This is a genomic window from Pseudomonas sp. LS44 (assembly GCF_024730785.1).
In the GTDB taxonomy this organism is placed as follows: Bacteria; Pseudomonadota; Gammaproteobacteria; order Pseudomonadales; family Pseudomonadaceae; genus Aquipseudomonas.
This window is the reverse complement of the sequence record NZ_CP102830.1, coordinates 1,950,922-2,008,592: the sequence shown is the minus strand read 5'-3', so window position 1 is coordinate 2,008,592 and position 57,671 is coordinate 1,950,922. Positions and strand designations below refer to the sequence as shown.

Annotated in this window: 40 protein-coding genes, 3 tRNA genes and 1 pseudogene (1 of these 44 running past the window's edge); 29 read left to right on the top strand and 15 right to left on the bottom strand. The window is 60.0% G+C overall.

Annotation, left to right across the window (positions count from 1 at the left end):
• The 7 genes from gloB to NVV93_RS08945 form a co-directional block, all read left to right on the top strand.
• On the top strand, positions 1-759 hold the 3' portion of the coding sequence (gene gloB, locus NVV93_RS08975) for a hydroxyacylglutathione hydrolase (protein WP_258254087.1). The gene continues 21 nt to the left of window position 1, outside the view; 759 of the gene's 780 nt are visible here — the last part of the coding sequence; its start codon lies off the left edge, out of view; it ends in the stop codon at positions 757-759.
• A 99-nt stretch (positions 760-858) separates the two neighbouring features.
• Positions 859-2,409: a LysM peptidoglycan-binding domain-containing protein gene (locus tag NVV93_RS08970; protein WP_258254086.1), complete on the top strand. Its 1,551-nt coding sequence runs from the start codon at positions 859-861 to the stop codon at positions 2,407-2,409.
• 136 nt (positions 2,410-2,545) lie between these two features.
• Positions 2,546-4,372, top strand: coding sequence for an extracellular solute-binding protein (locus NVV93_RS08965; protein WP_258254084.1), 1,827 nt, complete (start codon positions 2,546-2,548; stop codon positions 4,370-4,372).
• The gene (locus NVV93_RS08960) at positions 4,369-6,207 is read left to right on the top strand and encodes an extracellular solute-binding protein (RefSeq protein WP_375162915.1); all 1,839 of its coding nucleotides are present in this window, start codon (positions 4,369-4,371) and stop codon (positions 6,205-6,207) included. The genes NVV93_RS08965 and NVV93_RS08960 overlap by 4 nt, the downstream gene beginning before the upstream one ends.
• Positions 6,208-7,293, top strand: a complete 1,086-nt coding sequence (locus NVV93_RS08955) for a microcin C ABC transporter permease YejB (protein WP_258254083.1) — start codon at positions 6,208-6,210, stop codon at positions 7,291-7,293.
• A 1-nt stretch (position 7,294) separates the two neighbouring features.
• Positions 7,295-8,326, top strand: a complete 1,032-nt coding sequence (locus tag NVV93_RS08950) for an ABC transporter permease (protein ID WP_258254082.1) — start codon at positions 7,295-7,297, stop codon at positions 8,324-8,326.
• A gap of 1 nt (position 8,327) precedes the next feature.
• Positions 8,328-9,950 (top strand): ABC transporter ATP-binding protein, encoded by a 1,623-nt coding sequence (locus tag NVV93_RS08945; protein WP_258254081.1) that lies wholly within the window; start codon positions 8,328-8,330, stop codon positions 9,948-9,950.
• A 146-nt stretch (positions 9,951-10,096) separates the two neighbouring features.
• Here NVV93_RS08945 and NVV93_RS08940 read toward each other — a convergent pair whose 3' ends face one another.
• The 9 genes from NVV93_RS08940 to NVV93_RS08900 all read right to left on the bottom strand — a co-directional run bounded on the left by NVV93_RS08940 (position 10,097) and on the right by NVV93_RS08900 (position 18,999).
• Positions 10,097-11,971 (bottom strand): SurA N-terminal domain-containing protein, encoded by a 1,875-nt coding sequence (locus tag NVV93_RS08940; RefSeq protein ID WP_258254080.1) that lies wholly within the window; start codon positions 11,969-11,971, stop codon positions 10,097-10,099.
• Positions 11,972-12,167: 196 nt separating this feature from the next.
• Entirely contained in the window at positions 12,168-12,440 is a 273-nt protein-coding gene (hupB, locus tag NVV93_RS08935) for a nucleoid-associated protein HU-beta (protein ID WP_003239952.1), read from the bottom strand.
• A 134-nt stretch (positions 12,441-12,574) separates the two neighbouring features.
• A complete protein-coding gene (gene lon, locus NVV93_RS08930; RefSeq protein WP_258254079.1) occupies positions 12,575-14,971 on the bottom strand; it encodes an endopeptidase La in 2,397 nt (798 codons plus the stop codon).
• Positions 14,972-15,112: 141 nt separating this feature from the next.
• Entirely contained in the window at positions 15,113-16,393 is a 1,281-nt protein-coding gene (clpX, locus tag NVV93_RS08925; protein WP_258254078.1) for an ATP-dependent Clp protease ATP-binding subunit ClpX, read from the bottom strand.
• A gap of 106 nt (positions 16,394-16,499) precedes the next feature.
• Positions 16,500-17,141: an ATP-dependent Clp endopeptidase proteolytic subunit ClpP gene (clpP, locus tag NVV93_RS08920; RefSeq protein WP_258254077.1), complete on the bottom strand. Its 642-nt coding sequence runs from the start codon at positions 17,139-17,141 to the stop codon at positions 16,500-16,502.
• A gap of 89 nt (positions 17,142-17,230) precedes the next feature.
• Complete coding sequence (tig, locus tag NVV93_RS08915; protein ID WP_258254076.1) at positions 17,231-18,541, bottom strand: trigger factor; 1,311 nt, start codon at positions 18,539-18,541, stop codon at positions 17,231-17,233.
• 134 nt (positions 18,542-18,675) lie between these two features.
• Positions 18,676-18,760, bottom strand: a tRNA-Leu gene (locus tag NVV93_RS08910).
• Positions 18,761-18,810: 50 nt separating this feature from the next.
• Positions 18,811-18,886, bottom strand: a tRNA-His gene (locus NVV93_RS08905).
• 36 nt (positions 18,887-18,922) lie between these two features.
• Positions 18,923-18,999: transfer RNA gene (locus NVV93_RS08900), tRNA-Arg, on the bottom strand.
• A 275-nt stretch (positions 19,000-19,274) separates the two neighbouring features.
• Between NVV93_RS08900 and folD the strand changes: the two genes are divergently transcribed.
• Positions 19,275-20,129 (top strand): bifunctional methylenetetrahydrofolate dehydrogenase/methenyltetrahydrofolate cyclohydrolase FolD, encoded by an 855-nt coding sequence (gene folD, locus NVV93_RS08895; RefSeq protein ID WP_258254075.1) that lies wholly within the window; start codon positions 19,275-19,277, stop codon positions 20,127-20,129.
• Between the two features lie 59 nt (positions 20,130-20,188).
• Here folD and cysS read toward each other — a convergent pair whose 3' ends face one another.
• Positions 20,189-21,574, bottom strand: coding sequence for a cysteine--tRNA ligase (gene cysS / locus NVV93_RS08890; protein WP_258254074.1), 1,386 nt, complete (start codon positions 21,572-21,574; stop codon positions 20,189-20,191).
• Complete coding sequence (locus NVV93_RS08885) at positions 21,575-23,242, bottom strand: glutamine--tRNA ligase/YqeY domain fusion protein (protein WP_258254073.1); 1,668 nt, start codon at positions 23,240-23,242, stop codon at positions 21,575-21,577. It lies immediately after the preceding gene.
• A 121-nt stretch (positions 23,243-23,363) separates the two neighbouring features.
• Between NVV93_RS08885 and NVV93_RS08880 the strand changes: the two genes are divergently transcribed.
• Together NVV93_RS08880 and lpxH are read left to right on the top strand one after the other, a co-directional pair.
• The gene (locus NVV93_RS08880; protein WP_258254072.1) at positions 23,364-23,858 is read left to right on the top strand and encodes a peptidylprolyl isomerase; all 495 of its coding nucleotides are present in this window, start codon (positions 23,364-23,366) and stop codon (positions 23,856-23,858) included.
• Positions 23,855-24,577 carry a UDP-2,3-diacylglucosamine diphosphatase gene (gene lpxH, locus NVV93_RS08875; protein ID WP_258254071.1) on the top strand — a complete coding sequence of 241 codons (723 nt, stop codon included), beginning with the start codon at positions 23,855-23,857 and terminating at the stop codon, positions 24,575-24,577. Before NVV93_RS08880 ends, lpxH begins: the two co-directional genes overlap by 4 nt.
• A 10-nt stretch (positions 24,578-24,587) precedes the next feature.
• Here the strand turns inward: lpxH and NVV93_RS08870 are convergent, their stop codons facing one another.
• A complete protein-coding gene (locus NVV93_RS08870) occupies positions 24,588-25,190 on the bottom strand; it encodes a tRNA-(ms[2]io[6]A)-hydroxylase (RefSeq protein ID WP_258254070.1) in 603 nt (200 codons plus the stop codon).
• A gap of 161 nt (positions 25,191-25,351) precedes the next feature.
• Here NVV93_RS08870 and NVV93_RS08865 point away from each other — a divergent pair, with 161 nt between their 5' ends.
• Positions 25,352-26,215 carry a universal stress protein gene (locus NVV93_RS08865; protein ID WP_258254069.1) on the top strand — a complete coding sequence of 288 codons (864 nt, stop codon included), beginning with the start codon at positions 25,352-25,354 and terminating at the stop codon, positions 26,213-26,215.
• Between the two features lie 67 nt (positions 26,216-26,282).
• Here NVV93_RS08865 and NVV93_RS08860 read toward each other — a convergent pair whose 3' ends face one another.
• Entirely contained in the window at positions 26,283-26,759 is a 477-nt protein-coding gene (locus NVV93_RS08860; RefSeq protein WP_258254320.1) for a DUF1289 domain-containing protein, read from the bottom strand.
• 385 nt (positions 26,760-27,144) lie between these two features.
• Here NVV93_RS08860 and acnB point away from each other — a divergent pair, with 385 nt between their 5' ends.
• From acnB to NVV93_RS08800, 12 genes are all read left to right on the top strand, one after another.
• Complete coding sequence (gene acnB, locus NVV93_RS08855; protein WP_258254319.1) at positions 27,145-29,745, top strand: bifunctional aconitate hydratase 2/2-methylisocitrate dehydratase; 2,601 nt, start codon at positions 27,145-27,147, stop codon at positions 29,743-29,745.
• A gap of 138 nt (positions 29,746-29,883) precedes the next feature.
• On the top strand, positions 29,884-30,093 hold the full coding sequence (locus NVV93_RS08850) for a YgdI/YgdR family lipoprotein (RefSeq protein WP_258254067.1): 210 nt from the start codon (positions 29,884-29,886) through the stop codon (positions 30,091-30,093).
• Positions 30,094-30,280: 187 nt separating this feature from the next.
• Positions 30,281-31,504, top strand: a complete 1,224-nt coding sequence (locus tag NVV93_RS08845; RefSeq protein ID WP_258254066.1) for a CmpA/NrtA family ABC transporter substrate-binding protein — start codon at positions 30,281-30,283, stop codon at positions 31,502-31,504.
• Positions 31,498-32,082: an ANTAR domain-containing response regulator gene (locus NVV93_RS08840; RefSeq protein WP_258254065.1), complete on the top strand. Its 585-nt coding sequence runs from the start codon at positions 31,498-31,500 to the stop codon at positions 32,080-32,082. The genes NVV93_RS08845 and NVV93_RS08840 overlap by 7 nt, the downstream gene beginning before the upstream one ends.
• 135 nt (positions 32,083-32,217) lie before the next feature.
• Positions 32,218-33,456, top strand: coding sequence for an alanine transaminase (gene alaC, locus NVV93_RS08835; RefSeq protein ID WP_258254064.1), 1,239 nt, complete (start codon positions 32,218-32,220; stop codon positions 33,454-33,456).
• A 165-nt stretch (positions 33,457-33,621) separates the two neighbouring features.
• The gene (locus NVV93_RS08830; RefSeq protein WP_258254063.1) at positions 33,622-34,929 is read left to right on the top strand and encodes a sorbosone dehydrogenase family protein; all 1,308 of its coding nucleotides are present in this window, start codon (positions 33,622-33,624) and stop codon (positions 34,927-34,929) included.
• 3 nt (positions 34,930-34,932) lie between these two features.
• Positions 34,933-37,017 (top strand): TonB-dependent receptor, encoded by a 2,085-nt coding sequence (locus tag NVV93_RS08825; RefSeq protein ID WP_258254062.1) that lies wholly within the window; start codon positions 34,933-34,935, stop codon positions 37,015-37,017.
• Between the two features lie 541 nt (positions 37,018-37,558).
• The gene (locus NVV93_RS08820; RefSeq protein WP_258254061.1) at positions 37,559-38,224 is read left to right on the top strand and encodes a hypothetical protein; all 666 of its coding nucleotides are present in this window, start codon (positions 37,559-37,561) and stop codon (positions 38,222-38,224) included.
• 225 nt (positions 38,225-38,449) lie between these two features.
• Positions 38,450-39,139, top strand: coding sequence for a polysaccharide lyase family 7 protein (locus NVV93_RS08815; RefSeq protein ID WP_258254060.1), 690 nt, complete (start codon positions 38,450-38,452; stop codon positions 39,137-39,139).
• Between the two features lie 100 nt (positions 39,140-39,239).
• Positions 39,240-39,689 carry a thioesterase family protein gene (locus tag NVV93_RS08810; RefSeq protein ID WP_258254059.1) on the top strand — a complete coding sequence of 150 codons (450 nt, stop codon included), beginning with the start codon at positions 39,240-39,242 and terminating at the stop codon, positions 39,687-39,689.
• Positions 39,690-40,148: 459 nt separating this feature from the next.
• The gene (locus tag NVV93_RS08805) at positions 40,149-41,360 is read left to right on the top strand and encodes a NarK/NasA family nitrate transporter (protein WP_258254058.1); all 1,212 of its coding nucleotides are present in this window, start codon (positions 40,149-40,151) and stop codon (positions 41,358-41,360) included.
• A 71-nt stretch (positions 41,361-41,431) separates the two neighbouring features.
• Complete coding sequence (locus tag NVV93_RS08800; protein WP_258254057.1) at positions 41,432-43,099, top strand: bifunctional protein-serine/threonine kinase/phosphatase; 1,668 nt, start codon at positions 41,432-41,434, stop codon at positions 43,097-43,099.
• Here the strand turns inward: NVV93_RS08800 and NVV93_RS08795 are convergent.
• Both NVV93_RS08795 and NVV93_RS08790 read right to left on the bottom strand, forming a co-directional pair.
• On the bottom strand, positions 43,096-46,143 hold the full coding sequence (locus NVV93_RS08795) for an autotransporter outer membrane beta-barrel domain-containing protein (protein WP_258254056.1): 3,048 nt from the start codon (positions 46,141-46,143) through the stop codon (positions 43,096-43,098). The genes NVV93_RS08800 and NVV93_RS08795 overlap by 4 nt on opposite strands.
• A gap of 60 nt (positions 46,144-46,203) precedes the next feature.
• The gene (locus tag NVV93_RS08790; RefSeq protein WP_258254055.1) at positions 46,204-47,718 is read right to left on the bottom strand and encodes an autotransporter outer membrane beta-barrel domain-containing protein; all 1,515 of its coding nucleotides are present in this window, start codon (positions 47,716-47,718) and stop codon (positions 46,204-46,206) included.
• 2,038 nt (positions 47,719-49,756) lie between these two features.
• Here NVV93_RS08790 and NVV93_RS08785 point away from each other — a divergent pair.
• The 6 genes and pseudogenes from NVV93_RS08785 to NVV93_RS08760 all read left to right on the top strand — a co-directional run bounded on the left by NVV93_RS08785 (position 49,757) and on the right by NVV93_RS08760 (position 57,592).
• Positions 49,757-50,896: an ABC transporter permease gene (locus tag NVV93_RS08785; RefSeq protein WP_258254054.1), complete on the top strand. Its 1,140-nt coding sequence runs from the start codon at positions 49,757-49,759 to the stop codon at positions 50,894-50,896.
• Positions 50,890-51,675 carry an ABC transporter ATP-binding protein gene (locus NVV93_RS08780; protein WP_258254318.1) on the top strand — a complete coding sequence of 262 codons (786 nt, stop codon included), beginning with the start codon at positions 50,890-50,892 and terminating at the stop codon, positions 51,673-51,675. The genes NVV93_RS08785 and NVV93_RS08780 overlap by 7 nt, the downstream gene beginning before the upstream one ends.
• A complete protein-coding gene (locus tag NVV93_RS08775; RefSeq protein ID WP_258254053.1) occupies positions 51,675-52,613 on the top strand; it encodes an MlaD family protein in 939 nt (312 codons plus the stop codon). The genes NVV93_RS08780 and NVV93_RS08775 overlap by 1 nt, the downstream gene beginning before the upstream one ends.
• The gene (locus NVV93_RS08770; RefSeq protein WP_258254052.1) at positions 52,610-53,224 is read left to right on the top strand and encodes an ABC-type transport auxiliary lipoprotein family protein; all 615 of its coding nucleotides are present in this window, start codon (positions 52,610-52,612) and stop codon (positions 53,222-53,224) included. The genes NVV93_RS08775 and NVV93_RS08770 overlap by 4 nt, the downstream gene beginning before the upstream one ends.
• A 403-nt stretch (positions 53,225-53,627) precedes the next feature.
• A pseudogene (locus NVV93_RS08765) lies at positions 53,628-54,848 on the top strand (NAD(P)/FAD-dependent oxidoreductase); the annotation flags it as partial.
• A 35-nt stretch (positions 54,849-54,883) separates the two neighbouring features.
• A complete protein-coding gene (locus tag NVV93_RS08760; RefSeq protein ID WP_258254050.1) occupies positions 54,884-57,592 on the top strand; it encodes a nitrate reductase in 2,709 nt (902 codons plus the stop codon).
• The last annotated feature ends 79 nt before the right edge of the window (positions 57,593-57,671 follow it).

The window sequence follows — 57,671 nt, the reverse complement described above, 5'->3', positions numbered from 1 at the left end:
CCCGCCTTCAACGACAACTATTTGTGGTTGTTACAAGACCCCGCCACCCGCCAGTGCGCAGTAGTCGATCCCGGTGATGCCGCGCCGGTGTTGCGCTGGCTGGACACGCATCCGGGCTGGCAACTCAGCGACATCCTGATTACTCATCACCATCACGATCATGTCGGCGGCGTCGAACAGCTCAAACAGGCCACCGGCGCTCGCGTGTTCGGTCCAGCCAATGAAAAAATCCCGGCCCGCGACATCGCCCTCAAGCAAGGCAATACGATCGAGGTGCTTGGCCAGACGTTTCAGGTAATCGAAGTTCCTGGCCACACCCTCGGGCATATCGCCTATTACCACGCCGATGCCGAACAACCCTGGTTGTTCTGTGGCGACACACTGTTCGCTGCTGGCTGTGGCCGGCTGTTCGAGGGTACCGCCGAGCAGATGCACGATTCGCTCAGCCGTCTGGCGGCCCTGCCGGATGCTACCCAGGTGTACTGCGCCCATGAATACACCTTGAGCAACCTGCGTTTTGCCGCGGCTGTGGAACCTGATAACGCCGACATCGCGGCGCGTATCGCGCAGGTCAGTGCCTGGCGCGAGCAGGGAATCATCAGTTTGCCGTCCAATCTGGCCCTTGAACGGGCGACCAATCCCTTCCTGCGTACCGCTGAACCTGCTGTTACAAAGAAAGTCGACGAGCGGGAAGCGGCCACCCAGCGCACACCCGGCGCGGTGTTCGCCAGCTTGCGTGCTTGGAAAGACCAGTTTTGAATGTGCCTCCGCGCACGGTCGTAGCGGTTAAAACTTGACCACCCCAAGGTCGATTTCTAGAATCCACCGACATTTCCGACTGGAATAAAAGCCCAGCCAATGTCGACATCTTCTTCTAAAAACTACGATCTGGACGCCTTGATTAGGGCATCACGGTCACTACTGGCAGTTCTGGCCTTGGGCTTGGCCGGCTGTCAGCACATCGCCGATCAGGATTCGACAGCCTCGGACACCCGCCTCACTCCCCATGAGCGGCCAACCGAATGGCTACCGTCCGCCGCCGAAGAACCGCCCCAGGACATCTGGGCGCGCATACGCGACGGTTTCCAACTGCAGGACGATATCGGCACCAACCCGCGCATCGAACGCCAGCGTCTGTGGTTTGCCAGCAAGCCTTCGTACCTGGAAAGCGTCAGCGGCCGCGGCAGTCTGTACATTCACTACGTCGTTGAGCGCCTCGAAGAGCGCGACATGCCGCTAGAACTGGCGTTGCTGCCGGTCATCGAAAGCTCCTACAACCCGCTCGCCTACTCCCGCAGCGATGCGGCCGGTCTCTGGCAGTTCATCCCAGCTACCGGGCGTCATTTCAATCTGCAGCAAACCAGTTGGTACGACGGCCGCCGCGACATCACCGCCTCGACCAACGCCGCGATGACCTACTTGTCGCGTCTGCACGAAATGTTCAACGGTGACTGGCTCCTCGCCCTGGCCGCCTACAATGCCGGCGAAGGCACGGTCAGCCGCGCCATCGAGCGCAACCAGAAGCTCGGTCTGCCAACTGACTACTGGAACCTGCCACTGCCCCAGGAAACCCAGGACTACGTGCCCAAGCTGCTGGCGCTGTCGCAGCTGGTCCAGGCCCCCGAAGCCTATGGCATCAACCTGACGCCGATCGCCAACGAGCCGTATTTTGAAGCAGTCGCGATCAACCAGCGCATGGATCTGTCCCGCGTGGCCGCGCTCGCCGATATCGACGAAGACGAGCTGTACCTGCTTAATCCGGCGTTCAAGAAACGCATCACTTACGGCGGCCCAAAACAACTGCTGGTGCCGATGGAAAAGGCCGAACTGCTCACCGCCAACCTGTCGATGATGAAACCACAGGAACTGGTCGACTGGCAGGAGTACACCGTGCGCAATGGTGACAGCCTGCATAGCATCGCCAACAGCAACCGACTGGCGGTCAGCGCTCTAAAAGATATCAATCAGCTGTCCAGCAACCACCTGAAAGTCGGTCAAAAACTGACTATCCCGACTCGGCCTGGCGAGGCCGTCCCCTCTCCTGCAGTCGGTAAGGCGGTCACACGAGTCAGCCCGCCGCGTAGCTACCGGGTGAAAACGGGCGACAATCTCTGGCAAATCGCCAAAGCCAATAATGTCGCGGTGGCCGACATCAAGCGCTGGAACAAGCTTCCCAGTCATGGCCTGCAGGTTGGCCAGATGCTCAGCATGCAAGGCAGCCAGGCGGCAGCCCGCAGCTCGAAATCGCGTGAAGCCATCACCTACTACAAAGTGCGTAAAGGCGACTCCATGGCGTTAATCGCCAGGCGCTTCAAAGTCGAGATGAAGCATCTGCAAGACTGGAATCCACGTACTCCGACTCAACTCAAACCGGGCCAGACGCTGACGCTGTATCTGACCAACCGCTGACCGCCTGTGCGCGATACCAGCGCCCGCGGCAGCGTTCTCCGGCGGGCCGGAACGGGTAGCCTTTTTCCTGCGGATACAAGCTGTTACTGTACCGAGCAAGAAGCCCAAAGCCGCCATGGATCGGATCTCTAGCCTGATGCGTCCCCTCCTCCTGCTGTTCCTCAGCCTGGCCTCAAGCTTTTCTTTTGCGACTATCAGCGAAAGCCACGGTTACGCTCAGTTCGGCACTCTTAAATACCCCGCCACCTTTACCCATTACGACTGGGTAAATCCTGACGCACCCAAGGGCGGCAATCTGCGGCTGATGGGTAGCGGTACTTTCGACACCCTCAACCCCTATACCTTCAAGGGCAGCAGCCCGATTTCGACGGCCGACTTCTCGCAATACGGCGTCAGCGAACTGAACGAACCACTGATGGCCGGCACCGGCCTATACGACCCCTCCGGTGATGAGCCCGCATCCAGTTATGGCTTGATCGCCCAATCGGTGGAGTACAGCGAAGACCGCAGCTGGGTGGTGTTCAATCTGCGCCCGGAAGCTCGCTTCCACGATGGCAAGCCGATAACTGCCTATGACGTGGCTTTTTCCTATCGCTTGCTGGTCAAGCAGGGGCACCCGCAATACCGCACCAACTTGCAGGAAGTGGCGCGGGTCGACATCCTCAACCGTCACCGTATCCGCTTCGTATTCAAGCGCACCGGCAATCCGCTGCTGATTTTACGTCTGGGCGAACTGCCGGTGCTTCCCCAGCATTACTGGAAAGGCCGCAACTTCAAGGCCACTACCTTCGAGCCGCCGCTGGGCAGTGGCCCTTACCGGATCACTAAGGTTGTACCCGGCCGCAAACTGGTGTTCGAACGCGTCCAGAATTGGTGGGGCGAAAAACTCCCGGTGAACCGCGGCAAATACAATTTCGATCGCGTCGACGTGGAGTTCTATCGCGACAGCGACATGGCCTTCGAAGCCTTCAAGGCCGGCGAGTTTGATTTCTACGTCGAGCACAAGGCGAAGAACTGGGCCAGTGGTTACCACTTTCCTGCTGTGACGCGCGGCGATGTGATCCGCAGCGAGATACCCCATCGGATTCCGACGCAAACCCAGGCGCTGTTCATGAACAGCCGTCGCAACGCTTTGTCGGACCCCAAGGTGCGCGAAGCCGTGGGACTGATGTTCGATTTCGAGTGGACCAACCGCGCGCTGTTCAACGATGCCTATGTGCGCAGCCAGAGCTATTACCCGAACAGCGAATTCGCCGCCACCGGCAAGCCGGAAGGCCACGAATGGCTGCTGCTCTCTCCCTATCGCAAGCAGCTGCCGGCCGCTTTATTCGGCAAGCCGTTCAGTCTGCCGCAGACCGATGGCCGTGGCATCCCGCGTGAAACCCTGCGCCGTGCGCTGGGTCTATTGGCCCAGGCCGGTTGGAAGCTCTCTGGTCAGCGCCTGGTCAATAGCCGCGGCGAACCGTTGCGTTTCGAAATTCTGCTCGTCAATTCGAGTCTCGAGCGGATCCTTCGACCCTATAGCGCCAACCTCGCCAGCATTGGCATCCAGGCCAGCCTGCGTACGGTTGACCGTGCCCAATACAAACAACGCCTGGACCAGTTCGATTACGACATGATCCTCATGACCCTGCCGCAAACACTCAGCCCGGGCCTCGAACAATGGCAGTACTTTCATTCCAGCCAGCTGCAAGTCAAAGGCAGCAAGAATTACGCAGGAGTCGACCATCCAGTGGTCGACCATCTCTTGGAAAAACTGCTGTCTGCGCAAACGCGGGACGAACAGGTCGCGGCGGCTCGCAGCCTAGATCGAGTCTTGCTTTGGCAGCACTACAGCATTCCTAACTGGTATATCAATTATCACCGCCTGGCGTACCGCAACCGGTTCGCCTTCGTCACCACGCCGCCCTACACCCTTGGCCTGCGCGCTTGGTGGTTGAAGCCCACGGAGAATGACCGATGACTCATCCTTTGCGTGCCCTGCTCAAGGGCAGCTGCCTGCTGATGTGCAGCCTGAGTGGCCTGAGCCACGCGGCTCCCGAGCACGCCATCACGCTCTACGGCGAAGCGCCCAAATACCCGGCTAACTACCGCAATTTCGACTATGTGAACCCGGAGGCTCCCAAGGGCGGCACCTTGCGTCTATCCGGCAGCGGCGGTTTCGACAGCCTCAATCCGTTCATCCCCAAGGGCAATGCCGAAGGTCGTATCGGCCTGGTCTACGAAAGCCTGACCTATCACTCGCCGGAAGAGCCGTTCACCGAATACGGGCTGCTGGCCGAGAAAATCGAGAAGGCCCCGAACAACAGTTACGTGCGCTTCTACCTGAACCCCAAGGCCCGCTTCCATGACGGCGTACCGGTGACTGCTGAAGACGTGCAATTCACCTTCGACGCGCTGATGAAAAACGGCGATCCGATGTACCGCAGCTACTACGCCGACGTCGACAAGGTCGTAGTGGAAAGCCCGCAGAAAGTGCGTTTCGACTTCAAGCACCCGGGCAACCGCGAGTTGCCGCTGATTCTCGGCCAACTGCAGATTCTGCCCAAACACTGGTGGGCGACGCGCGACTTCACCAAAACCAGCCTGGAGCCGCCGCTGGGCAGCGGCGCCTACCGTGTCGCCAGCCTGGAATCGGGGCGCAGCATTCGCTACGAGCGGGTCAAGGATTGGTGGGGCGCAGACCTGGCCGTCAACCGCGGCCAGTACAACTTCGACGCCATCGTCGTCGATTACTACCGTGATATGTCGGTCGCCCTGGAAGCCTTCAAAGGTGGCCAGTTCGATCTCAATCTCGAATATTCGGCCAAGGACTGGGCCACCGGCTACGAGTCCGCCGCCTTAAGCGATGGACGGATGATCAAGGAGGCGATCCCCAACCATAACCCGGTCGGCATGCAGGCCTTTGCCTTCAACATCCGTCGCCCGGTGTTCCAGGACGCCCGCGTCCGCGAAGCGATCGGCCTGCTGTTCGACTTCGAGTGGTCGAACAAGCAGCTGTTCTTCGGCTCCTACAAGCGCACCAAGAGCTATTTCGAGAACTCGGAAATGGCTGCCAATGCGCCGCCGAACGCCGATGAGTTGAAGATTCTCGAGCCTCTGCGCGACAAGTTGCCGCCCCAGGTTTTCACCCAGATCTATCAACCGCCGGTGAACAGCGGCGACGGCATCATTCGCGAGCAGAAGCGTAAGGCCTATCAATTGCTGCAGCAGGCCGGCTATCACATCGACAACGATCAGATGATCGGGCCAGACGGCAAACCACTGGTGTTCGAGTTCATGCTGTTCCAGACCAACATGGAGCGCATCCTGCTGCCGTATAAACGCAACCTCAGCGAGCTGGGCATCGACATGCAGATCCGCCGCGTCGATGCCTCGCAGTTCGTCAATCGCCTGCGCTCGCGCGACTTCGACATGACCAGCGCAACCTGGGGACAATCCAACTCGCCGGGTAACGAGCAGCGCGAATACTGGCACTCGAGCAGCGCCGACAACCCGGGCAGCCGTAATTTCATCGGTCTGCGTGACCCGGCCATCGATCAGCTGGTCGACGGCCTGATCCGCGCCGACTCGCGCAAAAGCCTGATCGAACACGCCCGCGCCCTCGACCGCGCCCTGCAGTGGGGTCATTACGTGGTGCCTAACTATTACGTCGATACCTGGCGAGTGGCGTACTGGAACAAGTTCGGCCGCCCGGAGAAGACCCCGCTGTACGACTACGGCCTGATGACCTGGTGGCAGAAGAGCGACAAGGCCGAAGCCGCTACGACGCAATCGGTCGCCAAGGAAGCGCCATAAATGCTCGCCTATATCCTGCGGCGTTTGCTGCTGATCATTCCCACCCTGCTCGGCATCCTGCTGATCAACTTCATCATCATCCAGGCCGCACCCGGCGGCCCGGTGGAACAGATGATCGCCAAGCTGGAAGGCTTCGACTCGGCATCGGGTGGAGCGACGGGACGAATTTCCGGCGGCGGCGGCGAAGTCTCGGTCGCCGGTTCCAACTACCGCGGCGCGCAGGGATTGGATCCGGAGCTAATCAAAGAGATCGAGCGCATGTACGGCTTCGACAAGCCGGCCCCGGAGCGCTTCTGGATCATGCTTAAAAACTATCTACACCTGGACTTCGGCACGAGCTTCTTCCGCGACGCCAAAGTCACCGACCTGATCGTCGAGAAGATGCCGGTATCAATATCCCTCGGGCTCTGGAGCACCCTGATCATGTATCTGGTGTCCATCCCGCTTGGCATCGCCAAGGCGACGCGCCACGGCAGTCGGTTCGATGTCTGGACCAGCTCGGCGATCATCGTCGGCTATGCGATCCCCGCCTTCCTCTTCGCCATCCTGCTAATCGTGTTGTTCGCCGGCGGCAGTTATCTGGACTGGTTCCCGCTCAAAGGGCTGACCTCCAACAATTTCGACGAACTCAGCTGGGGCGGCAAAGTCCTCGATTACTTCTGGCACCTGGTGCTACCCGTCACCGCCCTGGTGATCGGCAACTTCGCGACCCTGACCTTGCTGACCAAGAACAGCTTCCTCGACGAGATCAACAAACAATACGTGGTCACCGCCCGCGCCAAAGGGCTGACCGAACACCGCGTGCTGTACGGCCATGTGTTTCGCAACGCGATGTTGTTGATCATCGCCGGCTTTCCCGCCGCCTTTATCGGTATCTTCTTCACCGGCTCGCTGCTCATCGAGGTGATCTTCTCCCTCGATGGCCTGGGCCTGATGAGTTTCGAGGCGGCCATCAACCGCGATTACCCGGTGGTGTTCGGCACATTGTTCATCTTTACCCTGGTGGGCCTGCTGGTGAAATTGATCGGCGACATCACTTACACATTGGTCGATCCGCGCATCGACTTCGAAAACCGGGAGGGTTGAGATGGCCTTTACATTCAAGCTGTCGCCCCTCAACCGTCGCCGTTTCGAGCGTCTCAAGGCGCATAAACGTGGTTGGTGGTCGTTGTGGTTGTTTCTGGCCTTGTTCGTCATCAGTCTTGGCGCCGAACTGATTGCCAACGACAAGCCCCTGGCGGTGCACTACGACAACCAGTGGTATTTCCCGGTGCTCAAGCGCTATCCGGAAACCACGTTCGGCGGCGAATTTCCGCTCGAAGCAAACTTCAAGAGCCTCTACATCCGCGAGCTGATCGAAGCCAAGGACGGCTGGATTCTCTGGCCACCAATTCCTTACAGCTATTCCACCATCAACTACGACCTCAAAGTGCCCGCACCCGCGCCACCCTCGCTGGAGAACTGGCTGGGCACCGACGACCAAGGCCGCGATGTGTTGGCCCGGGTGATCTACGGCTTCCGTATTTCCGTGTTGTTTGCTCTGATCCTGACCCTGTTGAGCTCGGTGATCGGCGTCGTCGCAGGCGCGCTGCAGGGCTTCTATGGCGGCTGGGTCGATCTGTTCGGCCAACGTTTTCTCGAGGTCTGGTCTGGCCTGCCGGTACTTTACCTGCTGATCATTCTGGCGAGCTTCGTGCAGCCGAACTTCTGGTGGCTGCTGGGCATCATGCTGTTGTTCTCATGGATGAGTCTGGTCGATGTGGTGCGCGCCGAATTCCTACGTGGGCGCAATCTCGAGTACGTGCGCGCCGCCCGCGCCTTGGGCATGCAGAACGGCGCCATCATGTTCCGCCACATCCTGCCCAACGCCATGATCTCGACCATGACTTTCATGCCGTTCATTCTCACCGGCGCCATCGGCACCTTGACCGCCCTGGATTTCCTCGGCTTCGGCTTGCCACCGGGCGCCCCGTCGCTCGGCGAACTGGTCGCTCAGGCCAAGTCGAATCGCCAGGCGCCCTGGCTGGGAATCAGCGCATTTGTGGTCCTCGGCCTGATGCTGAGCCTGTTGGTATTCATTGGCGAGGCCGCGCGCGATGCCTTCGATCCGAGGAAATGACATGAGCGAAAACCTCATCGAAGTGCGCGACCTCTCCGTCGAGTTCATCTCGGATAATCGCGTACAGCGGGTCGTCGACGGCGTTAGTTTCGACATCCGCCGCGGCGAGACCCTCGCCATCGTCGGCGAAAGCGGCTCCGGTAAATCAGTGACCGCCAACTCGATCCTGCGCCTATTGCCCTACCCGCACGCCCACCATCCGACCGGCGTTATTCATTACGCGGGGCAGGATCTGCTGACCACCTCACAGGCCAAGCTGCAGGGCATTCGCGGCAACCGAATTGCCATGGTCTTCCAGGAACCGATGACCTCGCTGAACCCGTTGCACAGCATCGAGCGCCAGATCGGCGAAGTGCTTGCCCTGCACAAAGGGCTGAGTGGCAAAGCCGCCACTCGACGCACATTGGAACTCCTCGAGTTGGTTGGCATACCCGAGCCGCACAAGCGTCTGAAGGCCTTTCCTCACGAACTATCCGGCGGCCAGCGGCAGCGGGTGATGATCGCCATGGCCCTGGCCAACGAGCCGGAACTACTGATCGCCGACGAACCAACCACCGCCCTCGACGTCACCGTGCAGCTGAAAATCCTCGATCTGCTCAAGGACCTGCAACAACGCTTGGGCATGTCGCTGCTGCTCATCAGTCACGATCTCAATCTGGTGAGAAGAATTGCCCATCGGGTGTGCGTCATGTGGCGCGGACAAGTGGTCGAACAAGCGTTGTGTGAGGACCTGTTTAATGCACCGCAGCATGCCTATACCCGCGAATTGCTCGGCGCCGAGCCCAGCGGCGGCCCCGTCAGCAACCCGGCTGGAGCGCCACTGCTGGAAGTCGATGATGTGCGCGTATGGTTTCCGATCAAGAAGGGCCTGCTGCGCCGCACCGTCGATTATGTGAAAGCGGTAAATGGCATCAACTTCAGCTTGCCTCAAGGCCAGACCTTGGGAATCGTCGGCGAAAGCGGTTCAGGCAAATCCACATTGGGCCTGGCGATTCTGCGCCTGCTGGAGAGTCAGGGCTCAATACGCTTTCACGGCCAATCGCTGAACGGCCTATCGCAACACGATGTGCGCCCCTTGCGCCGGCAGATGCAGGTGGTGTTTCAAGACCCTTACGGCAGCCTCAGTCCGCGCATGTCGGTTGGACAAATCGTTGGCGAAGGACTGGATATCCATAAGATTGGCAGTGCAGCAGAGCAGGAGCAGGCAATCATCGATGCACTGCTGGAGGTCGGGCTGGACCCAGATACCCGCCACCGTTATCCCCATGAGTTTTCCGGTGGCCAACGCCAACGTATCGCCATTGCCCGAGCCTTGGTGCTCAAACCGGAACTGATCCTCCTGGACGAACCGACTTCCGCACTCGACCGCACCGTGCAACGCCAAGTGGTGGAACTATTGCGTTCACTACAGAGCAAATACAACCTGACTTATCTGTTCATCAGCCATGACTTGGCGGTGATCAAAGCGCTTAGCCACCAATTGATGGTGGTCAAGCAGGGCCAAGTCGTGGAACAGGGCGCTGCGGACGATATTTTCGCCGCCCCACAGCATCCCTATACCCAGCAGTTGCTCGAAGCAGCCTTCATGACACCGGCACCGCAAATGAATAGTCAGGAACAGTAGGAGCAGCACATGGCTTCGCATCGGTAAACGCACCCTGGTCGTGGCTGTCGCGAGCAAGCTGTCGACCGTCTCAGACATCGGCGACTGAAACAAAGACAATAAAAAGGCCGCTTCGGAAGCGGCCTTTTTATTTAACGAGCCGGTGTTTAGAACCGCTCGATTTTCGCCTGAGTTTCCAATTTATTCCGGAAAGCTGCGAAATCCTGCTGACCAGCACGGGATGCCAGGAAGCGGTGGTACATCTCTTTTTCCTCCGCTGTCAGTTCACCCTCAGGCTCACTCACACCCTTGAGTTGCACCACCACGAAATCACCATTAGCCAGCGTGACGCCGGTGAAGCTCGGCTTGTCAGCCGTCTCAGGTTTAGGCATGCGGAACAGCGCCTGAAGGATCAGTGGATCAATACCTTCTTGACTACGAGTAGCCGCTTCCACCAGCTGCCAGTTCTTCCCTTCATGCGCTTGGGCAACAGGAGTCTTGCCGGCGCGTAGGTCAACCAACAACGCCTTGCCGTTGGCCTGCACAGCCGCGCTGGCCCGCTCCACGCTCAAACGCTGGCGAATACCGTCGGCGACCTCCGCCAGCGGCAATTGCTCAGGCTTCTTATGATCTTTGACCCGCAGCACGATCACAGTGTCAGCATCCAGTTCGATAGCGCCACTATTGGCACCATCTTCCAGCACTTCGGGACTGAAGGCCGCCTGGACGACTTCGCGGTTGGCAGCCAACCCCTCTCCACCCTCACGCCCGAACGGAGCGCTTCGCTGTACCTTTAGGCCCTGATCTTGCGCGGGCTGTTCCAGGTCCGACGCCTCAAAAGCAGCATCCTCCAAGCTCTTGCTAGCTTCGACGAAACGCTGTTCGACCTGCTGGGTTTTCAGCTCACGGCTGAGCTTGTCCTTGACGCTAGCGAAGCTCGGTACTTCCGGCGCCTGAACGCCGAGCAGCTTGACCAGGTGCCAACCGTACGCAGTGCGCACCGGCGCCGAGACTTCATCCTTCTTCAAGGCGTACAGGGTCTTCTCGAATTCAGGATCGTAGACACCGGGACCGGCGTAACCGAGGTCGCCACCATTGCTGGCCGAGCCTGGGTCCTCGGAAAACTTCTTGGCCAGGGCTGCAAAATTCTCGCCCTGGCTTAGGAGCTTCTGCACGTCTTCGATCTTGGCCTTGGCTTGTGCTTCGTTAACTTTGTCATTCACTTCAATGAGGATATGAGCCGCATCGCGCTGCTCAGCCAGATTGGCGATCTCTTTCTGGTAAAGCGCCTGGAGATCCTCATCCTTGACGCTGACCTTGTCGAAGAAGGCTTCTTTCTTCAGTTCGACATAATCAAGCACCACTTGCTCGGTGCTCATGAACTCGCCAGCGTGCTCATCATAATAAGCTTTGACTTCTTCCTCAGAAAGCTTGAGCGAGCCGGGGTCGGCTTTCAGAGTAAGGGTCGCAAAATCACGCGTCTGTTTTTCTAGACGGGCAAAAGCCTGGACTTCTTCAGCTGTGACGAAACTGCTACCAGAAAGACCAGCTCGCAATTGACCGATCAGCATTTCCTGTTCAAGCATTTGACGGAACTGCAACCGGGTATAACCCATCTGGCGAATGACTTGATCGAATCGCTCAGCGCTGAATTTTCCATCCACCAGGAATTCCGGGGTTTGCAAAATCACTTGATCCAGGGCCGGCTGGGAAAAAGCAAAGTTCGCATCCTTCGCACTTTGAAGCAGCAGGCTGCGCTCAATAAGCCCTTTCAATGCCGCTTCGCGCAGCAGCTTGTCATCTAGCCGTGCCGCGTCGAAATCTTTACCCAAGCGCTGCATGAGTTGACGGCGCTGCATGTCCACGGCCTGGCCGAGCTCGTTTTGACTGATTTCCTCGCCATTGACCTTCGCGGCATTTTGCGTGTCGCTGGTGGCGTTGAAAATTGCATCAACACCGGTGAATGCCATCAATGCAACGATGACACCGATGATGGTTTTGGCAATCCAGCCTTGTGAATTGTCCCTGATGTTCTGCAGCATGCGTCCCCCAGAAACGACCGTACTGAATTAACGGCCGTGGAGCGTGGGTAGAATCCGGATATAAGAAAGGCGCATCCGAGGATGCGCCTTCTCGTAACTGGCGGGGCGGCCGGCCGGAATTAACCGTCTGAACTGCCGCTCCGCTGCCAACTGAAGCCCATGGCTTGAATTGACAGAGGTAAGCCTCGAAGGACGCTTAGTTAACGGCGTCTTTCAGGGCTTTACCAGCTTTGAAGCCCGGGATCTTGGCGGCAGCGATGCTGATCGGCTTACCAGTCTGCGGGTTGCGGCCAGTACGAGCAGCGCGCTCTTTAACAGCAAAGGTACCAAAGCCAACCAGCACTACCGAGTCACCGGCTTTCAGAGCGCCAGTGACGGATTCGATTACTGCATCCAGCGCACGGCCAGCGACAGCTTTCGGGATATCAGCAGATGCGGCGATAGCATCAATCAGTTCCGACTTGTTCACTCTAAGTCCCCTTATTTCTGTTGAGTTGTTTCTTAATTTTGGGTGTAAGCAAAGCGGGTGCAGAGTGGCCTGCCGACACAAGAAGAGCCGCTTTATAACAAGGGCTTTAAAAATGTGTCAAGAAAGCCCCCCGGCTAATGCGTGCTGATTCGCTCCTTGGAATCAGTCTCGCGCTTGTCATCCTTTGCAACCATCTCAGGAGCCGCATCGGGCAAGGGCTCCGGGGCGTATTGCAGCGCAATTTGCAGGACCTCGTCAATCCATTTGACCGGTTTAATCTGCAGGTCTTGCTTAATATTCTCTGGAATTTCTTTTAGGTCGCGCACGTTCTCTTCAGGAATGATCACCGTCTTGATTCCGCCCCGGTGCGCTGCCAGCAGCTTCTCCTTGAGGCCACCGATCGCCAGCACTTGACCACGCAGCGTGATCTCGCCAGTCATGGCAACATCCGCCCGTACCGGTATCTGGGTGAGCGCGGAGACCAGAGCGGTGCACATGCCCACCCCTGCACTAGGACCATCTTTCGGAGTGGCCCCTTCGGGCATGTGGATATGAATGTCACGCTTCTCGTAAAAATCCGCGGCTACCCCCAGACTTTTCGCCCGACTGCGTACTACGGTTAATGCGGCGGTGATCGATTCGACCATCACGTCACCAAGCGAGCCGGTTTTGATCAACTGACCTTTGCCGGGTACGACAGCCGCTTCGATGGTCAACAACTCCCCACCGACTTGCGTCCACGCCAACCCAGTGACTTGTCCGATCTGGTCCTGTTGCTCGGCCAACCCATAGCGGAATTTCTTGACCCCAAGGAAATGCTCCAAGGATTCAGGTGTAACCCGAAGCTTCAGGCGCTTTTCACGGACATACTCTTTAACCGCCTTGCGGCAAATCTTCGCGAGTTGCCGCTCCAAACCACGTACTCCGGCCTCTCGCGTGTAGTAGCGAATGATGTCGCGAATGGTGTCAGCATCGAACTCCAACTCGCCTTTCTTCAAGCCATTAGCCTGAGTTTGCTTCGGCGCGAGGTACTTAACAGCAATGTTAATTTTCTCGTCTTCGGTATAACCAGGCAGACGGATCACTTCCATGCGATCCAGCAACGGGGCCGGGATATTCATGGAGTTCGCAGTACACAGGAACATTACATCCGACAGGTCGTAGTCAACTTCCAGATAATGATCGTTGAAGTTGTGATTCTGTTCAGGATCGAGCACTTCCAGCAGTGCCGAGGCTGGATCGCCACGCATGTCCTGGCCCATTTTGTCGATTTCATCGAGCAGGAAGAGCGGGTTGCGAACGCCAACCTTGGTCATTTTTTGAATCAAACGACCAGGCATAGAGCCAATGTAGGTACGACGGTGGCCACGAATTTCAGCCTCGTCCCGCACGCCACCCAGCGCCATACGCACGAATTTTCGATTGGTGGCATGGGCAATCGATTCGGCCAACGAAGTCTTCCCGACGCCGGGAGGACCCACTAGACACAGAACAGGACCTTTTACCTTCTTGACCCGTTTCTGCACAGCGAGGTACTCAAGGATCCGCTCCTTGACCTCTTCTAGACCGTAGTGGTCGGCATCGAGGATTTCTTCGGCCTTGGCCAGATCCAAACGGACCTTACTTTCCGCCTTCCATGGAACATTGACCAACCAGTCAATATAAGAACGCACCACAGTTGCTTCAGCTGACATTGGCGACATTTGCTTCAGCTTATTCAGCTCAGCTTGAGCCTTGCCGTAGGCTTCCTTCGTGAGGCCCGCGTCTTCGATCCGCTTCTTTAGATCTTCGAGTTCGTTGTGGCCCTCATCCCCATCGCCAAGCTCCTTCTGAATGGCCTTCATTTGCTCATTCAGGTAGTACTCGCGCTGGCTACGCTCCATCTGCTTTTTGACGCGTCCACGAATGCGTTTTTCGACTTGGAGCAAGTCAATTTCCGCATCCAGCAAAGCAAGCACATGCTCCACACGAGCGGAAAGATCAGTAATCTCGAGGATTTCCTGCTTCTGCTCGATTCGAAGGGCCATGTGCGCAGCCATTGTGTCGACCAATCGGCCAGGCTCATCGATGCTATTCAATGAAGACAACACTTCAGCAGGCACTTTCTTGCCCAACTGCACATATTGCTCGAACTGACTTAGCAGGCTGCGCGTAAATACTTCGGATTCACGCTCAGCCGCTTCCTGCTCATCAATCAGTGCGACTTCGACACGGCAATGATCATCCAGTGTCTTGAACTGTTCGATGCTGCCCCGCTGCTCACCTTCAACAAGCACCTTCACGGTGCCGTCCGGCAATTTGAGCAGTTGCAGTACCGTCGCTACGGTACCGACGCGATAGAGTGCATCCTCCGCAGGATCGTCGTCAGCTGGATTTTTCTGCGCGACTAACAGGATCTGTTTATCTCCTGTCATAGCAGCTTCCAATGCCTCTATGGATTTCTCACGCCCAACAAAAAGTGGAATAACCATGTGCGGATAAACTACAACATCGCGCAACGGCAAAAGAGGCAAGTCGACTGTAGTCTTCATGATTTCGGCTCTACGGCGGCCATCTGGCCGTGAACGGATGGGAGTACCCCTCGACCTAAGATGGGGGTAGCTCCAAGAAAAAACAAGCGCTTCGGCTGGAAAAACAAAGGGGCCCGCAGGCCCCTTGTTTTGTAGCTAGTGTTACGCTTCAGGCGCAGCCTTTGCGGGTTGATCGGTATTCTCATAAATCAGCAAAGGCTTGGAGGTTCCGGCAATCACGCTCTCATCGATCACTACCTTGCTGACATCCGATTGCGAGGGAATGTCATACATAGTATCGAGAAGCACTCCTTCCAGGATCGAGCGCAGACCTCGGGCACCAGTCTTCCGTTCTAGCGCTCTGTGAGCGACAGAGCGCAGAGCATCTGCACGAAACTCCAGGTCCACACCTTCCATTTCAAATAACTTGGCGTACTGCTTGGTCAGCGCATTCTTCGGCTCGGTGAGAATCTGCATCAATGCAGCCTCGTCGAGCTCGTCCAAAGTAGCAATGACAGGCAGACGTCCAACAAACTCTGGAATCAACCCAAATTTGACCAGGTCGTCAGGCTCGACTTGGCGCAAGGATTCGCCAACTTTTTTACCCAAATCCGTGCTGCGCACCTCAGCATTAAAACCAATACCACCCTTGGTCGAACGACCGTGAATGACTTTTTCCAGCCCAGAAAATGCGCCGCCACAAATAAACAAAATATTGCGGGTATCGACCTGCAAGAATTCCTGCTGCGGATGTTTCCGACCACCTTGAGGCGGAACCGACGCTACCGTGCCTTCTATCAGCTTCAACAATGCTTGCTGGACGCCTTCACCCGAAACATCGCGGGTAATCGATGGATTATCGGATTTACGAGAGATCTTATCGATTTCATCAATGTAGACGATACCCATCTGGGCTTTTTCCACATCGTAATCACATTTCTGCAGCAGTTTCTGAATAATGTTTTCAACGTCTTCACCGACATAACCTGCTTCGGTCAAAGTCGTCGCATCGGCAATTGTGAATGGCACATTCAGCAAGCGCGCTAGTGTTTCAGCCAATAACGTCTTACCAGAGCCAGTCGGTCCAATCAGCAAAATATTGCTTTTGCCTAGTTCGACATCATCTTTCTTGTCGCGATGATTTAGACGCTTGTAGTGGTTGTATACCGCTACTGCCAGAATTTTTTTCGCGCGCTCCTGACCGATGACATATTGGTCCAAGATACTGCTGATTTCTTTCGGGGCGGGAAGCTTATGCGCACTGCTCTCGGCCTGGGCTTCTTGCACCTCCTCGCGGATGATGTCGTTACACAGGTCGACGCACTCGTCGCAGATAAAGACCGAGGGCCCGGCAATCAATTTACGCACTTCATGCTGGCTTTTGCCGCAGAAGGAGCAATAAAGCAATTTGCCGTTGTCCTCGCCGTTGCGGGTGTCAGTCATTCGATCAATCCAATCCGGTAGGCTTGAAACACAAGATGAAGGCAAACGCGGGCGTTTTCAACCCCGCACAGCGGGTCAGCTTGCGGTGACCCACACAATGCAGCACTTAGGCGGAAAGCTGGCGCTTGTTGAGAACCTGATCGATAAGACCGTATTTGACGGCATCATCGCCACTCATGAAATTGTCTCGATCCGTATCGCGGGCAATGACCTCGATCGGCTGACCGGTGTGGTCAGCAAGAATCTTGTTCAAGCGCTCGCGAATGGTGAGAATTTCTCGAGCATGAATTTCGATATCAGAGGCCTGACCCTGGAAGCCGCCCAGTGGCTGGTGAATCATCATCCGCGAATGCGGCAGGCAATAACGCTTATTAGCGGCACCACCAGCTAGAAGCAAAGCACCCATGCTGCATGCCTGCCCGATGCAGATGGTGGAAACGTCAGGCTTGATAAACTGCATGGTGTCATAAATAGACATTCCCGCAGTGACTGAACCACCGGGAGAATTGATGTAAAGATGAATGTCTTTATCTGGATTCTCAGCTTCGAGGAACAGCAGCTGAGCCACTACCAGATTAGCCATGTAGTCTTCGACTTGGCCCACCAAGAAAATGACTCGCTCCTTCAACAAGCGCGAATAAATGTCATAAGCGCGCTCTCCGCGCGCCGACTGCTCAACCACCATAGGCACCAGGCCACCAGCGGCTTGGATCTCGGGCATTTGCTGCATGAATAGATTACGCGACATGTCCAACGGTCACTCCCTAATAGTCATGTCTCAAAGACGCATAAGCCAGCGCGAAGGCTGGCTTATGGGGTGCTCGAACGAGGTGAGGATCAGGACGCTTGCGGAGCATCCGCAGGCTTGACCGCTTCTTCGTAAGAGACCTGCTTGTCGGTCACTTTGGCCTTCTGCAGAACAGTATCTACAACTTGCTCTTCCAGCACAACCGAACGCACTTCGTTCATCTGCTGGTCGTTTTTGTAGTACCAGGCTACAACCTGCTCCGGCTCTTGATAGGCGGAAGCCATTTCTTGGATCAGCTCGCGAACGCGATTTTCATCCGGCTTCAGCTCAAACTGCTTAACCACCTCAGCCACGATCAGACCCAGCACAACTCGGCGCTTAGCCTGCTCTTCGAACAGCTCGGCAGGAAGCTGATCCGGCTTGATATTGCCGCCGAACTGCTGGACAGCCTGAACGCGAAGGCGGTCGACTTCGTTACCAATCAAGGCTTTCGGAACCTCAATGGAGTTGGCTGCGACCAATCCGTCCATCACTTGGTTCTTCACCTTGGACTTGATGGCCTGGCGCAACTCACGCTCCATGTTCTTACCGACTTCAGCACGGAAGCCTTCGAGACCGCCTTCCTTGATACCGAACAGGGCGAAGAAGTCATCATTCAACTCCGGCAGCTTCGGCTCGGAAATGCTGTTGACTGTCACCGAAAACTCAGCGGCCTTGCCGGCCAACTCAAGATTCTGATAATCCGCCGGGAAAGTCAGATTGAGGACGCGTTCTTCGCCAGCCTTAGCGCCGACCAACCCTTCTTCGAACCCAGGAATCATCCGACCAGAACCAAGTACCAACTGGGTCCCTTTGGCAGAACCACCGGCAAACACTTCACCGTCGACTTTGCCGACGAAATCAATGTTCAACTGGTCATCGTTTTGCGCGGCACGCTCAACGCTCTCGAAGCGAGTGTTCTGTTTGCGCAGGATTTCTAGCATGTTGTCGACGTCGGCAGCACTTACTTCAGCCTGCTGACGCTCAACTTCTATAGCCTCGAAACCGCCAACCTGGAACTCAGGGAATACTTCGAAGATGGCGATGTATTCAAGATCCTTGCCTTTTTCGAAGGTCTTCGGCTCGACCGCCGGAGCACCAGCCGGATTCAATTTCTGCTCAACGACGGCTTCGTAGAAGGTGGCCTGGATCAAATCACCCAGAGCTTCTTGACGCGCAGCATCCTCATAACGCTGGCGGATGACACTCATCGGCACTTTACCCGGGCGGAAACCTGGGATCTTTGCACGGCGCGCAGTCTGCTGCAGACGCTTGTTGACTTCAGTCTCGATACGCTCGGCGGGAACGCCGATTGTCATGCGGCGCTCAAGAGCGGAAGTATTTTCAACAGAAACTTGCATGGATATTCCTCGTTGCACAGACGTTAGCCGGCCGTTTCCAGCCCCAGAATCAAGGGCATGCATTCTAGTGGGTCAAATCGAAGAAGTCACCCCACAGAATGCGGGTTAAAAACGGGAGGGAAAGCACTAAAAGATGGTGCGGACGGAGAGACTCGAACTCTCACACCTTGCGGCGCCAGAACCTAAATCTGGTGTGTCTACCAATTTCACCACGTCCGCAAAAATCTTCTAAAGCAAGACGCCAGGCGGAGAACCTGGCGCCTTAAAAATGGGGTGGACGATGGGAATCGAACCCACGACAACAGGAATCACAATCCTGCGCTCTACCAACTGAGCTACGCCCACCATCTTACTTACATCGCACCCGCCAAAGCAGCCTCATGGCGCACCCGGCAGGACTCGAACCTGCGACCATCCGCTTAGAAGGCGGATGCTCTATCCAGCTGAGCTACGGGCACTTAATCATCAGCACCTCAACCGCGAAGCACAGATTAAAAGCTCTGGCACTAGCGGATCAACTTTCAATCCGCCTGCCTTCTAACCCAGCGCTAGCTGTGCTCGACAAGCGGGGCGAATATTAATGGGGTGATCTATCCGCGTCAACTGTAAAACGTAAAAAATTCAGCGAGATAAAGGAGTTACGGGAATTGGCAGGGCGCTGCCTTTGCCCATCCCGCAGGTCATGCGAGAATGCGCGTCCTTTTTCTTTCCCTTTCGATGGTTCAGCACGCGCATGACCGCACAATTAATCGACGGCAAAGCGATCGCCGCCAGTCTTCGCCAGCAGATCGCTCAACGTGTCGCTGAGCGTCGTCGCCACGGTTTGCGAGCTCCCGGCCTGGCAGTGATTCTCGTCGGCACAGATCCCGCCTCTCAAGTTTATGTCGCGCACAAGCGTAAGGACTGCGAAGAGGTAGGCTTCATATCCCGGGCGTACGACTTGCCGTCTACAACCAGCCAACAGGATTTAAGCGAGCTAATCGATCGCTTGAACGACGACCCGGCAATCGACGGCATTCTCGTCCAGCTACCGCTGCCCAAACACCTCGACGCCTCGCTGCTGCTCGAGCGAATCCGTCCAGATAAAGATGTCGACGGCTTCCATCCGTACAATATTGGCCGATTGGCTCAGCGTATTCCGCTTCTGCGCCCATGCACCCCAAAGGGCATCATGACGTTGCTTGCGAGCACTGGCGTCAATCTATACGGCATGAATGCGGTTGTGGTCGGCGCTTCGAATATTGTCGGTCGCCCAATGGCTCTAGAACTGCTGCTAGGTGGATGCACAGTCACAGTCACCCACCGATTCACGCGCGACCTGGCCACTCACGTCGCAAATGCCGACCTGGTGGTGGTCGCAGCCGGCAAGCCTGGGTTAGTTAAAGGCGAATGGATCAAAGAAGGCGCAATCGTCATTGATGTCGGAATCAATCGTCAGGAAAACGGCAAATTGATCGGTGACGTCGTATATGAGACCGCCCTACCCCGCGCCGGCTGGATCACACCCGTTCCTGGTGGGGTTGGCCCCATGACGCGGGCGTGCCTGCTGGAAAATACCCTGCATGCCGCTGAGCACCTGCATTCCTGAGAGCGCCAACAAAATAAAAAAGGCCGCATCGAGCGGCCTTTTTTATTTAAGAAGCACAATCACTCTGCGAACCGCCAGCTGGTTCCACCCTTACCATCCTCCAGCACCACCCCAAGCGCAGTGATCTGGTCACGGATGCGGTCGGACTCGGCCCAGTTCTTCTCGGCACGGGCCTGCAGGCGCGCCGCGATCAATGCTTCGACTTCAACGGCGTCAACCTTGCCTTGGGCGCCAGCCTTGAGAAACTCGTCCGGCTGCAGCTGCAGTACACCGAGCAAGCCAGCCTGCTCCCGTAGTCGCGCAGCCAAACCAGCGGCAGCATGCAGATCGGCCTCCCTCAGGCGATTAACCTCACGAGCCAACTCAAACAACACGGCGCAAGCTTCCGGGGTATTGAAGTCGTCGTCCATTGCCGCTGCGAAACGCGCTACGAAGCCCTCGCCACCGCTCGGCGCCGCTTGCGGCAGGCCTTTCAGGGCGTGATAGAAGCGCTCCAGCGCTCCCTTAGCCTCTTTCAGGCTGTCTTCCGAATAGTTGATAGGACTACGGTAGTGACTAGAGACCAACAGGTAGCGCACCACTTCCGGATGGTACTTCTCCAGCACTTCACGGATGGTGAAGAAGTTGCCCAACGACTTGGACATCTTCTCGCCATCTACGCGCACGGCGCCGGCATGCATCCAGGCGTTGGCGTAGAGCTTGCCGGTAGCCGCCTCGCTCTGCGCAATCTCGTTCTCATGGTGCGGAAACACCAGGTCCGGGCCGCCGCCGTGGATATCGAAGGTTTCACCCAGGCAGCAGGTGGACATCACCGAACATTCGATATGCCAGCCAGGTCGACCTGCGCCCCAAGGCGACTCCCAACTCGGCTCGCCCGGCTTTACGCCTTTCCAGAGCACGAAATCGAGTGGATCCTCTTTGATCTCATCGACTTCGATACGCGCGCCGATTTTCAGGTCTTCGATCTTTTTGCGTGACAGTTTGCCGTAACCGACGAACTTGCCGACGCGGTAATAGACATCGCCATTCCCAGGGGCATAGGCGAAGCCCTTCTCGATGAGGACCTGGATCATCTCGTGCATGCCGGCGATATGCCCGGTGGCGCGCGGCTCGATGTCCGGGCGCAGCACCGACAGACGCGCCTCATCCTCATGCATGGCGGCAATCATGCGCTCGACCAACACCTCGAATGGCTCGCCATTCTCATTGGCGCGCTTGATGATTTTGTCGTCGATGTCGGTAATGTTCCGCACGTAGGTGACATCGAACCCGCTATGCCGCAGCCAGCGCGTCACCACGTCGAACGCCACCATTACCCGGGCATGGCCGATATGACAGAAGTCATACACGGTCATGCCGCACACATACATACGCACCTGATTGGCGACCAGCGGTTTGAAAACGTCCTTGGTCTTACTGAGGGTGTTGTAGATGGAAAGTGACATTTACTGACCCCAGGAATCACGCAGCGTCACGGTGCGGTTGAACACCAAGGCATCCGGCTTGGAATCTTTGCTGTCGACGCAGAAATAACCTTCCCGTTCAAACTGAAAGCGCTCCTCTGCCGCAGCGCTGGCCAGTGACGGTTCAGCTCGGCAGCCCTTGAGCACTACTAACGAATCAGGATTGATGTTGTCGAGGAAGCTAGCGCCCTCCTCCGCCTTTTCCGGGTTGGCGGAGCGGAACAGGCGGTCATACAAGCGCACTTCGCATTCCACGCTTTCGGCAGCCGGCACCCAATGAATCACGCCTTTGACCTTGCGGCCTTCGGGGTTCTTGCCCAGCGTGCCTTCATCATAGGAACAGCGCAGCTCGACGATATTGCCGGCGGCATCCTTGATCGCTTCATCGGCGCGAATCACATAGCTACCGCGCAGGCGCACTTCGCCACCAGGAATAAGGCGCTTGTAGCCAGCCGGCGGAGTTTCCTCAAAGTCACCCGCATCGATGTAGATCTCACGACTGAACGGCAACACCCGCATGCCCATATCTTGCTTGGGATGGCGGGAGAGCTCGAGCTGCTCGACCCGATCTTCCGGGTAATTGGTGATGACTACCTTGAGCGGCTTGAGGACGCACATGGCGCGCGCGGCGTTAGCGTCCAAGTCTTCACGAATGGTGAATTCGAGCATGCCCACATCCACAACGCCGCCCGCACGGTTGACGCCGATCATGTCGCAGAAGTTGCGGATCGACGCCGGGGTATAGCCGCGCCGACGGAAACCCGACAGCGTCGACATGCGCGGGTCGTCCCAGCCATTGACGTGTTTCTCGTCGACCAGCTGCTTGAGCTTGCGCTTGCTGGTGATGGTGTAGTTCAGGTTCAGCCGGGCGAATTCGTACTGGCGCGGCTGCGCCGGTACCGGCAGCTGCTCAAGGAACCACTCGTAGAGCGGGCGGTGATCCTCGAACTCCAGGGTGCAGATCGAGTGAGTGATGCCTTCGATGGCATCCGACTGACCATGGGTGAAGTCATAGCTGGGATAGATGCACCACTTGTTGCCGGTCTGATGGTGATGGGCATGGCGGATGCGGTAAAGGATCGGGTCGCGCAGGTTCATGTTCGGCGAGGCCATATCGATCTTCGCACGCAGGGCCCGAACACCATCCGGGAACTCTCCCGCTTTCATGCGCGCGAACAGGTCCAGACTCTCCTCCACGCTGCGCTCGCGGAACGGACTGTTTTTGCCTGGCTCGGTCAGACTGCCGCGGTACTCACGGGCTTGCTCCGGCGACAGGTCATCCACATAGGCCTTGCCGGCCTTGATCAGCTCGACAGCCCAGTCATGGAGCTGGTCGAAGTAATTGGAGGCATACCGCACCGAACCCGCCCACTCAAAGCCCAGCCATTTCACATCGGCCTCGATGGCGTCGATGTACTCCTGGTCTTCCTTGGCCGGATTGGTGTCGTCAAAACGCAGATGGCAATCGCCGCCAAACTCCTTGGCCAGACCGAAGTTCAGGCAGATCGATTTGGCATGACCGATATGCAGGTAGCCATTGGGCTCCGGCGGGAAGCGTGTAATGACCTTCGCATGCTTGCCGGCCTCAAGGTCGGCCTGGACGATCTGGCGGAGAAAGTTTGCTGCGGCGGGAGTCTCTGGCTTGCTCATGATGTCCTTGATAATGCTGGTGCACGGCTCAGGGTAGGCCGGTCAAATCAAAGCGCTTATCATAGCCGAAGCAGTCAACCCCCTGACAGGCCTTCGATTTTTCCGATAGAGCGATTTCATCATGATCAAACTACATACCAACTACGGCGTCATCACCCTCAATCTGTTCGCCGACAAAGCGCCGGAAACCGTGGCCAACTTCGAGGAGTATGTGAAGGCTGGTCATTACGACAACACCGTTTTCCACCGCGTAATCAGCAACTTCATGATCCAGGGCGGCGGCTTCGAACCAGGCATGAAACAAAAAGCCACTCGCGCATCCATCAAGAATGAAGCCAACAACGGCGTATCGAACAAAGTCGGCACCGTTGCCATGGCCCGCACCATGGAACCGCATTCGGCTTCCGCGCAATTTTTCATCAACGTCTCTGACAACACTTTCCTCGATCACAGCGCACCGACCGTTCAGGGCTGGGGCTACACCGTGTTCGGCGAAGTCGTCGAAGGCATGGATGTTGTGAACAAGATCAAAGGTGTTGCCACCACGATGCGCTCCGGCCACCAGGACGTGCCGGTTGACGACGTAATCATCGAGAAGGCCGAGATCGTCGCTTGATCCTGCTGATCTCCGACCTGCATCTCGAAGAGGAGCGCCCGGATATCACCCGGGCGCTCCTGCACTTTCTTGCCGCGCGCGCCAGCCAGGCCGAAGCGCTATACATCCTTGGCGATTTTTTCGAGGCGTGGATTGGCGACGACGCCATGACTCCCTTCCAACGCTCCATCACCCAGGCACTGCGCCTGCTCAGCGATGGCGGCACGCAGATTTACCTGATGCACGGCAACCGTGACTTCATGATTGGCGCGGAATTTTGCCGCCAAGCAGGCTGCACACTGTTAACCGATCCCAGTCTCGTCCAACTGTACGGCGAGCCGGTATTGCTCATGCATGGCGACAGCTTGTGCACTCAGGATGCGGCATACATGCGCCTGCGTCGCTGGCTGCGCAACCCGCTGACCTTATGGGTTTTGCGCCACTTGCCATTAGCGACGAGACAGAAACTGGCTCGCAAGCTACGCCAGGAAAGCCGCATGCAAACGCGTATGAAAGCCAGCGAAATCACCGACGTCACCCAGGATGAAGTGCCGCGTATCATGGCCGCCAGCGGGGTGAAAACGCTGATTCACGGGCATACGCACCGCCCCGCCATCCATCCGCTGCAGATCAATGGCAACGCTGCACAACGCATCGTCTTAGGCGACTGGGATAAACAGGGCTGGGCGCTACAGGTCGACGCGAGCGGTTTTCACCAAGCGCCGTTTGAGCTGGCCTGAATCGATCGACTCAGGCAGCGGCGCCGCTGTGGAAGCGGAACTCGGTATCCGGAGTCAGAATCGCCTCTCGCTCCACCTCGGCAAAATAGGCAATGCGCTCATCGATCGGTCCATCGGTATAAGCCTGAGCCATCTGCAGATAGCCCTGGTAATGCCGCGCCTCTGACTTGAGCAACGAGCGATAGAACTTGCCCAGCTCCTCATCGAGATGTGGTGCCAAACGGAAAAAACGCTCACAAGAGCGCGCCTCGATGAAGGCCCCAACAATCAATGTGTCGATCAACTTATGCGGCTCTGAACTGCGCATATGTTTGTGCAGCCGCTGAGCATAGTGCGATGCGCTGACGGGCCGATAACGGACACCGCGCTTCTTCATCAGCGCAGCCACCTGCTCGAAATGACGTAACTCCTCGCGCGCCAATCGAGACAATTTGTCTTGCAAATCGGCCTTTTCGACGTAACGAAACAGTAGCGTAATAGCTGTCGATGCAGCCTTTTTCTCGCAATTAGCATGGTCGATCAATAGCAAGTCCTGATTAGCCAAAGCCTGAGCAATCCAGGCGTCTGGCGTAGGACAAAGCAGGAAGTTTTCGATTTCCGGAAGCAGTTGCATGGGCTCACGAGGGCGCTACGGTGGCGCTGGCAGAGGACGTCAGGGCGGGCCATTATACGAATGCAAGCCAGGACGGCCAGCGGTGCGTTGATTTAGATCAAAAACGCACGAACCTGACACCTACTACAGTGCAATCAGTAGATTCCAGGGAGATGACGACCATGCAAGCAATACGCAGCATTCTTGTATTAATGGAACCCGACGAGTCAGAAGGCTGGGCAATCAAGCGAGCCAAACTGATTTCCAGCGTCACCCAATCGCATCTGCATCTTCTGATTTGCGATAAAAAAAGCGACCACACTCCCTTCCTTGACCAAGTCAGTGCATCCCTCCAACTCGACGGCTATAGCGTTTCCAGCCAACAGGCGTGGCATGAGACCGAGTACCAAACCATCATCAGCGCACAGCAGGCCGAAGGCTGCGGCCTGGTGATAAAGCGGCATCTGCCGGACAATCCGCTGAAAAAAGCCCTGCTCACTCCGGACGACTGGAAGCTTTTGCGGCACTGCCCTTGCCCGGTATTGATGGTGAAAAGCGAAAAACCCTGGACTGGCGGGACGATTTTGGCAGCCGTCGATGTCGGGAACTCAGACAGCGAACATCGCACCCTGCACTCCAGCATCGTTAGCCACGCCCACGAGATTGCCGCGCTGGCCAAAGCCGATCTGCACGTCATTGCCGCCCATCCGTCACCAATGCTGTCGGCCGCCGACCCGGTATTTCAGCTCAAAGAAACCATCGAATCGCGTTATCGCGAGCAGTGCCTTGGCTTCCAGACAGAATATTCAATCGACGACCAGCATCTGCATGTCGAAGAGGGCCCGGCCGATGTGCTGATTCCCTACATCGCCCACCAGCTCGGCGCGGCAGTGACGGTTATCGGCACCGTTGCCCGCAGCGGTCTGTCAGGGGTACTGATCGGCAATACAGCCGAGGTAGTGCTCGACACCCTGGAAAGCGATGTGCTGGTTCTCAAACCGGACGCCATCATTGCCCATCTCGAGGAACTGGTAGCGCAGCACTGATCAAGCGCGCACCAAACATGACAAAGCCGCCAACAAAGGCGGCCTTGTCATGCCTTTAATCAGTGCATCAGACGCGCTTTTCCATGCCTTCGAGAAGAAAACGCGGCGCGATGTAACGATCGTAATGCGCTTCGGAGAGCAGAAAGAACTCCCGATCAATGGCATCGCGCAGCTCCGGCAGCGCCCAATCGCGGAACTCTGGCAGCAGAGCCATCCCATAGGCGTCCAACTGGCTGATCACCCGTGCGCCCCGCGCGATCAGCTGATATGCCCAGCAGTAAGGCGACTGCTCGGGGACGAAGCGGATTTTGCGCTGTTCAAGTTGATTGCGTAGGCGCGCGGCATCGAATACATCCAGCTTGGCTTCCATGACCTGGGCCAGAAGGATCTCCAAACGCTGCCAGACCGCGCGTTTTTCTTCCTCGCTGTAGGCGTTCCAGTTGACTACTTCGTGGTGAAAGCGCTTGCAGCCACGGCAGACCAGATCGCCATACACCGTAGAGCAAAGGCCTACACAGGGAGTCTTGATGCGCTGGTTGGACATGATCGATAGGCAATGGGCAGCGGAACAGGCCGGCATTTTAGCCCGTTGCCCAGGCAGGGTCACCTCAGTTTCCATGCGGGTTTACGCTTAACTTTGCCGGTCCTTTCCAGTAGAATCCCTCCGCCTTTTAGGCGTAGATGTCCGTTGGAAGCTGTTTTCAAAGCGTCACGAGCACAGTTGTTTCCGCCAGGAAGATACTGGCGCTGGTTTCGAGCTCCGAACCTGCGCCATCCCTCATCCTGCAGCGTAAAACTTTGAAAACAGCTTCTGGATGGAGCCACTGAAACCATCGTTCGCAGCTCATAAAGCTGTTGCGCGGATGTGTTTAGCGGTTTCCTGAATGCGTCCCGGACACCCTTTGGGACCACTGATGAGGGTAATTACTGTGCTTGAAGCCTATCGCAAACATATTGAAGAGCGTGCCGCTCAGGGTATCGTCCCTCAGCCGCTGAACGCCGAACAAACTGCAGGCCTGGTCGAGCTGCTGAAGAATCCTCCGACTGGTGAAGAGTCTGTCCTTCTGGACCTGATCACCAACCGTATCCCGCCGGGCGTGGACGAAGCCGCTTATGTCAAAGCCGGCTTCCTTTCCGCCATTGCCAAAGGCGAAGTCAGCTCCCCGCTAATCAACAAGCAACATGCCGTTGAGCTGCTGGGCACCATGCAGGGCGGTTACAACATCGCCACTCTGATTGAGCTGCTGGACAGCGCCGAGCTGTCGACCGCCGCTGCCGAACAGCTGAAGCACACCCTGCTGATGTTCGACGCTTTCCACGATGTCGCCGAGCGCGCCAAGAACGGCAACGCCAACGCCCAAGCCGTACTGAAATCCTGGGCCGAGGGCGAGTGGTTCAAGAACAAGCCGGCACTGGCCGACAAAATTACCCTGACCGTATTCAAGGTTCCTGGCGAAACCAACACCGACGACCTGTCGCCGGCGCCGGATGCCTGGTCGCGCCCGGACATTCCGCTGCACGCCCTGGCCATGCTGAAAATGACCCGCGACGGCATCGAGCCGCAAGAACACGGCGTTACCGGTCCGCTGAAGCAGATCGAAGCTGTTAAGGCCAAAGGCTTCCCGGTTGCCTACGTTGGCGACGTGGTCGGTACCGGTTCTTCCCGTAAATCCGCTACCAACTCGGTGCTGTGGTTCTTCGGCGACGACATCCCCAACGTGCCGAACAAGCGCGCTGGCGGTTTCTGCTTCGGTAACAAAATCGCTCCCATCTTCTACAACACCATGGAAGATGCCGGCGCCCTGCCGATCGAGTTCGACGTTGCCAACCTGAACATGGGCGACGTGATCGACGTCTACCCGTACGCCGGTAAAGTCACCAAGTACAACACCGAAGAAGTTCTGGCCACCTTCGAACTGAAGACCCCAGTACTGCTCGACGAAGTACGTGCTGGCGGCCGTATTCCGCTGATCGTCGGCCGTGGCCTGACCGAGAAGGCGCGCGCCGAACTGGGCCTGCCCTCCTCTGATCTGTTCGCCAAGCCAGAGCAACCAGCAGAAAGCAGCAAGGGCTTCACCCTGGCGCAGAAGATGGTCGGCAAGGCGTGCGGCGTAGCCGGCGTGCGTCCGGGCACATACTGCGAGCCGAAGATGACCACCGTCGGCTCCCAGGACACCACGGGCCCGATGACCCGCGACGAGCTGAAAGACCTGGCTTGCCTGGGCTTCTCTGCCGACCTGGTGATGCAGTCCTTCTGCCACACCGCGGCCTATCCGAAGCCGATCGACGTCACCACCCACCACACCCTGCCAGATTTCATGCGCAACCGTGGTGGCGTGTCCTTGCGTCCGGGTGACGGCATCATCCACAGCTGGCTGAACCGTATGCTGCTGCCGGATACCGTTGGTACCGGTGGTGACTCGCACACCCGCTTCCCGATCGGTATCTCCTTCCCGGCCGGTTCCGGCCTGGTCGCCTTCGCTGCCGCGACTGGCGTGATGCCGCTGGACATGCCGGAATCGGTTCTGGTGCGCTTCAAGGGCAAACTGCAACCAGGCATCACCCTGCGTGACCTGGTCCATGCCATCCCTTACTACGCCATCCAGAAGGGCCTGCTGACCGTCGAGAAGAAAGGCAAGAAGAACGCCTTCTCCGGCCGCATCCTCGAGATCGAAGGTCTGGACGAGCTGACCGTCGAACAAGCTTTCGAACTGTCTGACGCCTCGGCCGAGCGCTCTGCTGCAGGTTGCACCATCAAGCTGCCGGAAAAAGCGGTTGCCGAGTACCTGCAGTCCAACATCACCCTGCTGCGCTGGATGATCAGCGAAGGATACGGCGATGCGCGCACCATGGAGCGTCGCGCCCAAGCGATGGAAGCCTGGCTGGCCAACCCGCAGCTGATGGAAGCCGACAAGGACGCCGAGTACGCCGAGATCATCGAGATCGATCTGAGCGAAGTGAAAGAGCCCGTGCTCTGCGCGCCGAACGATCCGGACGATGCCCGTCTGCTGTCCAGCGTCCAAGGTCAGAAGATCGACGAAGTGTTCATCGGTTCCTGCATGACCAACATCGGCCACTTCCGCGCTGCCGGTAAGTTGCTCGAGAAAGTCAAAGGTGGCATCCCGACTCGTCTGTGGCTGTCGCCGCCGACCAAGATGGACGCTCACCAGCTGACCGAAGAAGGCTACTACGGCATCTACGGTAAAGCCGGCGCGCGCATGGAAATGCCGGGCTGCTCGCTGTGCATGGGTAACCAGGCGCGCGTAGCTGCCAACTCCACCGTGGTGTCGACTTCGACCCGTAACTTCCCGAACCGTCTGGGCGATGGTGCCGACGTATTCCTCGCCTCGGCGGAGCTGGCGGCTGTTGCTGCCATCACCGGTAAGCTGCCGACCGTCGAGGAATACATGGTCTACGCGAAAGACATCGACAGCATGGCTGCCGACGTTTACCGCTACCTGAGCTTCGACCAGATCGCCGAGTTCCGTGAGGCCGCTGCGAACGCCAATATCCCGGTCGTTCAAGCCTAAGCGTTACCTGGCATCAAAAGAGCCCCGCCTAGTGCGGGGCTCTTTCTTTTTCCGGGCTTGCTAGCCCTGTGGCGAGCACTTACCTTGCACACGCGGGCCGCCAATTTGCTGCCCCTTGGACGATCTAGGAGTAGGTTCATGAAACATTGGATTTTCGCCATTTTCTGCGCAGCCGCACTTGCTGGCTGCTCCAGCGAATACATCATCACCACCACCGATGGGCAGATGCTCACCAGCGACGACAAGCCGGAGCTGGATAAAGACACCGGCATGCTGGAGTTCGAGGACGGTGAAGGCCGCAAGCAGCAGATCCCGCAAAGCAACGTGAAACAGATGATCGAACGCTGAGCAATCTCGCGATTCCAGAGCCCCGCTTCGGCGGGGCTTTTTTCTGCCCGCACGCATGGCACATGCCTTGCTAACCCATTACTGCAGCTGTCTCCAATGGCGGAACAGCACCAAACTAAGGCGTCGCTCCGGCCGCTGGCTTCTTGGCAGGAATGACGCTTTTTCGTTACAGGATGGAACTGGGCACATGAGCGACCACCGCACTACTCGCGACGACACCCTGGCCTGGGTCGCCGGCACTGACGCACCGGAAAAGAGCACTCTGGACCTGGGCTTCATGCCGCTCACCGACTGCGCCTCCCTAATCGTCGCGGCCACGCAAGGCTTCGCCCAACCCTATGGCCTGAACCTCAACCTGCATCGTCAGGCCTCCTGGGCCACCTTGCGCGATCGCCTGCTGAGCGGCGCCTTGGACGCCGCGCAGATGCTCTATGGCCAGGTCTACGGTGCACACCTGGGGATTGGCGGCAGCGCCACGCCGATGGCCATTCTCATGGGACTGAGCCAGAACGGTCAGGCCATCAATCTGTCGCAAGCGTTGAAGGCTGCCGGCGTGACCAACCGTAAAGCGCTCGCCAAACACGTGCACCAGAACGGCGCAAAACTCACATTCGCCCAGACCTTCCCCACCGGCACCCACGCCATGTGGCTGTATTACTGGCTGGCCAGCCAGGGCATCCACCCGCTCGACGACGTCGCCACCGTGGTGGTGCCGCCACCGCAGATGGTCGCCCATCTACAGGCCGGCCGGATTGACGGCTTCTGTGCCGGCGGCCCGTGGGGCGCGCTGGCCATCGAAGAAGGCCAGGGCTTTACCCTGGCGACCAGCCAGATGATCTGGGCCGACCACCCAGAGAAGGTCCTCGGTGTCACCCGCGAGTTCGTCGAGCAATTCCCCAACACCGCCCGCGCGTTGACCATGGCGGTCCTTGAGGCCAGCCGGTTCATCGACGCCAGCGAAGCCAACAAGCGCAGCACCGCCCAACTGCTCAGCGGCAGCGACTACGTCGGCGCGCCGTTGAGCAGCATCGAGCCGCGCTTCCTCGGCCACTACGCGGACGGCCTGGGCAACAGCTGGGACGATCGCCACCCACTGCGTTTCCATGGCGACGGCGTGGTGAACATGCCCTATCTGTCCGACGGCATGTGGTTCATGACCCAGTTCCGCCGCTGGGGCCTGCTGCGCAGCGATCCCGATTACCTTGGCGTGGCCCAGGACGTGCAGCAGATTGCGCTGTACCGCGACGCCGCCTGCGCACTGGGTATCCAGGTGCCGGATGAGCCAATGCGCAGCGCCACCCTGATCGACGGAAAAACCTGGGACGGCAGCGACCCTAGCGGCTACGCCCGCAGCTTCACCCTGCACGCCCTGCACGATCAACCGCGCTCTCGGGTCAACGCACCATGCTGAAAATCCTCCTGATCAACGACACCGTGAACAAGGTCGGCCGACTCAAGGCGGCACTGGTCGAGGCCGGCTTCGAAGTCATCGACGAATCCGGCCTGACCATCGATCTGCCGGCGCGCGTCGACGCCGTGCGCCCCGACGTGGTGCTGATCGACAGCGATTCGCCAGGGCGCGACGTCATGGAGCAGGTGGTGCTGGTCAGTCGCGACCAGCCGCGGCCGATCGTCATGTTCACCGACGAACAGGACCCCGGCGTGATGCGCCAGGCGATCCGCGCCGGGGTAAGCGCCTACATCGTCGAAGGCATCCAGGCACAGCGCCTGAAGCCGATTCTCGACGTCGCCATGGCCCGCTTCGAGAGCGACCAGGCCTTACGCGCGGAGCTGCAGGCCCGCGATGCACAACTGGCCGAGCGCAAGCGTGTGGAACACGCCAAGGGGCTGCTGATGAAGATGCGCCAGTGCAGCGAGGAAGAGGCCTACACGCTGATGCGCCGTCAGGCCATGAGCAAACAGCAGAAGCTGCTGCAGGTCGCCGACCAGATCATCTCCATGCACGAATTGCTCGGCGGCGGCGCGTAGCTCGGGCCGGGCGCGGCGATAAGCTGCCAGCGCCCTCTCGACAGAAGCCCCCGCGCCCGCTTATCTTCGCCACTGGCCATCGCAGTGGCCAACGTCGCTCGGACGGTTCCGGGCGCTTACGTATCCGAGGAAAGCATGGCTGACCAGCCTTCGCGCCGCTTTGCGCGCATCGATCGTCTCCCCCCCTACGTTTTCAACATCACCGCCGAGCTGAAGATGGCCGCCCGCCGCCGTGGCGAGGACATCATCGACCTCAGCATGGGCAACCCTGACGGTGCCACCCCACCGCACATCGTCGAGAAGCTCTGCACCGTCGCCCAGCGCGAAGACACCCACGGTTACTCCACCTCGCGCGGCATCCCGCGCCTGCGTCGCGCCATCTCGCGCTGGTACGCCGAGCGCTACGAGGTGGAGATCGACCCGGAAAGCGAAGCCATCGTCACCATCGGCTCCAAGGAAGGCCTGGCGCACCTGATGCTGGCCACCCTCGACCATGGCGACACCGTGCTGGTGCCCAACCCCAGCTATCCGATCCACATCTATGGCGCGGTGATCGCCGGCGCCCAGGTGCGCTCGGTGCCGTTGGTGCCCGGCGTGGATTTCTTCGCCGAGCTGGAGCGGGCGATTCGCGAAAGTATTCCCAAGCCGAAGATGATGATCCTCGGCTTCCCCTCCAACCCGACCGCGCAGTGCGTCGAGCTGGACTTCTTCGAACGCGTGGTGGCCCTGGCCAAACAGTACGACGTGCTGGTGATCCACGACCTGGCCTACGCCGACATCGTCTACGACGGCTGGAAAGCGCCGTCGATCATGCAGGTGCCGGGCGCCAAGGACATCGCCGTGGAGTTCTTCACCCTGTCGAAGAGCTACAACATGGCCGGCTGGCGGGTCGGCTTCATGGTCGGCAACAAGGAACTGGTCAGCGCCCTGGCGCGGATCAAGAGCTACCACGACTACGGCACCTTCACCCCGCTGCAAGTCGCCGCCATCGCCGCGCTGGAAGGCGACCAGCAGTGCGTGCGCGACATCGCCGAGCAGTACCGCCAGCGCCGTAACGTGATGGTCAAGGGCCTGCACGAGATTGGCTGGATGGTCGAGAACCCCAAGGCGTCGATGTACGTCTGGGCGAAGATTCCCGAGTCCTATGCCCATCTGGGGTCGCTGGAGTTCGCCAAGAAGCTGCTGGCCGAGGCCAAGGTCTGCGTTTCGCCGGGGATCGGTTTCGGCGACTACGGCGATGACCATGTGCGCTTCGCCCTGATCGAGAACCAGGACCGCATCCGACAGGCGATCCGCGGTATCAAGGGCATGTTCCGCGCCGACGGCCTGCTACCCCCGGCGCCCCCGGGGAAAGGCAAAGCACCTGCCAGCTGAGCCTCAGACTCGGTCAGAAAAGCCCGCCTTGTGCGGGCTTTTCCGTTTTCTTGCATGCGCATTTTCGGATTTGTGGACTGTGCTTTGCGCCGACGAATGGCACACTCGTCATCCGTACTGAACCGCCGTCCTCCTAGCAGTCCCAGCCACAAAAGGAACTTCGTGATGATCAGCCGCCTGCTCCCGCTCACCCTCCTCGCCGCCAGCCTCGCCGCCCATGGCGAAAGCGCCACCCTGTCGGTGATGGACGGTACCGGTCCGAATCCGAAGCTGCCGGAGCCGAACAAGACCCTGCTGCCCACAGTCAACGTCGCCAAGGCGGTGGGCTGGGCCGAAGGCGCCGCCCCGGTGGCGGCGTCCGGCACCCAGGTCAATGCGTTGGCCAAGGGCCTCGATCACCCGCGCTGGCTCTACGTGCTACCCAACGGTGACGTGCTGGTGGCAGAGAGCAACGCCCCGGCGCGGGAAACCAGCGGGGTGAAGGACTGGGTCGCCGGCAAGATCATGGCCAAGGCCGGCGCCGGTGTGCCCAGCGCCAACCGCATCACCCTGCTGCGCGACGCCGACCACGACGGCGTGGCGGAAACCCGCAGCACCTTCCTCAAGGACCTCAACTCGCCCTTCGGCATGACCCTGGTTGGCAACGAGCTGTACGTCGCCAATGCCGATGCACTGGTGCGCTTCCCGTACAAAGACGGCGACACCGAGATCAGCGCCGCCGCCAGCAAGGTGATCGACCTGCCGGCCGGGCTCAACCACCACTGGACCAAGAACGTTATCGCCAGCAAGGACGGCAGCAAGCTGTACGTCACCGTCGGTTCCAACAGCAACGTCGGCGAGAACGGCATGGACATTGAGGAAGGTCGCGCGGCGATCTGGGAGTTCGACCGCGCCAGCGGCCAGCAGCGCATCTTCGCCAGCGGCCTGCGCAACCCCAACGGTCTGGACTGGGAACCGAGCACCGGCGCGCTGTGGACCGCAGTCAACGAGCGCGACGAGATCGGCAGCGACCTGGTACCCGACTACATCACCTCGGTGCGCGACGGCGGCTTCTACGGCTGGCCGTACAGCTACTTCGGTCAGCACGTCGACGAGCGCGTGCAGCCACAGAAACCCGAACTGGTGGCCAAGGCCATCGTCCCGGACTACGCCCTCGGTCCGCATACCGCCTCGCTGGGCATCGCCTTCGCCGAAGGCACCCGCCTGCCGGCGCAGTTCCAGCAGGGCCTTTTCGTCGGCCAGCACGGCTCGTGGAACCGCGACCCGCACAGCGGCTACAAGGTGATCTTCGTGCCATTCGTCAACGGCCAGCCGCACGGCCAACCGGTCGACGTACTGTCCGGCTTCCTGAATGCCGAAGACCAGGCGCAGGGCCGGCCGGTCGGCGTAGTGATCGACAAGCAAGGCGCATTGTTGGTGGCCGATGACGTCGGCAACGTGATCTGGCGTGTCAGCCCGGCCCAGGCGCAGTAATCGATGCCACATCGTTTGCCGTTGCTGTCCAGCCTGCTAATCGTTCCACTCACCAGCGCCGCTACCGACGTCAACCTGCAACCGCTGGTGGTCAGCGGCTCGCGCAGCGAGGCGGCCGACTTCGACCTGCCGTTCTCAGTCGACAGCCTGGATCGCCGGCAGATCAGCGACGGCCAGCCGGGCATCAACGTCTCGGAGGTGCTGCAACGGGTCCCGGGGCTGGTGGTGCAGAACCGCCAGAACTACGCCCAGGACTTGCAGATTTCCTCGCGCGGTTTCGGCGCCCGGTCGACCTTCGGGGTGCGCGGCATCAAGCTGATCGCCGACGGTATTCCGGCCAGTACGCCGGACGGCCAGGGCCAGGCGGCGACCTTCGACCTCGATACCGCCGAGCGCATCGAAGTTCTGCGCGGGCCGATGGCGACCATGTATGGCAGCAACGCTGGTGGCGTGATCCAGCTGTTCTCGCGGGACGGCGAAGGTCCGCCGCAAATTTCCGCCGGTACCGCGTACGATAGCGACGGGCTGAACAAGCAACGTCTGAGCGCCGAAGGTGGCAATCGGCAGGCCGGCTTCATCATCGACAGTTCACGCCTCGACACCGACGGCTATCGCGACCACAGCGCCACCCGACGCGAGCAGAACTTCGCCAAGCTGAATCTCAATCCCGACGACGACAACCGTCTGGCGCTGATCTACAACGACCTCAACCAGCAAAGCGACGATCCGCTGGGTCTGAGTTGGGATGCCTACCAGGCCGACCCGCGCTCCGTGGCGCCAGCAGCGCTGCAATTCGACACGCGCAAGAGCATCGACCATCGGCAGCTCGGCCTTAACTACGAGCGCGATCTCGGCGATGCGAGCGGCGGCGCCCGCATACAAGGCACACTGTATGCTGGGACCCGGCGCGTCGTGCAGTACCAGTCGATCCCCCGCACGGTGCAGCTGGCCTCCATCCGCCAGGCCGGCGGCGTGATCGACTTCGACCGCGAGTTCCACGGCGGCAGCCTGCGCTGGCTGCAACCGGTCGAGGCCGTGCCGGGCGAGTTCGAGTGGGTACTCGGTCTGGATTACGACCGCAGCGAGGACGACCGCCAGGGTTACGAGAACTTCGTCGGCGACCAACTGGGCGTGAAAGGCAACCTGCGCCGCGACGAAATCGACACCATCACCAGCCTCGATCCCTACCTGCAGGCCAACTGGAGCCTGGGCGACTGGACCTTGCAGGCCGGCGTGCGCCATAACCGCGTCGAGGCAGAAGTCAGCGACCGCTTTCTCGCCAACGGCGACGACAGCGGCAGCCGGACCTACCAGCAGAACACCCCGGCCATTGGCCTGATGTACGCCTTCACGGCTGACCTGCATGGCTACATCAGCGCCGGCAAGGGCTTCGAAACCCCCACCACCACCGAACTGGCCTACTCCCCTGGTGGCGGCGGCTTCAATCTTGACCTGCAACCTTCGACCAGTCGCCAATATGAAATCGGCCTGAAGGCACTGTTTGGCGAAAATACCCGGCTGAACGCGGCGCTGTTTGAGATTCATACCGACGACGAGCTGGTGGTCGCCTCTTCGTTTGGTGGGCGCACGACTTATCAGAACGCCGCTCGCACCCTGCGCCGTGGTTTCGAACTGGCACTGGACACTCAGTTGAACGAGCGCTGGCGCGGTTATCTCGCCTATACCCGGCTGGATGCCAGGTACGACGATGATTTCCTCAGCAATGGTCAGCCAGTCGACAAGGGCAAGCATCTACCCGGCGTGCCTGGCACCACGCTGTATGGCGAACTGCTCTGGCAACCACGCGAGGGCCTCAACAGCGCGGTGGAAGGCGTGTATCGCAGCCAGGTCTATGTGGACGACAGCAACCGAGCCAAGCCCGCGCCGAGCTACGCGGTATTCAACTGGCGTACCCGCCTCGAACAGCGCCTCGACCACTGGACCTTCGGTCAAACGCTACGTCTGGACAACCTCTTGGACCGGCAATATATCGGCTCAGTCATCGTCGCCGATGGTAACGGCCGCTACTACGAACCGGCGCCTAGTCGGAACTGGTACGCAGGATTGGATGCGGCATATCGCTTCTAAGTGCTCTCGTTGATCCCACCCCTCTTTTTCGGGGAAATCAAAAGGACCAATACAGACCAATCACACTCTTTTTACCGCCAAATCCCCACCAAAATAGAACGATCGCTCCAAAAAACGACGCCAAAAAACGCTCGTATCCGGCTCTTTTTTCCTACTTGACCGCATGCCCAGGAAACACCGCTTGGGGCCCTCTAGCGTGGGGAAGACAATCAGTTCGGCATCAGAAAAATCTGGCATGAAATTTTCCGCTCGTCGATTTTATAGGTGCCATTAAGACCAAAGTCGGAACAAAATCGGTATTCTGGCCTCTCAGTCGATACCTGAGTACGCAGCGTCAGCGCTGTTACTCACGGACATTTTCGCGCTTCCCCTTGGAGAAATATTGCTTACAGCGCAAATCATTGCGCCGAGGAATCTTTTTCCCTGTGAAAACACGAAAACATAATCGCCAGATTATGAAAAAGTTACAGCCCCGAAGGAATGGCGAAATAATGATGCACAAAGCATCAAACTAAAACCAACCGATACAAAGAGGTTTCCCATGGAAATTTTGTCTTTCCTTACTTCCCTGCCCAAGCAGGAAGTAACCATGGAGCTGATTCGTTTAGCGCTCGTATATTCACATCTTATTGCTTGCTGCGTAGCCCTTGGCATGGTTATTGTTAGCGACTTTACGATGATAAAAAGATTAATCACCGATGATTCTTCCCAGCAGGATCCACATCACCTTGCCCAACTCAAAACCACAGTACTCATTGCGCTCGGCGCCCTGTGGATTACCGGCCTGATGATTATTGGATTGGACGCCTCAATCAAAGGTCAGGAATATTTCCTCAACCCCAAATTACAAGCCAAGATTCTTATTGTGGTGCTGCTCACCATCAATGGATATGTGCTGCACAACCTTGTCATGCCAGCCATGAACAAGGCTGGTTGCATCCTTAAACTGGATGTCAACACCCGGACCTTGGCCGTGTTTGCCGGCACCGTTTCCGCCGTATCCTGGTTGTACGCTGCCATGCTCGGTGTTGGCCGCCCCCTGGCATGGAAGTACAGCATGCAAGAGCTCTTGGTAGCATATCCGCTATTAATTGCCGCGGGTTTCACCATGATGATTTTGCTGATCGACTGGAAAACTTCCCGACGCAAGACCGAAGGGCAAGCCCGTATGGAACATGCCGAAGCGCTCGCACTTAATCATCGATAAGTAAGTCTCACCCATAGTTGAACAGGGATGTTCCACTAATAAAAACTCCGATATAAAACGTTTCGCCCTACAAATATCTCCACCACTCTAATCCCCACTTAATCACCCTCGCGACTTAATGGCATCCCGCCGCCAATCCGTTCGTCAGACTATTTTGAACTTACCCGGCGATCACGCAACCAATAGGAGCTTTAATTCTCTCCTGATAATTAGTAAGGATCATCTGTGATTGATCTCAGCACTTGGGTACTCAGCGTCCCTGGCCAGACGGCCGCCACCGACATCAGCACCGCGCGATTGAACAATGGCTACAGCAGCCAGTACTTTCGCCAGAATTCCGATGGCAGCGTGACGTTCTGGGCGCCGGTTACCGGCAGCCACAGTGCCGATGCCATCTACCCGCGCAGCGAACTGCGCGAAAGCCAAGCCGATGGTACGTTCAGCAACTGGCCGTACGCCCAGGCGGACAACTATTTGAGCGCGGTCCTGCGGGTCGAAAAAGTGCCGAGCAAGAACAAAATCGTCATCGGCCAGATCCACAGCAAAGACCAGCCCGGCAGCCAGAACGACCCATTGCTCAAGCTGCAATACCACTACTACAACGGTATCGGGCGGATTGAGGCATTGCTGCGTAAACGTCCGGGTGACAAGACTGTGCAGAACATTCTGATCGCCGAAAACATCCAGCTGGGCGAGCGCTTTGGCTACGACCTGCGCCTGACTCCCAGCGGCAACCTGGGCATCCGCGTGACTAGCAGCGACGGCGATGGTGGCTCGCATTACCAACCCATCAGCGGCTATTGGGGCAAACAGCTGCTGTATTTCAAGGCGGGCGCTTACGTGCAGGACAACTACGGGCCGAGCACAGAAGGTGGCAAGGTGACCTTCTACTGGCTGAATGCGGCGCACCAATAAGGCAGCAAACCGTTAATTTCGTCCGTTTAGACGCCGCCAAGGCGGAACCGGGCCGGCTAAAATCGCTGCCTCAGTTATTACAAACGCAGTGAGATCGAGCATGGCCCGTCTGACCCTTGAGTTTCCCGAGCACCTTTTCTACTACCACACCATGATGAGCGTGCGGACCACCGACATTAATGGCGGTGGTCATCTGGGCAACGACAACATGATCTCGATGATTTCCGAGGCGCGAGCACGCTTCCTCTACGAGGCACGGATCAGCGAAGGTCGGGACGCGAACGGGATCGGCTATGTGGCCACCGACTTGGCCACCACCTACAAGGCGGAAGCCTTCGCCCGCGACACGCTGCGCTTCGACCTCGGTCTGATGGATCTGAACAAGTACGGTGGCGACATCATCTTCCGCGTCACTCGCCCGGCGGACGGCAAACTGATCGCGATGGCCAAAGCCGGCTTCGTGTTCTTCGACTACAAGGCCAAGAAAGTCACCCCGATTCCCGAGCACGTACGCGCCGGGCTACCAGCTCACATCAACTGGGTGAGCTAAACGTTTGACCCTCTCCCATACACCGGGAGAGGGCGTTTACCAGACCAGATTCTCGCCGCCCCAACTCGGCGCAACTGCAGCTCGCACCGCGCCCTTTTGCATCAACTCCGCCCTCCTCACACCTCGGAACGCCCGATAATTCAAGCCTTCTAGAACTTGGCCCGGCTCTTGCTCAGGAGCAGGCACAGGTAGCCAACGGCGGTTGCCTCCACATACGACAAAGACGTCGCTACACCTTTCGCTACTCGTTGGCGATTCGTGCTGCGGCGTTTTTTCGTTTCGGCTCCAGTGATTGGAGTCTGTGGAGCGACCGTGATCCGGTGCTCCGCTTGTTATTCATAACCGCTGTGGCTTCGGCCACGGGCAAGTGCCACAAGCACCTGCCTTCCTGGCGGTTGCCATACGGTGACGAATCGGTATGCGCAACCGCTGGGCCCTACGAACGGATAGAGGTGTCAGATGAATACGAGTTTTTGGAAGGCCGGGCATACGCCAACGTTGTTCGCTGCGTTTCTCTATTTCGACATGAGTTTCATGGTCTGGTACGTGCTTGGACCGCTGGGCGTGCAGATCGCCGCCGACCTCGGTTTGACCACCCAGCAGCGAGCACTGATGGTCGCCACGCCGATTCTCGCCGGTGCGCTGCTGCGCTTTCTGATGGGTTTGCTGGCTGATCGCACCTCACCGAAAAGTGCCGGCATTTTCGGCCAGGTCATCGTCATCGGTGCCCTGTTTGGCGCCTGGCAGCTGGGTGTTCACAGCTATGAGCAAGCCCTGCTGCTCGGCCTGTTCCTCGGTATGGCGGGCGCTTCTTTCGCCGTCGCCCTGCCGCTGGCCTCGCAATGGTATCCACTGCAGCATCAGGGCAAGGCGCTGGGCATCGCCGGTGCTGGGAACTCTGGCACCGTGCTGGCCGCCCTGTTCGCGCCTGGCCTGGCCGCGTTGTTTGGCTGGAACAATGTGTTCGGGCTGGCGCTGATCCCGCTGGTGCTAACCCTGGTGATCTTCGCCAGTACGGCACGCAACGCTCCCGAGCGCCCGGCACCCAAGTCGGTAGCCGATTACCTTAAGGCGCTGGGCGACCGCGACAGCTGGTGGTTCATGTTTTTCTACAGCGTGACCTTCGGTGGCTTCCTCGGCCTGGCCAGCACCCTGCCCGGCTACTTCCATGATCAATACGGTCTGGCCCCAGTCACCGCCGGCTACTACACCGCTGCTTGCGTCTTCGCCGGTAGCCTGATGCGTCCGTTGGGCGGCGCGTTCGCCGACCGCATCGGCGGGATTCGCACCCTGCTGGCGGTGTATACGGTGGCCGCTATCTGCATCGCGGCGGTGGGCTTCCATATCTCCAGTTCTTTCGTCGCGCTGGCGCTGTTCGTGGTGGCGATGCTCAGCCTGGGTGCCGGCAACGGCGCAGTGTTCCAGCTGGTCCCACAGCGCTTTCGCCGCGAGATCGGTGTCATGACCGGTTTGATCGGCATGGCCGGCGGCATTGGCGGCTTCTGCCTGACCGCAGGACTCGGCGCCATCAAGCAGCAGACCGGCGATTACCAGCTCGGCCTGTGGCTGTTCGCCAGCCTTGGCGTGCTGGCCTGGTTCGGCCTGTATGGCGTGAAACAGCGCTGGAGAACCACCTGGGGCTCGGCTGCCGTCACCGCCGCGCGCGTCTGACTTATTTGTAGGATGGGTATCGCTGCGCTCAACCCATCCTACGTCCAACCCTCGATCACCACGGACCCTCCATGACTTTGCAACTGCGTTTCGGCGAAGCCAGCGCCATCGGCCCGCGGGAAGAAAACCAGGACGCCCTGCGGGTAGTCACCCCGACGCCAGCCCTGGCGGCGAGCAAAGGCTCTCTGTTCGCCCTCGCTGACGGCGTCAGCCAGTGTGCCGATGGCGGTCTGGCGGCTCGGGCAACGCTGCAGGCACTGGCCCTCGATTACTATGCCACCCCGGAAACCTGGGCGGTGGCGCAATCCCTGGAACGACTGCTGTTGGCCCACAACCGCTGGCTACGCGCCAATGGCGGGGGCCAGCCGCTACTCACCACCCTCACCGCACTGGTGCTGCGCGGACGACGTTTCACCCTCGCGCACGTCGGCGACTGCCGCGCCTACCGCTGGCATGACGGTCAATTGGAGCGTATCAGCGAAGATCACGTCTGGGATCAGCCGGGCATGCAACACGTGCTCAAGCGCGCGCTGGGCCTGGATCAACATCTGGTCGTGGATTATCTGGACGGCGAACTGCGCGCCGGCGAGCATTTTCTGCTGGTCAGCGACGGCGTTTGGGCGACCCTTGGCGACAACCGCATCCAGCAGATTTTGCAGGATGCCAATGAACCCGCCGCCATCTGCCAGGCACTGGTCAGCGCCGCGCATCTGGCCGGCAGCCAAGACAATGCCAGCGCCTTGCTGGTGGAAGTTGGCGACCTGCCGGAAAGCGCGCTCGGCGATACCCTCGCCCAGCTCGATCAATGGCCGCTAGCGCCGAAGCTGCGCGATGGCCAGGAGTTCGAAGGCTGGCAGGTCGAGCGGCTGATCAGCGAGACACGCCAGTCGCTGGTCTATCGGGTGCGCGATGCCCAGGCACGGCGCTGGCTGTTGAAAACCCTTCCCGCCAATCGTCAGGACGAGCCGCAAGCCGGCTCGGCGCTGCTGCTGGAAGAATGGTTCCTGCGCCGGGTCGCCGGCCGCCACTTTCCCGAAGTGCATCCGCTGCCGCAGCGCCAGCATTTGTACTACCTGCAACGCGAATATCCCGGACAAACCCTGGCCGAACACCGTCGACTGAGCGGTGCGCTGGGCCTGCCGGAATGGCTGGACATCGCCCCGCGTCTGCTCAAGGCCCTGGGCATGCTGCACCGACGCAATATCCTGCACCGCGACATCAAGCCCGAAAACCTGCTGTGGGGCGACGATGGCGAATTGCGCGTTTTGGATTTCGGCCTCGCCTATTGCCCCGGCTTGTCTCGCGATGAGGATCACAGCCTGCCGGGAACCCCCAGCTATATCGCCCCAGAAGCGTTCGCCGGCGCCGCGCCCAGCCCGCAACAGGATATCTACGCAGCCGGCGTGACGTTCTACTACCTGCTCACCGGGCATTATCCCTACGGGGAGATCGAGGCCTTCCAGCACCCGCGCTTTGGCCAACCAATTCCGGCTAGCCGTTATCGTCCCGACTTGCCCACTTGGCTGGATGACTGCCTGAATCGTGCAGTGGCCGCCGACCCCGCCCAGCGCTTCGAAACCGCCGAGGAATGGCTGCTGGTACTCGAGCAGGGCGAACGCCAAGCCATTAGCGTTCGCCCCCGCCCACTGCTGGAGCGCGAACCACTGAAAGTCTGGCGTGGCGTCGCGCTGGTATCACTGGCGCTTAACCTGGCATTGCTGCTGGGGTTACTGGTCTAAAAGGCCACCTTCACCCCCAGCATGCCTTCGTAGCTGTGGTTGTCCCCGTCGACAGCCTTCTGGTAACCGGCGGACACGTAGAAGCTGGTGTCCGCGCCGGCCTGCCAGTCCAAACCGACGTTGACTTCGCCCCAACTACCACCCAGATCAGCATCGAACGGCACGAAACCGCGCGCCGAGGAGAACTCGGTTTTTGGGTCGCCCTTGAACTCGTGCCACACGCTTGGCCGCACCCACAGGCTGGTGCGCAACACCTCGCCGTTCATCGCCTCGCGGTACCAGTCCTTGTCCAGACGCACGCCGGCCCGGCCGATCAACGACTCGACATCCTTGAAGCGCACGTCGGCGGCGATGTCGTGGCTGTCGTCTAGATCGACGGAGCTGTAGATCACCTGTGCCTGCGGTTCGATATACAGGTCCTTGTCGATCTGGAACGGATAGCCACCTTCCAGCGAGGCGGTGTAACCCCAGCCGTCGGTATCCAGCTTGCCCATGCTGTCCGGCTTGGCTTCGATGTCGAAGCGGTTGAGTTGCAGCACGCCGTCCAGATACCAGCCTGCGGGGCCGAAGTGCGTCCAGTAGCCGCCGAGGCTGTAGGCACGCAGCGTGTCGTCACCGGCATCAGCGCCGTTGTAGTGCTCGATGCTACCGTCGATCGTGCCAATGGCCAGCGACAGGCCAGCCTGATTGGTACTGCCGTCGGTGGCTTCGCTGCGGTACAGGTCCAGACCGACCTGGAAGGCGCTGAGGTCGTAGTCGTATTCCGGCGTCTCGCCGAACGGCCCGCTATGGCTGCGCTCCTGCTCACCGTGCCGGTAGATCGCCCGGCCCCAGCCCAGCGAGGGGCCGTAGGCTTCTTGGTTGTCCGCCGGCAACGGCGCTCCGGCCAGACGACGCTCCTCGCCAACCCGCTCGTGCAGGGTGTCGATGATGGCGCGGCTATAGACCAGCGCCAGTGCCGGCACCGCGGTGTACAACGAGGTTTCCGGGCGATAGTTGGGCCTCGGAGGTGCAGGAGGCGCGGGCGGCGCCGGAGGTGACGGCGGGCTTGGCGGAGCTGGAGGTGAAGGCGGGCTTGGAGGCGAAGGCGGCGTGGGCGTCTCGCTTGAGCGCAAGTACCAGGCCTGTTCGTTGCTGCCGTCAGTGCTGGAGCGCTGCAGGCTACCCTCGATGCTGGAGCGCTGCAGGGTGTACTCGTACGGGCCGGCAACCACCCGCCCGGACAGCGCGAAAGCATCGGCCGCAGTGGTGCCACCGTTGATGGTGTCCACTACCAGGATGCCGTTGCCAGTGGTGAGCTCACCTGCCCCACCGGCATTCTTGATTTGCAGCTGGCTGCTGCCGGTCGCCGTACCGCCGTCGATCAGCAACTTGTCCGAGGGCGAGCCGTCTCCGGCGAGCACGGTGTTCAGGGCCAGGGTGCCGGCGCCGGTGTAACTGTTCACCCGCAAGGTATTGAAGACCCCATCAACCGGAGCGTTGGAGAAGTTCCAGGTGCTGTCCACCAGCGTGACGTTCGCGATACCGCCAGCATCGGTCAAGGCTGCGCCTGTAAGCGTTGAACTCCTGGCCAATAGGTTCAACGTGCCCGTGCTCGCCACCTGGTACAGCGCTGTCCCGCCACTCAAGGAGGAGTTGTCCAGGGTCATGTTGAGCGTACTGTCCGTCACAGATATCCCCGCAGCGAGCCCGGAAGTGATAGTGCTTCGCTCAATAGCCACGGTATTGACGCCATTCGACTGATCGCCTTTTTCGGACACAATCGCCGCCGCACCCGCACCGCTTGTGCTGAGACGGCTGTCAGTGAGCGTGACCGCTCCGCTGTCTCGCAGGATTGCTCCGTGCGCATTAGCGCCGGAGGTGCTGATGGTGATCCGGTTGGACACGATGCTCGCACCTGGCTGTCCCTGCACAGCGTTCAGAGGCACTGGAACCAACCCAGGAGAGGGGGAAGTCGGAAGGCGGCCAACGCTCGCGGGAGCCGGGACGCCATACACCAATAGCCCTTCAGCGCCCTCTCCGGTAGTCGTTATAGACCCACCATTAAGAGTCATCTGGGAATAATCTTGAGAAGTTGCCCCCCCTGAATTGAGACCCGAAACACTGATGGCCACATTGTTGGCAGTCAGTACATCGTAATTACTGGCCGCCAGACCGAATGCCCCACTCCCCTGCACGTTGATCGAACCGCCGCTCAGCGTGAGGCTGTCTACACCGTCGCCAGTGCCTGCGGCGAAAGCACCAATAGCCATGTTGTTTCCCGTGACATTGATCTGCACGTCGCTCGCAGATAGCGACGCGCCCCGCCAGGACGACAGTAGCCCCTTGCTGTTGTCACCCGAGACCGTGATGTTTCCTCCGCGCATTACGACGTTTGAGCCCTTGTCGGAAAAAACACCCGCCACTCCCGTACCGCTGGCCACTAGGCTCCCTACACCCGTCAGCTCGAGCGAACCCCCATCTGTGACATAGACCGCTCTCGTCGACGTCTCGACCCGGCCGCTGTTCACGAAACTGCCGCTGGCACCGTTGCGCAGCCACAAGCCGTTCCCCCCCGCCGTAATATTGCCGGCATTGCTGCCGGCCACCGAGCCGCCATCGAAGACTGCCCCATGAGTGCCGTTCAGCGTTCCACCAGCAGCCTGCGTGAGGCTTCCGCCACCTGAAAAGAACACCGCAGCGTCATCGCTACCACTGCCGCCACTCACATTGCCTGCGTTGTCGAAGCTTGCATTACCGCTGGCTGACTGCAGGAAAACTCCATGGCTCGCGCCGCTGATCGTGCCCTGATTGGACAGTTTCCAGTCCTGACTCGTATCGCCTTCGATACCGTTGCCGGCGGCGGTGTTGACGCTGTTACCTGCCGGCAACAAGACCTCCGCATCCGTGGGACTTACCCCCTGCAGTTGCACGGTCGTAGTTGAGCTGGGGATGACCGTCTGCGCCTGCGACAACTGCGGTATCGCCACACTGATGGCGAGTGCCAATGGCAGTGGGTGGGCCAACAAGCGTGCCGAGGTGGACTTGAGTGAAATCATCAGCATGATTCAGAAACTCCTTGTTATTGATCGCTACGAATCTGAAGAGCCAGGCCCAGCAGTCGCTCAAAACGCCACCTTCACCCCAAGCATGCCTTCGTAGCTGTGGTTGTCGCCGTCGACAGCCTTCTGGTAGCCGACAGATACATAGAAGCTGGTGTCCGCGCCGGCCTGCCAGTCCAGCCCTGCGTTGACTTCACCCCAGCTACCACCCAGATCAGCATCGAACGGCACGAAACCGCGTGCCGAGGAGAACTCGGTCTGCGGGTCGCCCTTGAACTCGTGCCATACGCTCGGCCGCACCCACAGGCTGGTACGCAGCACTTCGCCGTTCTTCGCCTCGCGATACCAGTCCTTGTCCAGGCGTACCCCGACCCGGCCGATCAGCGACTCGACATCCTCGAAGCGCACGTCGGCGGCGATGTCGTGGCTGTCGTCTAGATCGACAGAGCTGTAGATCACCTGCGCCTGCGGTTCGATGTACAGGTCCTTGTCGATCTGGAATGGGTAGCCGCCTTCCAGCGAGGCCGTATAGCCCCAGCCATCGCTGTCCAGTTTGCCCAGGCTGTCCGGTTGGGCTTCGATGTCGAAGCGGTTGAGCTGCAACACGCCATCCAGATACCAGCCTTCGGGACCGAAGTGCGTCCAGTAACCGCCGAGGCTGTAGGCACGCAGCGTGTCGTCGCCGGCATCGGCGCCGTTGTAGTGTTCGATGCCGCCGTCGATCGTGCCGATGGCCAACGACAGGCCGGCCTGGTTGGTGCTGCCGTCGGTGTCTTCGCTGCGGTACAGATCCAGACCAACCTGGAAAGCGTTGAGGTCGTAGTCGTATTCAGGCGTCTCGCCTAACGGCCCGGCATCGCCACGTTCCTGCTCACCGTGCCGATAGATCGCCCGCCCCCAGCCCAGCGAGGGGCCGTAGGTTTCCTCGCTGTCCGCCGGCAACGGCGCTCCGGCCAGACGGCGCTCCTCGCCCACCCGCTCGTGCAGGGTGTCGATGATGGCGCGGCTGTAGACCAGCGCCAGCGCCGGCACCGCGGAATACAGCGAGGTTTCCGCACGGTATCTGGGCGTCGGTGCGGGCGGTGCGGGCGGCGCCGGAGGGCTTGGCGGAGCTGGAGGTGAAGGCGGACTTGGTGGAGCTGGCGGGCTTGGAGGCGTAGGCACCTCGCTCGAGCGCAGGTACCAGGCCTGTTCGTTGCTGCCATCGGTGCTGGAGCGCTGTAGCGCGTATTCGTACGGGCCGGCAACCACCCGCCCGGACAGCTCAAAGGCGCTGGCTGCGGTGGTGCCGCCATTGGTGGCGTCCACCACCAGGATGCCGTTGCCGGTGGTGAGCGCCCCGCCTCCCAATGCTCCCGAGGCATCCGCCGCGTTGCGGATGAGCAACTGGCTGGTATTGGTGGTCGTACCGCCATCGATGACGAGCTTGTCCGAAGGCGAGCTGTCGTCGCCGAGGTACGTATTCAGGGCGATGGTCCCGCTGCCTGCCACATAGTCCCGAGTGGTCACCGTTTTGAACACGCCACCGACCGGCAACGCGAAGTCGACCAAGCCGGTGTTGCTCAGTTGTTGGCTCAATGTGGAGTCGCCGGTCACCGTCCAGGTGCTGGTGGCGTCGATGGAGACGTTGGTAATAGGCGCGGAAGTGGCTGTGGGCGCTGAAGGAGTAGGGAGTGGTTCCGGTGGCAACGGCTCCCTAAGAGAAGCCGCCAATGTTGGTGCCGTAGCAGGCGCCGCGCCAGTCCAGTGGGACCCGGTCGCCAGGTCAATATTCACCGTGCTTGCCGGTGCACCGAAGGCATTACCTGTGAGGACGCTGGATTGCGATGCGTTGAGTTGTATCGTGGTGGGCTGGGGATAAGAGGTGCGCTGGTCAAGAGCAGCTACCAATGCCTGTCCACCGAATACAGTCGCGCCCTTGGATACGTTGACTGTGAGTGGGCCGCGTGCCCCGATGGCGACTTCCTGTTCACTGCTCAACCCACCGCCCGAGATATTGACTCGGTTGGTATCACCCGTTGTGCCATTCACTGAATACAAACCGGTCGTGCCCGGGCCATTCGCCTTTACGGTCGTGTCTGTCAGGTCGATCGTGCCGAGCCCATGGTTGATGTACATCGCAACACCGCCACCCGACGTGGTTACTTGCGTGTTGCGTGCGGTGATCTCTCCGATCTCCACTCGGAATCCGAAGGAGCCTGTACCAACCGTATTGATCACGTTGCTGGTCAGGTCGATCGTCCCCTTGGCGGCATGCACGCCGGCGGCCGGCTGCTGCCCGGAACTGGGTGAAGCTATTACCGAAACCGAGGTGCCCGTACTGGCAAGGCTCCCGCCGCTCGTACTGGCAACCCTCGGGTCGCTCGTAACGAGCAGGCCTGCCGCCGATGAAAAGGCAGAAAAACCACTCATGATCGGGGTGCCCGTAGGGGTCCAAATGCCCACTGTGCTGAAGGCCGGATGAGCGGCCGTCGAGACGGTGATATCACTCTTTCCAGACAAGACGACTCGGCTATCGGCACCTTGCGCCCACGCCCCGGCTCCAACGTTGGGGCCTTGGACGGTGACACTTTCCAGCGCGACGCTACCCCCCGTGGTAGCCAGAATGCCTGTATTAGAGTTTGGGACAAAAGTGCCACTATTCAGGGTGATGGAGAGGCCAGGGCCGATATGGCCGGGAGCAAGGGTCGCTCCGACCGAAGCAACCCCAACGCTTTGGCTTCCGTTTACTGTGACCGTTGAGCTCGCTGGCATCGAAACGCTACTGCCTGCCCCCTGAAGATAGACGCCGTACACGCCGACACCATCGGTTCGGCCCGCCGTGATGGGAACAACTTCCGTCGCCGTCACCTTGCCGCCGGTATTGACGCCTATTCCCATGGCATGGCTACTTGAGAAGCGGATGGAGTTGCCGCTGTCCAGCGTAATCGTGGCTCCAGGATTGGCCAGGATGCCATGCCCTCCGCTGCTCCCTACACCTGTATTTTCTATGGTCAGATCCGAGAGAGTGGCCGTACCGTTCGAGACCAGCAGTGCCGTTCCAAAACGGGACGTACCAACGTTCGCGCCCTTGGGTACTAGCAGCGCTCCACCACTAATGTTGAGCGCATTGCCGTTTACGCTTTGGACGCAGATAGCCCCGCTTCCTGCATTCAGAATCAGTGTCCCGGCGGTGACGTTGATGGCAGGAGTCGCAGCGGTCGTAGAAATATAGGTGCCGTCGTTCAGGGTGGTGTTTGAAGAGACATTGACGGTAGACGTTTGAGTCGGGGTGGTAGGGCAGGTCTGCGCATCAGCCGACAGGGGCATCAGCATTGCCGGCGCTAACGTGGCACCGATTAGCAGACGACGGATGGTCAGAGACAAGGCGGATGGATAGAAACGGTGGCACACATCACTCGAGTCGAGTACTACCGGATACAAGTGGTTGGCAATAGCTTTCGTCTGCATGGCTGATCCTTCAGAAGTTGACCCTAACGTTAGCTTATTGCGCGCAAGTATCGACCTTTTGCAACAAACACACGGCAACATCCGGCAACTGTTCAAAAGACACCACCTTGCGCTAGCGTGCTGTCGCCGCGTATATCGTTACTTCCCTCTGCCCTCAGGAACTCCGATGACTGCAACGCCAAACGGCACCATCGCAATCGACACGGGAAGTCCGCCGCGACTACGCGTCCTGGGCGACTGGACGCTGGCTCACTTCGTTGACCTGCAAACCCAGATCAAGCGTGTACCGCGCGAGGCCGTGGTCGAGATCGAGATCGAGCAGATCGATTTCGCCGGGATCGGCCAACTGGACACCGCCGGCGCGGCGCTGCTCGGCGAGTTGCTCGGCGCGACTCGGCTGAACGAAGTGGCGCAGGGCCTGAGCGCCGAACGCCGAGCCTTGCTGGAGACCGTGGGCAAGGCCCTGGCTGACAACCCGCAGGCCCCTCCCCGCACCCGCGACTACCGGTACGGCGACGTGTTGGCACGTATCGGTTGTGCCGTCAGCGAGTTCGGTCAGCAGGTGCTGGCCTTGCTCGGCTTTATCGGCATGACCCTGCAAGCATTGATGCGCAGCCTGTTCCGCCCGAGCCGCTGGCGGGTCACCTCGCTGGTCGCACATATCGAGCAGACCGGCCTGGACGCCATCCCGATCATCGCCCTACTGACCTTCATGGTCGGCGCGGTGGTGGCGTTCCTCGGCGCCACGGTGCTGGCCAACTTCGGCGCGACCATCTACACCGTGCACCTGGTGGCGTTCTCCTTCCTCCGTGAGTTCGGCGTGCTGCTCACCGCCATCCTCATGGCCGGCCGCACCGCCAGCGCCTTTACCGCGCAGATCGGTTCGATGAAGGCCAACGAGGAAATCGACGCCATCCGCGTACTCGGCCTCGACCCGATGGTGCTGCTGGTGCTGCCGCGCATGTTGGCGATGATGATCAGCCTGCCGATCCTGACCTTCATCGCCATGCTCTGCGGCATCACCGGCGGCGCGGTGGTCAGCGCCTTACAGCTGGACATCTCGCCCACCATGTTCCTTAACGTGCTGCAGACCGAGATTCCCGTGCAGCACTTCCTCATCGGCATGGTCAAGGCGCCGTTCTTCGCCTTCATCATTGCCATCATCGGCTGCCTGGAAGGCTTCAAATCCGGCGGCAGCGCCAAGTCAGTGGGTGACCACACCACCTCGGCGGTGGTGCAGTCGATCTTCGTGGTGATCCTCCTCGATGCGGTGGCGGCGATGTTCTTCATGGAGATGGGCTGGTGAGTGGCGAAGCGCTGGTCGAAGTACGCGGTCTGGTCAATCGCTTCGGCCCGCAGGTGGTGCATGAGAATCTTGACCTGGAGATCCGCCGCGGCGAGATCCTCGGCGTGGTCGGCGGCTCCGGGACCGGTAAGTCGGTGCTGCTGCGCAGCATCGTCGGGCTGCTGCGGCCGGCGGCCGGCAGCATCCAGGTGTTCGGCGAAAGCCTGCTGGACGCTCCGCCGGAACGCCGCTCGCAGATCGAACGGCGCTTCGGCGTGCTGTTCCAGCGCGGCGCGTTGTTCTCCTCGCTGACCGTGATCGAGAACATCGCCCTGCCGCTGATTGAGCACGCTGGCCTCGCCCGCCCCGATGCGGAACAGCTGGCCCGCGTCAAAGTCGGCCTCGCCGGGTTGCCCGCCGATGCCGGTGACAAGTACCCAGACTCGCTGTCCGGCGGCATGATCAAGCGCGCCGCGCTGGCGCGGGCAATCGCCCTCGATCCGGAAATCCTGTTCCTCGACGAACCGACTGCCGGCCTCGACCCGATCGGCGCGGCGGCCTTCGATCAACTGATCCTCACCCTGCGCGATGCACTAGGCCTCAGCGTGTTCCTGGTCACCCACGACCTCGACACGCTGTACAGCATCTGCGACCGCGTCGCCGTGCTGTCGCAGAAACGCGTACTGATCGCCGACACCCTGGCCGTGGTCGAAGACACCGACGACGCCTGGATACGCGAATACTTTCACGGCCCACGTGGCCGCGCGGCGCAAGACGCTGCGAACCAGGAGAAAGCCTGATGGAAACCCGTGCGCATCACATCCTGATCGGCCTGTTCACCGTGCTAGCGGTGGGCAGCGCGCTGCTGTTCGCCCTGTGGATGGGCAAGTCCAGCGTCGACCGCGAGTTCAAGCTGTATGACGTGGTGTTCAAGGAGGCGGTCAGCGGCCTGTCCGTCGGCAGCAGCGTGCAATACAGCGGCATCAAGGTCGGCGATGTGATCCGCCTGCGCCTCGACCCCAAAGACCCGCGCCAGGTCCAGGCACGCATCCGCGTGGCCGGTGACACGCCCATCAAGGAAAACACCCACGCCCGCCTCGCCCTGACCAGCATCACCGGCGGCTCGGTGATCCAACTGTACGGCGGCACGCCGAAAAGCCAATTCCTGGCTACCCAGCATGACAAGCCAGCGATCATCGTCGCCGACCCCTCGCCACTCTCGCGCCTGCTGGAAAACGGCGAGGACATGGTCACCAACATCAACCGCCTGATCGCCAATGCTAACCGTATGTTCTCCAGCGAGAACATCGACCGGGTCAGCAGTACCCTCGAGAACATCGAGCAGGTCACCAGCACAGTGGCCGGGCAGCGCGGCGAGATCCAGCAGACCCTGCAGCAGCTCGCGCAAGTCAGCCGCGAGGCCAGCAGCATGCTGCAACAGACTGGCGAGCTGATGCGCAACACCAACGGCCTGCTCGATAAACAGGGACGCAGCGTGATGGACAGCGCGGCGCAGACCATGGCCTCGCTGGACCGTACCAGCGCCGGTCTTGAACAGATGCTCAACAGCAACAAGGACTCGTTGAACGGCGGCATCCAGGGTCTCAGCGAAATCGGCCCGGCGGTGATCGAGCTGCGCAACGCCCTGGCCTCGCTGCGGCAGATGACCCAGCGCCTGTCCGACAACCCGAGCAGCTTGCTGCTGGATCGCCAACAGACCAAGGAGTTTCAGCCATGACCAGCGCCCTTCTCCGCAGCCTCGGCCTGGCCTCGGCCACGCTGCTGACTAGCTGCTCGCTGCTGCCGCAAGCCGAGACAGTGCAGACCTACCTGCTGCCGCACGGCGCCGCCCAGGCACCGGCCAACCGCGGCGCGGTGCCGCAATCGCTGAGCATCAGCCGCCCGCAGGCCAGCCTGCTGCTCGACAGCACGCGCATCGCCGTGGTGCCACAAGGCAGCGAGATCAGCACCTATAAGGGCGCCCGCTGGAGCAATCAGACCACCGCGCTGTTGCGCGACCGGCTGTTGGAAAGCTTCCAGAACGACGGCCGCTTCGCCGCCGTGAGCAGCGACGAACAGCATGTGCAGGCCGACCTGAGTCTGGTCGGCAACCTGATGGCCTTCCAGAGCGAGTACGTCAACGGCAAACCGCAGGTTGTGATTCGTCTCGACGCCCGCCTGGTGCGCGATGCCACCCAGCGCATCATCGCCAGCCGCAGCTTCGTGATCCGCCAGGCGAGCCAGGATGCCGCGGTGCCCGCGGTGGTAAATGCCTTCGGCCAGGCCAGCGACCAGTTGGCCCAGCAACTGATCGAGTGGACCGCGGCACAGGCCAAGACACTGAAGTAAGCGCGCACCACAACGGCGTCGTTTCGCCTTGTTGCGGTGCAGCCCATAGGATGGGTTGAGCTGGCGATACCCATCGCGACGAATTGATGGGTATCGCTGCGCTCAACCCATCCTACGAATGCCCAATCCCGACGCAGCGACGCACCAGATCGGCACCAATTCGCTTTAAAGCAGTGCGACTTCCCCCTCCAGCGCCCTGATAAACCCGTCAAGCCCATGGAAAACCGGCGTTAGTGCGACTTGGCACGCCCTCTGCAATAACGACTCCGACTATCACATAAAGCATCCCCCTCAACGGCGAGGGGGACGCTTCCCGAAGAACGGGATTGGACAAAGGCGTCCTTGCTGGGTAACCGGCAGGGCGCCTTTTTTGTTTCCGCGGTTTTTGTGCCGGAGAACGTGCATGAAAAAGCTCAAGTTGGTCCTCATCGGTAATGGCATGGCTGGGGTTCGCACCTTGGAAGAGCTGCTCAAGCTCGCCCCGGACATGTATGACATCACCGTGTTCGGCGCTGAGCCGCACCCGAACTACAACCGCATCCTGCTTTCACCGGTATTGGCCGGCGAGCAGAGCTTCGAGGACATCGTGCTCAACGACCTCAACTGGTATGCGGACAACAACATCAAGCTGCTGCTCGGCCGCAAGGTAGTGAAGATCGACCGCAAGGCACGCAAGGTCATCGCTGCAGACGGTACGGAAGCCGAATACGACCGCCTGCTCATCGCCACGGGCTCCAACCCGTTCATCCTGCCAGTGCCCGGCAATAGGCTGGACGGTGTGATCGGCTACCGCGACATCGCCGACACGCAGATGATGATGGAAATCGCCAAGACCCATAGCCACGCAGTGGTCATCGGCGGTGGCCTGCTCGGTCTAGAAGCGGCCAATGGCCTCAGACAACGCGGCATGCAGGTCACCGTGGTGCACCTGTCCGACTGGCTGCTCGAGCGTCAGCTGGACAAGACCGCCGGCAAGCTGCTGCAAAGCGCGCTGGAGTCGCGCGGTATCCACTTCCGCCTCAACGAGCAGACCGAAGAGCTGATGGACAACGGCGACGGCCGTGTCTGCGCCGTGCAGTTCAAGAGCGGCGATGTGATCCCCGCCGACCTGGTGGTGATGGCCGCCGGCATCCGCCCAAATACCGAACTGGCGGAAAAATCCGGAATTCCCTGCAACCGCGGCATCCTGGTCAACGACACCATGCAGACCTATGACCCGCGTATTTACGCGCTCGGCGAATGCGCCAGCCACCGCGGCATCGCCTACGGCCTAGTGGCGCCCTTGTTCGATCAGGCCAAAGTTTGCGCCAACCACCTGGCCCAGTTCGGCTTCGCCAGCTACAAGGGCTCGGTGACCTCGACCAAGCTGAAAGTCACCGGGATCGACCTGTTCTCCGCCGGCGACTTCATCGGCGGCGCCGGCACCGAGACCATCACCCTCTGGGATCCCATTGGCAGCGTCTACAAGAAGCTGGTGATCAAGGACGATCAGTTGGTCGGCGCCTGCCTGTATGGCGACACCGTCGACGGTGGCTGGTATTTCGAGCAGGTGCGCGAGAAGGCCAACATCGCTGAGATCCGCGATTACCTGATGTTCGGCGCCGGCAGCCTGGCGGACGCCGGGCGCGTCGCCGGGCGCGTCGCCGGAAGGTCCTGACAATGACCCAGACCACCGCCTCGACCTGCTGCTACTGCGGCGTCGGCTGCGGCGTGCTGATCGAGCACGACGGCGAACGCATTCTCGGCGTGCAGGGTGATCCAGCGCATCCGGCCAACTTCGGCAAGCTGTGCAGCAAGGGCTCAACCCTGCATCTGACCGGCGATCTGGATGCCCGCGGCCTGTACCCCGAGCTGCGCCTGGGTAAAGGCCTGGCCCGCGCGCGTACCGACTGGGACAGCGCCCTCGAGCACGCCGCCAATGTATTCGCCGAAACCATCCGTGAGCATGGCCCAGACAGCGTCTCCTTCTACGTCTCCGGCCAGTTGCTGACAGAGGACTATTACGCCTTCAACAAGCTCGCCCGGGCGCTGGTCGGCACCAACAACATCGACAGCAATTCGCGGCTGTGCATGTCTTCGGCAGTGGTCGGCTACAAGCGCAGCCTCGGCGCCGACGCCCCGCCCTGCTCCTATGAAGACATCGAGCAGAGCGATTGCGTGCTGATTGTTGGCAGCAACATGGCCTACGCGCACCCGATCCTGTTCCGCCGCCTGGAAGCCGCCAAGGCACAGCGCCCGGACATGCGCGTTATCGTCGTCGACCCGCGACGCACCGACACCTGCGATCTGGCCGACCTGCACCTGGCGATCCTGCCCGGCACCGACGTCGCGCTGTTCCACGGCATCCTCCACATCCTGATGTGGGAAGGCTGGATCGACCGGAACTACATCGACGCCCACACCGAGGGCTTCGACGAACTGAAGAAATTGGTGCGCGACTACACGCCTTCTACCGTGGCCGATATTTGCGGCATCTCCGTGGGCAGCTTGCAGGCCTGCGCCGAGATAATCGGCAAGGCACCCTCCTTCCTCTCGCTGTGGTGCATGGGCCTCAACCAGTCCAGCGCCGGCAGCGCCAAGAACAGCGCGCTGATCAACCTGCACTTAGCCACCGGGCAAATCGGCCGCATCGGCAGCGGCCCCTTCTCGCTGACCGGCCAGCCGAACGCCATGGGCGGTCGTGAAACCGGCAGCCTGAGCAACCTGCTGCCCGGCCACCGCGACGCCGCCAATGCCGAACATCGCAGCGAAGTCGCCGGCTACTGGGGCGTCGACGCGCTACCGCAAAGCACCGGGCTGACCGCTATCGAACTGTTCGATGCGGTACGCGACGGCAAGATCAAAGCGTTGTGGATCGCCTGCACCAACCCCGCGCAGTCGCTGCCTGACCAAACCAAGGTCCACGAAGCGCTGTCCGCCTGCCCGTTCGTGGTCGTGCAGGAAGCCTTCTTCACCACCGAGACCTGCCATTACGCCGACCTGCTGCTGCCCGCCGCCAGCTGGGGCGAGAAAGAAGGCACGGTGACCAACTCCGAGCGCCGTATCAGCCATGTGCGCCGTGCGGTGCCGGCGCCCGCCGAAGCACGTCCGGACTGGGCGATCACCAGCGACTTCGCCCGCCGCCTGGAGCAGCGCCTGCGTCCAGGCCAACCTAGCCTGTTCGACTTCGTCAACGCCGAAGCGCTGTTCGAGGAGTACAAGCCGCTCACCGGCGGCCGTGACTTGGACTATTCGGGCGTCAGCTATGCCCTCCTCGACGCCCAGGGCCCGCAGCAATGGCCGTTCCCAGCCGGCGCCAGCACCGGCACGCCACGGCTGTACAGCGATGGCCGTTTTCCCACCGGGAACGGTCGCGCGCGCTTTATCGCCGAGGCCTATTGCGGGCCCAAGGAGCGCCGCGAAGCGCGCTTCCCGCTGACCCTCAATACCGGTCGACTGCGCGACCAGTGGCACGGCATGAGCCGCACCGGCACCGCCGCCCGGCTGTTCGGCCACGCTCCCGAAGCCGCGCTCAGCCTGCATCCGGATGAAATGCGCCTACGCCGACTGCAGGACGGCGACCTGATCAAAGTGCGCAGCCGCCGTGGCAGCTTGGTCATTCCAGTGCAGAGCGATGAGGCGATCCGGCCTGGCCAAGCCTACCTGCCGATGCACTGGGGCAACCGTTTCCTCAAGGGTCTCGGCACCAATGTGCTGACCATGCCGGCGTTCGACCCACTGTCCAAGCAGCCGGAGCTCAAGCACGCCGGCGTCGAGGTGGAGAAAGTCGAACTGCCCTGGCAGCTGTTCGCCTTGGTCGAGGGTGACGTGCAAAAGCGTTTCGCCGCGCTGCGCCCGCTGTTCGAGGAGTTCGCCTACGCCAACCTGACTCTCACCGGCCGCGAACGCCCCGCCCTACTGATCAAGGCCGCCAACGCGATGGCGCCGGAAGCAGAGCTGCTGACACGCATTGATGAGTTGCTCGGCGTTAACGAAGGTCCGGTGCTGGCGTATGACGACCCACGGCGCACCGTCGGCAAACGCGTGCGCATCGAAGATGGGCGCATCACTGCGATTCGTCTGGCCGGCGAAACCGCCGCCCGCGACTGGCTGAAAGGCCTGTGGAGTGAAGGCAAAGCCGACACCAACCTACGTCGCTGGCTGCTCGCGCCGCTGGCTACCCCACCGGGCTCGGCGAGCGGGCAGAAAGCCAGCAAGACCCTGTGCAACTGTCTGAACGTCAGTGAGGGCGCAGTCTGCGCCGGCATCGCCCGCGGCCTCGATCTCGACGGTCTCAAACGCGAGCTGAAATGCGGCACCAGCTGCGGCTCCTGTGTCCCGGAAATCAAACGACTGCTGGCGCAACAGCCGGTGGCAGAAACCGCCTGAACAACAACCGTAGGGTGGAAAACCGCGCAGCGTTTTCCACCAGAACAAGTCGGTGGGCAACGCTTCGCGGTTGCCCACC

Excerpts from the sequence above, each read along its gene's own strand:
- NVV93_RS08970 (WP_258254086.1), top strand. The coding sequence starts at position 859 with ATGTCGACATCTTCTTCTAAAAACTACGATCTGGACGCCTTGATTAGG.
- NVV93_RS08965 (WP_258254084.1), top strand. The coding sequence starts at position 2,546 with ATGCGTCCCCTCCTCCTGCTGTTCCTCAGCCTGGCCTCAAGCTTTTCT.
- NVV93_RS08960 (WP_375162915.1), top strand. The coding sequence starts at position 4,369 with ATGACTCATCCTTTGCGTGCCCTGCTCAAGGGCAGCTGCCTGCTGATG.
- NVV93_RS08955 (WP_258254083.1), top strand. The coding sequence starts at position 6,208 with ATGCTCGCCTATATCCTGCGGCGTTTGCTGCTGATCATTCCCACCCTG.
- NVV93_RS08950 (WP_258254082.1), top strand. The coding sequence starts at position 7,295 with ATGGCCTTTACATTCAAGCTGTCGCCCCTCAACCGTCGCCGTTTCGAG.
- NVV93_RS08945 (WP_258254081.1), top strand. The coding sequence starts at position 8,328 with ATGAGCGAAAACCTCATCGAAGTGCGCGACCTCTCCGTCGAGTTCATC.
- NVV93_RS08940 (WP_258254080.1), bottom strand. The coding sequence starts at position 11,971 with ATGCTGCAGAACATCAGGGACAATTCACAAGGCTGGATTGCCAAAACC.
- lon (WP_258254079.1), bottom strand. The coding sequence starts at position 14,971 with ATGAAGACTACAGTCGACTTGCCTCTTTTGCCGTTGCGCGATGTTGTA.
- clpX (WP_258254078.1), bottom strand. The coding sequence starts at position 16,393 with ATGACTGACACCCGCAACGGCGAGGACAACGGCAAATTGCTTTATTGC.
- clpP (WP_258254077.1), bottom strand. The coding sequence starts at position 17,141 with ATGTCGCGTAATCTATTCATGCAGCAAATGCCCGAGATCCAAGCCGCT.
- tig (WP_258254076.1), bottom strand. The coding sequence starts at position 18,541 with ATGCAAGTTTCTGTTGAAAATACTTCCGCTCTTGAGCGCCGCATGACA.
- folD (WP_258254075.1), top strand. The coding sequence starts at position 19,275 with ATGACCGCACAATTAATCGACGGCAAAGCGATCGCCGCCAGTCTTCGC.
- cysS (WP_258254074.1), bottom strand. The coding sequence starts at position 21,574 with ATGTCACTTTCCATCTACAACACCCTCAGTAAGACCAAGGACGTTTTC.
- NVV93_RS08885 (WP_258254073.1), bottom strand. The coding sequence starts at position 23,242 with ATGAGCAAGCCAGAGACTCCCGCCGCAGCAAACTTTCTCCGCCAGATC.
- NVV93_RS08880 (WP_258254072.1), top strand. The coding sequence starts at position 23,364 with ATGATCAAACTACATACCAACTACGGCGTCATCACCCTCAATCTGTTC.
- NVV93_RS08870 (WP_258254070.1), bottom strand. The coding sequence starts at position 25,190 with ATGCAACTGCTTCCGGAAATCGAAAACTTCCTGCTTTGTCCTACGCCA.
- NVV93_RS08865 (WP_258254069.1), top strand. The coding sequence starts at position 25,352 with ATGCAAGCAATACGCAGCATTCTTGTATTAATGGAACCCGACGAGTCA.
- NVV93_RS08860 (WP_258254320.1), bottom strand. The coding sequence starts at position 26,759 with ATGTCCAACCAGCGCATCAAGACTCCCTGTGTAGGCCTTTGCTCTACG.
- NVV93_RS08850 (WP_258254067.1), top strand. The coding sequence starts at position 29,884 with ATGAAACATTGGATTTTCGCCATTTTCTGCGCAGCCGCACTTGCTGGC.
- NVV93_RS08845 (WP_258254066.1), top strand. The coding sequence starts at position 30,281 with ATGAGCGACCACCGCACTACTCGCGACGACACCCTGGCCTGGGTCGCC.
- NVV93_RS08840 (WP_258254065.1), top strand. The coding sequence starts at position 31,498 with ATGCTGAAAATCCTCCTGATCAACGACACCGTGAACAAGGTCGGCCGA.
- alaC (WP_258254064.1), top strand. The coding sequence starts at position 32,218 with ATGGCTGACCAGCCTTCGCGCCGCTTTGCGCGCATCGATCGTCTCCCC.
- NVV93_RS08830 (WP_258254063.1), top strand. The coding sequence starts at position 33,622 with ATGATCAGCCGCCTGCTCCCGCTCACCCTCCTCGCCGCCAGCCTCGCC.
- NVV93_RS08825 (WP_258254062.1), top strand. The coding sequence starts at position 34,933 with ATGCCACATCGTTTGCCGTTGCTGTCCAGCCTGCTAATCGTTCCACTC.
- NVV93_RS08820 (WP_258254061.1), top strand. The coding sequence starts at position 37,559 with ATGGAAATTTTGTCTTTCCTTACTTCCCTGCCCAAGCAGGAAGTAACC.
- NVV93_RS08810 (WP_258254059.1), top strand. The coding sequence starts at position 39,240 with ATGGCCCGTCTGACCCTTGAGTTTCCCGAGCACCTTTTCTACTACCAC.
- NVV93_RS08805 (WP_258254058.1), top strand. The coding sequence starts at position 40,149 with ATGAATACGAGTTTTTGGAAGGCCGGGCATACGCCAACGTTGTTCGCT.
- NVV93_RS08800 (WP_258254057.1), top strand. The coding sequence starts at position 41,432 with ATGACTTTGCAACTGCGTTTCGGCGAAGCCAGCGCCATCGGCCCGCGG.
- NVV93_RS08795 (WP_258254056.1), bottom strand. The coding sequence starts at position 46,143 with ATGCTGATGATTTCACTCAAGTCCACCTCGGCACGCTTGTTGGCCCAC.
- NVV93_RS08785 (WP_258254054.1), top strand. The coding sequence starts at position 49,757 with ATGACTGCAACGCCAAACGGCACCATCGCAATCGACACGGGAAGTCCG.
- NVV93_RS08775 (WP_258254053.1), top strand. The coding sequence starts at position 51,675 with ATGGAAACCCGTGCGCATCACATCCTGATCGGCCTGTTCACCGTGCTA.
- NVV93_RS08770 (WP_258254052.1), top strand. The coding sequence starts at position 52,610 with ATGACCAGCGCCCTTCTCCGCAGCCTCGGCCTGGCCTCGGCCACGCTG.
- NVV93_RS08760 (WP_258254050.1), top strand. The coding sequence starts at position 54,884 with ATGACCCAGACCACCGCCTCGACCTGCTGCTACTGCGGCGTCGGCTGC.